The 47,378-nt window shown below is 52.7% G+C and carries 47 protein-coding genes and 1 riboswitch (1 of these 48 only partly in view); of the genes, 28 read left to right on the plus strand and 19 right to left on the minus strand.

The genetic code is table 11. The annotated features are described in order from the left end of the window. The 6 genes from ACLJR2_RS16795 to ACLJR2_RS16820 all read right to left on the minus strand — a co-directional run. A protein-coding gene (locus tag ACLJR2_RS16795; protein WP_000605187.1) for a DUF2542 family protein crosses the window boundary here: on the minus strand, positions 1–188 show its 5' portion. Its footprint begins 58 nt before the window's first position; 188 of the gene's 246 nt are visible here — the first part of the coding sequence; it begins with the start codon at positions 186–188; the stop codon falls past the left edge of the window. Continuing rightward, positions 185–904, minus strand: coding sequence for an outer membrane permeability protein SanA (gene sanA, locus ACLJR2_RS16800; RefSeq protein ID WP_000920081.1), 720 nt, complete (start codon positions 902–904; stop codon positions 185–187). The genes ACLJR2_RS16795 and sanA overlap by 4 nt, the downstream gene beginning before the upstream one ends. 176 nt (positions 905–1,080) lie before the next feature. Then, positions 1,081–1,965 carry a cytidine deaminase gene (gene cdd, locus ACLJR2_RS16805; RefSeq protein WP_000553526.1) on the minus strand — a complete coding sequence of 295 codons (885 nt, stop codon included), beginning with the start codon at positions 1,963–1,965 and terminating at the stop codon, positions 1,081–1,083. A 153-nt stretch (positions 1,966–2,118) separates the two neighbouring features. After that, on the minus strand, positions 2,119–2,814 hold the full coding sequence (locus tag ACLJR2_RS16810; RefSeq protein WP_000989296.1) for a CidB/LrgB family autolysis modulator: 696 nt from the start codon (positions 2,812–2,814) through the stop codon (positions 2,119–2,121). Beyond that, positions 2,811–3,209, minus strand: coding sequence for a CidA/LrgA family protein (locus tag ACLJR2_RS16815; protein WP_000045719.1), 399 nt, complete (start codon positions 3,207–3,209; stop codon positions 2,811–2,813). Before ACLJR2_RS16815 ends, ACLJR2_RS16810 begins: the two co-directional genes overlap by 4 nt. A gap of 131 nt (positions 3,210–3,340) precedes the next feature. Next, the gene (locus ACLJR2_RS16820) at positions 3,341–4,249 is read right to left on the minus strand and encodes a LysR substrate-binding domain-containing protein (protein WP_000024658.1); all 909 of its coding nucleotides are present in this window, start codon (positions 4,247–4,249) and stop codon (positions 3,341–3,343) included. A gap of 125 nt (positions 4,250–4,374) precedes the next feature. Between ACLJR2_RS16820 and ACLJR2_RS16825 the strand changes: the two genes are divergently transcribed. The 6 genes from ACLJR2_RS16825 to dusC all read left to right on the plus strand — a co-directional run bounded on the left by ACLJR2_RS16825 (position 4,375) and on the right by dusC (position 10,407). Beyond that, a complete protein-coding gene (locus tag ACLJR2_RS16825; protein ID WP_000194214.1) occupies positions 4,375–5,733 on the plus strand; it encodes an MFS transporter in 1,359 nt (452 codons plus the stop codon). An 11-nt stretch (positions 5,734–5,744) separates the two neighbouring features. Continuing rightward, positions 5,745–6,782, plus strand: coding sequence for a gentisate 1,2-dioxygenase (gene gtdA / locus ACLJR2_RS16830; RefSeq protein WP_001289857.1), 1,038 nt, complete (start codon positions 5,745–5,747; stop codon positions 6,780–6,782). A gap of 15 nt (positions 6,783–6,797) precedes the next feature. Continuing rightward, the gene (locus ACLJR2_RS16835; RefSeq protein WP_000170621.1) at positions 6,798–7,499 is read left to right on the plus strand and encodes a fumarylacetoacetate hydrolase family protein; all 702 of its coding nucleotides are present in this window, start codon (positions 6,798–6,800) and stop codon (positions 7,497–7,499) included. A gap of 8 nt (positions 7,500–7,507) precedes the next feature. Then, positions 7,508–8,152, plus strand: coding sequence for a maleylacetoacetate isomerase (gene maiA, locus ACLJR2_RS16840; protein WP_000781195.1), 645 nt, complete (start codon positions 7,508–7,510; stop codon positions 8,150–8,152). A 14-nt stretch (positions 8,153–8,166) separates the two neighbouring features. Continuing rightward, positions 8,167–9,360 carry a 3-hydroxybenzoate 6-monooxygenase gene (locus ACLJR2_RS16845; protein WP_000150103.1) on the plus strand — a complete coding sequence of 398 codons (1,194 nt, stop codon included), beginning with the start codon at positions 8,167–8,169 and terminating at the stop codon, positions 9,358–9,360. A gap of 108 nt (positions 9,361–9,468) precedes the next feature. After that, positions 9,469–10,407, plus strand: a complete 939-nt coding sequence (gene dusC, locus ACLJR2_RS16850) for a tRNA dihydrouridine(16) synthase DusC (RefSeq protein ID WP_001264843.1) — start codon at positions 9,469–9,471, stop codon at positions 10,405–10,407. A gap of 57 nt (positions 10,408–10,464) precedes the next feature. Here dusC and yohP read toward each other — a convergent pair whose 3' ends face one another. Then, complete coding sequence (gene yohP, locus ACLJR2_RS16855; protein WP_000698460.1) at positions 10,465–10,548, minus strand: small membrane protein YohP; 84 nt, start codon at positions 10,546–10,548, stop codon at positions 10,465–10,467. A 317-nt stretch (positions 10,549–10,865) separates the two neighbouring features. Between yohP and mdtQ the strand changes: the two genes are divergently transcribed. Together mdtQ and ACLJR2_RS16865 are read left to right on the plus strand one after the other, a co-directional pair. Beyond that, the gene (mdtQ, locus tag ACLJR2_RS16860; RefSeq protein ID WP_001081451.1) at positions 10,866–12,302 is read left to right on the plus strand and encodes a multidrug resistance outer membrane protein MdtQ; all 1,437 of its coding nucleotides are present in this window, start codon (positions 10,866–10,868) and stop codon (positions 12,300–12,302) included. A 65-nt stretch (positions 12,303–12,367) separates the two neighbouring features. After that, complete coding sequence (locus tag ACLJR2_RS16865; protein ID WP_000169611.1) at positions 12,368–13,129, plus strand: SDR family oxidoreductase; 762 nt, start codon at positions 12,368–12,370, stop codon at positions 13,127–13,129. Between the two features lie 48 nt (positions 13,130–13,177). Here the strand turns inward: ACLJR2_RS16865 and ACLJR2_RS16870 are convergent, their stop codons facing one another. After that, positions 13,178–13,747, minus strand: a complete 570-nt coding sequence (locus ACLJR2_RS16870) for a DedA family protein (RefSeq protein ID WP_001523476.1) — start codon at positions 13,745–13,747, stop codon at positions 13,178–13,180. 158 nt (positions 13,748–13,905) lie between these two features. Here ACLJR2_RS16870 and ACLJR2_RS16875 point away from each other — a divergent pair, with 158 nt between their 5' ends. Beyond that, positions 13,906–14,493 carry a Yip1 family protein gene (locus ACLJR2_RS16875; RefSeq protein ID WP_001017057.1) on the plus strand — a complete coding sequence of 196 codons (588 nt, stop codon included), beginning with the start codon at positions 13,906–13,908 and terminating at the stop codon, positions 14,491–14,493. Positions 14,494–14,658: 165 nt separating this feature from the next. Continuing rightward, the gene (gene pbpG / locus ACLJR2_RS16880; protein ID WP_000911552.1) at positions 14,659–15,606 is read left to right on the plus strand and encodes a D-alanyl-D-alanine endopeptidase; all 948 of its coding nucleotides are present in this window, start codon (positions 14,659–14,661) and stop codon (positions 15,604–15,606) included. Between the two features lie 58 nt (positions 15,607–15,664). On the opposite strand, the gene dld is transcribed toward pbpG, so the two are convergent. Then, a complete protein-coding gene (gene dld, locus ACLJR2_RS16885; RefSeq protein WP_000095242.1) occupies positions 15,665–17,395 on the minus strand; it encodes a D-lactate dehydrogenase in 1,731 nt (576 codons plus the stop codon). 266 nt (positions 17,396–17,661) lie between these two features. Here dld and bglX point away from each other — a divergent pair, with 266 nt between their 5' ends. From bglX to ACLJR2_RS16910, 5 genes are all read left to right on the plus strand, one after another. Beyond that, on the plus strand, positions 17,662–19,959 hold the full coding sequence (gene bglX, locus ACLJR2_RS16890) for a beta-glucosidase BglX (protein WP_000871555.1): 2,298 nt from the start codon (positions 17,662–17,664) through the stop codon (positions 19,957–19,959). Between the two features lie 180 nt (positions 19,960–20,139). Then, a complete protein-coding gene (locus tag ACLJR2_RS16895) occupies positions 20,140–21,057 on the plus strand; it encodes an ABC transporter substrate-binding protein (RefSeq protein ID WP_001533832.1) in 918 nt (305 codons plus the stop codon). A gap of 3 nt (positions 21,058–21,060) precedes the next feature. Continuing rightward, positions 21,061–22,230, plus strand: a complete 1,170-nt coding sequence (locus ACLJR2_RS16900; protein ID WP_001278120.1) for an ABC transporter permease — start codon at positions 21,061–21,063, stop codon at positions 22,228–22,230. Further along, a complete protein-coding gene (locus tag ACLJR2_RS16905; protein WP_000569166.1) occupies positions 22,223–23,170 on the plus strand; it encodes an ABC transporter ATP-binding protein in 948 nt (315 codons plus the stop codon). The genes ACLJR2_RS16900 and ACLJR2_RS16905 overlap by 8 nt, the downstream gene beginning before the upstream one ends. Next, positions 23,154–23,885 carry an ABC transporter permease gene (locus tag ACLJR2_RS16910; RefSeq protein WP_000824854.1) on the plus strand — a complete coding sequence of 244 codons (732 nt, stop codon included), beginning with the start codon at positions 23,154–23,156 and terminating at the stop codon, positions 23,883–23,885. Before ACLJR2_RS16905 ends, ACLJR2_RS16910 begins: the two co-directional genes overlap by 17 nt. On the opposite strand, the gene ACLJR2_RS16915 is transcribed toward ACLJR2_RS16910, so the two are convergent. Together ACLJR2_RS16915 and mlrA are read right to left on the minus strand one after the other, a co-directional pair. Then, the gene (locus ACLJR2_RS16915; RefSeq protein ID WP_001261696.1) at positions 23,866–23,973 is read right to left on the minus strand and encodes a protein YohO; all 108 of its coding nucleotides are present in this window, start codon (positions 23,971–23,973) and stop codon (positions 23,866–23,868) included. The two genes, ACLJR2_RS16910 and ACLJR2_RS16915, sit on opposite strands and share 20 nt — an antisense overlap. A gap of 59 nt (positions 23,974–24,032) precedes the next feature. Further along, the gene (mlrA, locus tag ACLJR2_RS16920; protein WP_001240418.1) at positions 24,033–24,764 is read right to left on the minus strand and encodes an HTH-type transcriptional regulator MlrA; all 732 of its coding nucleotides are present in this window, start codon (positions 24,762–24,764) and stop codon (positions 24,033–24,035) included. A 222-nt stretch (positions 24,765–24,986) separates the two neighbouring features. On the opposite strand from mlrA, the gene ACLJR2_RS16925 reads away from it, so the two are divergent. Genes ACLJR2_RS16925 through ACLJR2_RS16935 form a run of 3 tightly spaced genes read left to right on the plus strand, consistent with a single transcriptional unit; the run spans position 24,987 to position 27,902 of the window. After that, positions 24,987–26,672 (plus strand): sensor histidine kinase, encoded by a 1,686-nt coding sequence (locus ACLJR2_RS16925; protein ID WP_000272850.1) that lies wholly within the window; start codon positions 24,987–24,989, stop codon positions 26,670–26,672. Beyond that, a complete protein-coding gene (gene btsR / locus ACLJR2_RS16930; RefSeq protein ID WP_000598637.1) occupies positions 26,669–27,388 on the plus strand; it encodes a two-component system response regulator BtsR in 720 nt (239 codons plus the stop codon). The genes ACLJR2_RS16925 and btsR overlap by 4 nt, the downstream gene beginning before the upstream one ends. Before the next feature lie 46 nt (positions 27,389–27,434). Then, positions 27,435–27,902, plus strand: coding sequence for a DUF1456 family protein (locus tag ACLJR2_RS16935; protein WP_000950422.1), 468 nt, complete (start codon positions 27,435–27,437; stop codon positions 27,900–27,902). A 56-nt stretch (positions 27,903–27,958) separates the two neighbouring features. Here ACLJR2_RS16935 and ACLJR2_RS16940 read toward each other — a convergent pair whose 3' ends face one another. From ACLJR2_RS16940 to metG, 3 genes are all read right to left on the minus strand, one after another. Beyond that, entirely contained in the window at positions 27,959–28,489 is a 531-nt protein-coding gene (locus ACLJR2_RS16940) for a YehR family lipoprotein (protein ID WP_001265351.1), read from the minus strand. A 171-nt stretch (positions 28,490–28,660) separates the two neighbouring features. Continuing rightward, a complete protein-coding gene (locus ACLJR2_RS16945; RefSeq protein ID WP_000703137.1) occupies positions 28,661–29,119 on the minus strand; it encodes a YehR family lipoprotein in 459 nt (152 codons plus the stop codon). A 240-nt stretch (positions 29,120–29,359) separates the two neighbouring features. Then, positions 29,360–31,393 carry a methionine--tRNA ligase gene (metG, locus tag ACLJR2_RS16950; protein WP_000195334.1) on the minus strand — a complete coding sequence of 678 codons (2,034 nt, stop codon included), beginning with the start codon at positions 31,391–31,393 and terminating at the stop codon, positions 29,360–29,362. Between the two features lie 164 nt (positions 31,394–31,557). Between metG and apbC the strand changes: the two genes are divergently transcribed. From apbC to ACLJR2_RS16980, 6 genes are all read left to right on the plus strand, one after another. Continuing rightward, on the plus strand, positions 31,558–32,667 hold the full coding sequence (apbC, locus tag ACLJR2_RS16955) for an iron-sulfur cluster carrier protein ApbC (protein ID WP_001005424.1): 1,110 nt from the start codon (positions 31,558–31,560) through the stop codon (positions 32,665–32,667). A gap of 266 nt (positions 32,668–32,933) precedes the next feature. Beyond that, complete coding sequence (locus ACLJR2_RS16960; RefSeq protein WP_024134159.1) at positions 32,934–33,215, plus strand: DUF2574 family protein; 282 nt, start codon at positions 32,934–32,936, stop codon at positions 33,213–33,215. A gap of 278 nt (positions 33,216–33,493) precedes the next feature. Further along, complete coding sequence (locus ACLJR2_RS16965; protein WP_000830494.1) at positions 33,494–34,039, plus strand: fimbrial protein; 546 nt, start codon at positions 33,494–33,496, stop codon at positions 34,037–34,039. Positions 34,040–34,085: 46 nt separating this feature from the next. Next, on the plus strand, positions 34,086–34,766 hold the full coding sequence (locus ACLJR2_RS16970) for a fimbria/pilus periplasmic chaperone (protein ID WP_000734580.1): 681 nt from the start codon (positions 34,086–34,088) through the stop codon (positions 34,764–34,766). 12 nt (positions 34,767–34,778) lie between these two features. Beyond that, complete coding sequence (locus ACLJR2_RS16975; protein ID WP_000945357.1) at positions 34,779–37,259, plus strand: fimbrial biogenesis outer membrane usher protein; 2,481 nt, start codon at positions 34,779–34,781, stop codon at positions 37,257–37,259. 8 nt (positions 37,260–37,267) lie between these two features. Then, complete coding sequence (locus ACLJR2_RS16980) at positions 37,268–38,275, plus strand: fimbrial protein (protein ID WP_001269812.1); 1,008 nt, start codon at positions 37,268–37,270, stop codon at positions 38,273–38,275. Between the two features lie 41 nt (positions 38,276–38,316). Here ACLJR2_RS16980 and rcnB read toward each other — a convergent pair whose 3' ends face one another. Next, complete coding sequence (rcnB, locus tag ACLJR2_RS16985) at positions 38,317–38,631, minus strand: Ni(II)/Co(II) efflux transporter accessory subunit RcnB (protein WP_000837534.1); 315 nt, start codon at positions 38,629–38,631, stop codon at positions 38,317–38,319. Between the two features lie 281 nt (positions 38,632–38,912). Beyond that, a riboswitch (TPP riboswitch) is annotated at positions 38,913–39,009 on the plus strand. Between the two features lie 31 nt (positions 39,010–39,040). Here rcnB and thiM point away from each other — a divergent pair. Genes thiM through ACLJR2_RS17000 form a run of 3 tightly spaced genes read left to right on the plus strand, consistent with a single transcriptional unit; the run spans position 39,041 to position 41,407 of the window. Continuing rightward, complete coding sequence (thiM, locus tag ACLJR2_RS16990) at positions 39,041–39,838, plus strand: hydroxyethylthiazole kinase (RefSeq protein ID WP_001182168.1); 798 nt, start codon at positions 39,041–39,043, stop codon at positions 39,836–39,838. Further along, positions 39,825–40,625 carry a bifunctional hydroxymethylpyrimidine kinase/phosphomethylpyrimidine kinase gene (gene thiD, locus ACLJR2_RS16995; protein WP_000822242.1) on the plus strand — a complete coding sequence of 267 codons (801 nt, stop codon included), beginning with the start codon at positions 39,825–39,827 and terminating at the stop codon, positions 40,623–40,625. The genes thiM and thiD overlap by 14 nt, the downstream gene beginning before the upstream one ends. Before the next feature lie 35 nt (positions 40,626–40,660). Continuing rightward, positions 40,661–41,407 carry a GntR family transcriptional regulator gene (locus tag ACLJR2_RS17000; RefSeq protein ID WP_000434062.1) on the plus strand — a complete coding sequence of 249 codons (747 nt, stop codon included), beginning with the start codon at positions 40,661–40,663 and terminating at the stop codon, positions 41,405–41,407. On the opposite strand, the gene ACLJR2_RS17005 is transcribed toward ACLJR2_RS17000, so the two are convergent. Genes ACLJR2_RS17005 through ACLJR2_RS17015 form a run of 3 tightly spaced genes read right to left on the minus strand, consistent with a single transcriptional unit; the run spans position 41,381 to position 44,615 of the window. Then, entirely contained in the window at positions 41,381–42,346 is a 966-nt protein-coding gene (locus tag ACLJR2_RS17005; protein ID WP_001012656.1) for a PfkB family carbohydrate kinase, read from the minus strand. The genes ACLJR2_RS17000 and ACLJR2_RS17005 overlap by 27 nt on opposite strands. Then, positions 42,343–43,347, minus strand: a complete 1,005-nt coding sequence (locus tag ACLJR2_RS17010) for an ADP-ribosylglycohydrolase family protein (protein ID WP_000642793.1) — start codon at positions 43,345–43,347, stop codon at positions 42,343–42,345. The genes ACLJR2_RS17005 and ACLJR2_RS17010 overlap by 4 nt, the downstream gene beginning before the upstream one ends. Continuing rightward, a complete protein-coding gene (locus ACLJR2_RS17015; RefSeq protein WP_000858692.1) occupies positions 43,344–44,615 on the minus strand; it encodes a nucleoside permease in 1,272 nt (423 codons plus the stop codon). The genes ACLJR2_RS17010 and ACLJR2_RS17015 overlap by 4 nt, the downstream gene beginning before the upstream one ends. Positions 44,616–44,868: 253 nt before the next feature. Between ACLJR2_RS17015 and fbaB the strand changes: the two genes are divergently transcribed. Beyond that, positions 44,869–45,921 (plus strand): class I fructose-bisphosphate aldolase, encoded by a 1,053-nt coding sequence (gene fbaB / locus ACLJR2_RS17020; protein ID WP_000129584.1) that lies wholly within the window; start codon positions 44,869–44,871, stop codon positions 45,919–45,921. Between the two features lie 52 nt (positions 45,922–45,973). Here fbaB and yegS read toward each other — a convergent pair whose 3' ends face one another. Further along, the gene (gene yegS / locus ACLJR2_RS17025) at positions 45,974–46,873 is read right to left on the minus strand and encodes a lipid kinase YegS (RefSeq protein WP_001273393.1); all 900 of its coding nucleotides are present in this window, start codon (positions 46,871–46,873) and stop codon (positions 45,974–45,976) included. Between the last annotated feature and the right edge of the window lie 505 nt (positions 46,874–47,378).

Raw genomic sequence — 47,378 nt, forward strand, 5'->3', positions numbered from 1 at the left:
TAAAGAAAAAGATAAGACCAATATTGTACGGGATCGGCATGGCGATAAACATAAACCGGTTTTCGCGCATTTTTGACAACTTTATCTACCGCGCCGGTTCGCCAGCCTTTCCAGGCCTCACGGAAGCAAAAAAGCGGGAGTAGCAGAAAGGCTAATATGACAAATATCGTCTGTACATCCATGATCATTTCCCTTTTTTCTTTTCCAGTTCAAGCAATTGTTCCGGCGTAACGGCCGGATACCCCTGGGCGTCATTCGGCACCTGATGCTGCGTGGGAATAGGTACCAGCGGGCCTAAAAAACGCGGTTCGCGTTTAAAAATATAGAGATCCGCCAGCGCGCTAAAGCGGGCGCCAAATTCGCGCAGGCGCACTGTCAGCATATTTTTGGGTGAAGGTACCGCGTAACACTGCGCCTGAATGCCCATATGCAACGCAATAAACAAGGCGCGTTCGCAGTGGAAGCGCTGAGTGATGATAATAAAGTCGTTGGTATCAAACACTTTGCGGGTACGCACAATGGAGTCAAGCGTACGGAAGCCAGCGTAATCAAGCACAATGTCCGCAGGATCGACGCCCGCCGCGATAAGGTCTTTGCGCATGGTCATCGGTTCGTTATAGCTTTGCAGGGCATTGTCGCCGCTGAGCAGCAGGTAATTGACTTTACCGCTATTGTAAGCGTTTAACGCGCCCTGGATACGATAACGATAGTACTGATTAATGACACCCTTGCGATAGTATTTGGCTGTCCCTAACACGACGCCAACCTGGCGGTAGGGAAGATCCTGTAGCTCGTCATAGATATAGGGCGCTGTTTTCCAGCTCATCCACCGATCGAGGCCAAGCACCGTCAACAGCAGCAAGCCTACCAGGACCAACAGGCTGTAAAACACGCGCTTTAACATGCAGGAAACTCGATACCAGGATGAAAGTACGATCAGGCTACTGTACCCGAAGACGTAGCGCAAGAAACCGCCGTCTGATTGCGGAGATTTTCAGCATGATTTCCCTTGTATCGGGTCGCGGGAGAGGAGAGTCAGGCCGGATAAGACGCCAGTGCGTCGCTATCCGGCACATTTGCTTAGCCGAGAAGCACGCGGTCAATATTATGGCAACCTAACGCTTTCAGCGTTGCGGCGGTGGCATCCCATTGAATTAATGCCGCATCGCCTTTTTCCGCCAGAATCGCGCGCTGAATATCCGCATAGTCATAGCCATTGAGACTCAGCAGGTTTAGCGCGCCTTGCAGCGGGGGGAGCGTAGGGTTAAAGGCGGCGTTTTCCGCATAGCTGCCGGTGAAAATACGGCCATCTTTACATTCCAGCGCCACGCCGCTCGGCGAGTGGCTATAAGGCATATGGCTCTTATTGGCTGCCGTTATCGCCGCTTGCGTTAGCGTATCGCCCGTTAACGTAAAGCCATGATCCTGCTCGTCCATCAGCAGCGTTTTGATCTCCAGATCTTTTGGCCCGAAAGCGTCAGGCAGATAATCGCGTAACGTATGCGGCGCGCGGCCCGGCAGATGAATGCGCAGATCCAGACCGCTGTTCAGCTCGTTCATAAACTGGCGACAGTGGCCGCAAGGGGTGTAGTTAACGGTGACGGCGGCGAGCCCTTTTTCGCCGCGTAGCCAGGCGTGGCTAATCGCGCTTTGTTCAGCATGCACAGTTTGTTGCATGGTGGCGCCCAGGAACTCCATATTTGCGCCGAAATACCAGTTGCCGCTAACGCCGCGCGCAATCGCGCCGACGTTAAAATGGGACAAATCGGTACGGGCGCAGGCCGCCGCCAGAGGTAACAGTGCGAAAGCCAGCGCGTCTTCGTCCAGTCCCGCCGTATTTTTAAGCGTCGAGACCTGCTCTGCGGTCAGCATGGCGGGAAAATGGTGGTCCGCCAGGATAGGGGCCAGCGCTGATTGCAAATTATCCGCAAGCTGGGCAAAAGCAGTTTGAAAACGTGGATGCATGGCGTTGCCTCATAACAATGTAATGGAACCGTAGTTTACGGGCCTGCTATGTCTTAATATGTGATCTAAATCTCATTGCTTATGCAACTTGTGAAACTTAAATGAAAAATGCGCGACGTATCGCAAATTTTAACCCGGTCTTTTGTCCCGTCGTTAGCGCATTACCGCCAGAATGAGCGGAAACAAAAAGGGCGCTACCAGCGAGGTAATAATGCCGCAGATCACTAGCGCCAGGGAGCTAAACGCGCCTTCCTGGTAATCCAGCTCGGCGCAGCGCGCAGTACCGAGCGCATGTGAGGCGGTCCCCATTGCCAGCCCGCGTGCGGCCTTAGTACGGATGTGCATCGCGTTTAACAGCGTGTGGCCAAACACCGCGCCCAGAATACCGACAAAAATTACGCATACCGCGCTGATCGCGGGGATGCCGCCGATGCTGCCGCCCACCGCCATCGCGATAGGCGTAGTCACGGATTTAGGCAGTACCGATGCCGCGATTTCAGGCGTTGCGCCCATCAGCAAGGCAACGGATGTCCCGGTAATCATCGCTACCAGACTGCCGACAAAACAGATGCTAATAATGGATTTCCAACGCGCGCGAATCTGGTGCAATTGTTCATAAAGGGGATAGGCCAGTGCCACTACCGCCGGTTGCAGCAGATCGTTAAGTACTTCGCTGCCTTTGAAGTAGTGCTCGTAGGGAATACCGGTCAGCAACAGAAAAGGAATAATGACTACCATTGCCACCAGCAGCGGATTCAGCAACGGCATTTTAAAATGCGCCGCCAGTCTGCGGGCGGCGAAAAATACCGCCAGCGTCAGCGGTAACGACCACCAGATATATGTCATCATTTTTTCGTTCCCTTCTGCCCAACCACTTTACGCTCACCGTGTATCAGATGTGAACTCCAGCTTACGACCACAAAAACGACCAGCGTACTGATAGCGCAAGAGACCACCACCGGGCCGAATTGCGCGCGCAGTAAATCAAAATATTGCATGACCCCGACGCCAATCGGCACAAACAGCAACGCCATATAACGAATCAGCACATAACAGCCGGGGTTAACCCACTTTGCCGGCAGAATTTGCAGCGCCAGCAATACAAACAGAATTAACATCCCGATAATGCTGCCGGGAATAGTGATAGGAAGCAGTGATGCAAGAAAAATGCCTGCGTACAAACAGGCATAAATCAATACAAAAGCGCGTATATATTGCCAGATAATATTCAGTGACTTACTCATGTTTAAAGCCCTTGATGAGATGGATTCATCATACAATTAAACGTTAAAACGTGCTACCGATCACATCATGAATTCTTAGCATAGTGGGTATAGACAGCAGGAACATCGGGCAATGCCCCTGGTCGGCGGCGTTAAACCTGGGCTAAAAAATACAAAAAGCGACTCAGGGCCAAAGACGGCGTCTCATTCTTACGCCAGAACATCCCTACGCTGCCTTTTTGCTCAATTTTTGGCAAGTTTAAAATCGCCAGTTGCCCCTGGCTGGCATAGCGTTGCGCCAGCCGTAAAGAAAGAATAGAGATCATATCGCTGCTTTGCAGCAAATTGGTGCTGACGTTCATTGACGCCGATTCAATGGTGTTTTCCGGGAGCATGACGCCATTATCGACGAGGGCGTTATCAATACTGATGCGAATAGGGGTGCCGGTTGGCCAGACTATCCACCGCCAGTGTGCCAGATCGCTCCAGGCGATCTGCGCTCGCGCGGCCAGCGGATGGTGCGGACGCGCCACAAAGCAGACCGGCTCGGTATAAAGTACCTGATAATTAAGCGGCAGTTGCAGGGCGCGGCCGCCGACACGCCCTACCACCACATCCACCTGACCGGCAAGCAAATCGTGCAGCAGCGGCGTCATTACCTTTTCTTCAATATTCAGATGCAGCGTCGGCATTTCGTTAAGCAGGCTCAGAATCGCCTGTGATACGCAGTCAGTCGCCACGGGCGAACAGCCGATCTTCAGGCTGCCAACCAGGCCGCCCTGCTTGAAACGGGCGATTTCATACTGTGAACGCTCCAGATCGTTAATTAGGCGCTGGGCGTGCTGGAGCAGTAATTTACCGCCTTCCGAGGGCCGTAGCCCTTTACTGTGGCGCTCAAAAAGCGTGATGCCTATCTCATCTTCGAGTTGAGATAACCACTTCGATAGCGCCGGCTGGGAGATATTCATCATCCGGGCGACGTGCGTCAGGTTGCCCTGTTCGCCCAGCGCAACCAGCGTTTGCAGGTGATGTAATTTCAATTTCTGCGCCCAGTTCGCCATTCGCTATAACCTCCAGGTTATGTCTCTGCCTGAAAAGCCATTGTACATTTTATCGCTCACTCTACAAACTCGTAACATAGCAAACATAAAAACAACATCTATCTCCCTGCACTGAGGCATTAGCTATGACTCAACGACGTGATCTACAAGCCCTTATTGATGCCGCGCCCGTCGGCAAAATGCAGTGGCGCGTTATCATCTGCTGTTTTCTGGTGGTTATGCTCGACGGTTTCGACACCGCTGCGATTGGCTTCATCGCCCCGGATATTCGTACTCACTGGCAGCTAAGCGCCAGCGAACTTGCGCCGCTGTTTGGCGCAGGGCTGCTGGGGCTTACGGCCGGCGCGCTGCTATGCGGGCCGCTGGCGGATCGCTTTGGCCGCAAGCGGGTCATTGAGCTTTGCGTAGCGCTATTCGGCGCATTGAGCCTGCTTTCCGCTTTCTCGCCGGATATAGAAACCCTGGTGTTGCTGCGCTTCTTAACCGGTCTGGGACTGGGCGGAGCGATGCCGAATACCATCACCATGACGTCGGAATACCTTCCCGCTCGTCGACGCGGAGCGCTGGTCACGCTGATGTTCTGTGGTTTTACCCTGGGGTCGGCGATGGGCGGGATTGTGAGCGCGCAACTGGTGCCGCTGATTGGCTGGCACGGAATTCTGGCGCTAGGCGGCATCTTGCCTTTGCTGCTGTTTTTCGGCCTGCTGTTCGCGCTGCCGGAATCTCCCCGCTGGCAGGTACGTCGCCAACTACCGCAAGCCGTTGTCGCCCGGACGGTCAGCGCCATTACCGGCGAGCGCTATCACGATACGCAATTCTTTCTGCATGAGACGGCAGCCATCGCCAAAGGCAGTATTCGCCAGCTTTTTGCCGGGCGACAGCTTGTCATTACCCTGATGTTATGGGTGGTGTTCTTTATGAGCCTGCTCATTATCTATCTGCTTTCCAGCTGGATGCCGACGTTACTTAACCATCGCGGTATTGATCTGCAACAGGCGTCGTGGGTGACTGCCGCATTCCAGGTTGGCGGCACGCTTGGCGCGCTGTTACTCGGCGTGTTGATGGACCGGCTTAACCCGTTCCGGGTACTGGCGGTGAGCTATGCGCTGGGCGCAGTTTGCATTGTCATGATAGGCCTGAGCGAAAACGGCCTTTGGCTGATGGCGCTGGCGATTTTTGGTACCGGCATCGGTATTAGCGGTTCCCAGGTCGGGCTGAATGCTCTGACGGCGACGCTGTACCCCACCCAAAGCCGGGCGACGGGCGTGAGCTGGTCGAACGCCATTGGACGCTGCGGGGCGATTGTCGGTTCGCTCTCCGGCGGCATGATGATGGCCCTCAATTTCTCTTTCGATACGTTGTTTTTTGTCATTGCTATTCCGGCGGCTATCAGCGCGGTAATGCTTACCCTGCTGACGGTGGTTGTCCGCCTTTCGATTTCTGTACCTGACGACCTGCCGCGTGCCAGCGTCGTAAACGAATAAGGAGAATCTCCATGTCTGAAATAAATCAGAACGTAAAAGATAGCCGTCAACAGTATTACCAGCATATTTCCGGGCAGAATCTGACGCCGCTGTGGGAATCGTTACATCACCTGGTACCGCAGACGCCAAACGCCAACTGCGCGCCGGCCTACTGGAATTATCAGGAAATTCGTCCGCTACTGATGGAAAGCGGCAATGTCATTGGCGCGAAAGAGGCGATCCGCCGGGTGCTGGTGCTGGAAAATCCGGCATTGCGCGGTCAGTCGTCGATCACGGCGACCTTATATGCTGGTTTACAGCTGATCCTGCCCGGCGAAGTCGCGCCGAGTCATCGCCATAACCAGTCGGCGCTGCGTTTTATCGTCGAAGGTAAAGGCGCATTTACCGCGGTGGACGGCGAGCGCACGCCAATGCATACCGGCGATTTTATCCTGACGCCGCAGTGGCGCTGGCACGATCATGGTAATCCGGGATCAGAGCCGGTGGTATGGCTGGATGGTCTGGATCTGCCGTTAGTCAACCTCCTGGGCTGTGGGTTTGCGGAAGACTATCCCGAAGATCAGCAGCCGGTGACGCGAAAAGAGGGCGATTATCTGCCGCGCTATGCAGCGAATATGCTGCCGCTGCGCCACCAGCGCGGGAACTCGTCGCCGATTTTCAACTACCGTTACGACCGCAGTCGCGAGGCGCTGCACGATCTGACCCGTATGGGCGATCCGGATGAGTGGGAAGGTTACAAGCTGCGTTACGTTAATCCCGTCACCGGTGGTTATCCGATGCCGTCGATGGGCGCGTTCCTGCAATTGCTGCCAAAAGGCTTTGCCTCGCGTGTGGCGCGGAGCACCGACAGCACTATCTACCACGTCGTTGAAGGGGCTGGGCAGGTCACTATCGGCAACGAAACTTTTCATTTTTCCGCAAAAGATATTTTTGTGGCGCCGACCTGGCATGAGGTGTCGTTTCGCAGCAGTGAAGACACGGTGTTATTCAGCTTTTCGGACAAGCCGGTTCAGGAAGCCCTGGGGCTGTTCCGCGAAGCACGTTATTAATTAGGGAGAGAGAACATGACCAAATATGTATTCCAGCCGCAGGCCCCGGTGACAGTACCCGTGGCGGGCAGTGATGAGCAGTTTCCGGTACGTCGCGTTTACTGCGTGGGTCGCAACTATGCCGCCCATGCCCGTGAAATGGGCTTTGATCCCGATCGCGAACCGCCGTTCTTCTTTTGTAAACCAGCGGACGCTGTCGTCCCGGTAGCGGCGGGGGATACCCTGGAACTGCCGTATCCGGCGCAGACCGATAACTACCATTATGAAATTGAGCTGGTGGTGGCGATTGGTAAAAAGGGGAGCGATATCCCGCTGGAAAAAGCCCATGAATATGTCTGGGGATACGCCACCGGTCTGGACATGACGCGTCGCGATCGTCAGATGGAAATGCGTCAGATGGGACGCCCGTGGGAAATCGGCAAAGCGTTCGATCTCTCCGCGCCCATTGCGCCATTACACAAAGCCGCTGAAACGCATAATGTGGATAACGCCCCTATTTGGCTACAGGTTAACGGCGAAGACCATCAACGCAGCGATATTCGTCACCTGATTTGGTCGGTGAATGAAACCATCAGCTATTTGTCCGGCTTTTTTGAATTGCAGCCAGGCGATTTGATTTTCACCGGTACGCCAGAGGGGGTGGGCGCAGTGGTGAAAGGGGATGTCATCACCGGGAACGTAGAAGGTCTGACGCCGATTGCTGTGAAAATTGTCTGAGGTGAACGATGAAGCTGTACAGTTTCTTTAATAGTTCGGCGTCTTATCGTGTACGTATTGCGCTGGCGTTAAAGGGGATTGATTACCAGACGGTGGGCGTCAATATTCGTATCGGCCAGCAGAATGAGCTGGCCTACCGACGGATGAATCCGGTAGGCCTGGTGCCGACGCTGGTCACTGATGACGGCGAATCGTTGGGGCAATCGCTGGCCATCGTCGACTGGCTGGACCGACATTTTCCGCAAACGCCGCTGCTGCCGACGAGCGACCCGGCGCGCAGCCAGGCGCTGGAAATTGTCTACGCTATCGCCTGCGATATACACCCAATCAATAACATGCGCGTGTTGCGCTACCTGACCGATGAGCTGAAGGTTAGCGAAGAGGATAAAAAACGCTGGTACGCCCACTGGATACAGCAAGGGTTAAGCGCGGTAGAGCAGCTATTGCGTAAAAGTCAGTCCGGACGATTCTGCGTGGGCGACGCGCCAGGCCTTGCGGACTGCTGCCTGATTCCTCAGTGGGCGAATGCGCTCAGGATGGGCTGCGATTTATCAGGCTATCCGCGCTGTAAAGCCGTTTATGACGCCTGCGTACAGCTACCGGCGTTTATTGCCGCCGCGCCGGAAAATCAACAAGATAAAATCCCGGCCTGAAAAGGAGAATGACCATGACTCACGTGACAAGCGCAATTATTGTAGGTGGCGGAATCGGCGGCGCGGCGACCGCGCTGTCGCTGGCGCGCCAGGGAATAAAAGTCATGCTGTTGGAAAAAGCGCACGAAATTGGCGAGATTGGCGCGGGTATTCAGCTTGGGCCGAACGCTTTTTCGGCGCTGGATAGTCTCGGTGTGGGTGATGTTGCCCGCCAGCGTGCGGTGTTTACCGATCACATTACCATGATGGATGCCGTGAATGCCGAAGAAGTGGTATGCATTGAAACCGGACAGGCGTTCCGTGACCATTTTGGCGGGCCGTATGCGGTAATTCACCGGGTAGATATTCATGCAACGGTATGGGAAGCGGTGCTGACGCACCCTGGCGTGGAGTATCGTACCTCGACCCATATTGTCGATATCCGCCAGACGCCGGATGACGTTACGGTGTTTGATGAGCAGGGAAATAGCTGGACGGCGGATATTCTCGTGGGCTGCGACGGCGTTAAATCGGTCGTGCGGCAAAGTTTACTCGGCGACGCGCCGCGCGTAACGGGGCATGTAGTCTATCGGGCGGTGATTGATTGCGACGATATGCCGGACGATTTACGTATTAACGCACCGGTGCTGTGGGCAGGCCCGCATTGCCACCTGGTCCATTATCCGCTGCGCGGAGGCCAACAGTACAATCTGGTGGTGACATTCCACAGCCGCCAGCAAGAAGAGTGGGGCGTGAAAGACGGCAGTAAAGAAGAGGTGCTCTCTTATTTTGCCGGTATTCATCCCCGCCCGCGTCAGATGCTGGACAAGCCGACCTCCTGGCGCCGCTGGTCGACCGCCGATCGCGAGCCGGTCGCGAAATGGGGAACCGAGCGTATCACTCTGGTGGGCGACGCCGCGCATCCGGTGGCGCAATATATGGCCCAGGGCGCCTGTATGGCGCTGGAAGACGCCGTCACGCTAGGCAAAGCGCTGGAACGCTGCGACGGCGACGCGCAGCAGGCATTTGCGCTGTATGAGTCGGTGCGTATTCCCCGCACGGCGCGTATCGTCTGGTCTACCCGCGAGATGGGGCGTCTCTATCACGCCGCCGGGGTGGAGCGTCAGGTGCGTAATCTGTTGTGGAAAGGGAAATCGCAGGAGGCGTTTTATCGCGGTATCGAATGGCTGTACGGCTGGAAAGAAGATAACTGTCTTGAGCCGCGTTGAGCACTTTATGTGACGTAGCGTGGCGTTTGTGCCGCCACCCGGCAAAAAGTTTTGCTCATCGCAGAGAGGCGTTATGATAGCGCCTCTTTTTTTGCTGTGGATACCGATATGCGTGTTTTACTGGCGCCGATGGAAGGCGTGCTCGACGCGTTAGTGCGCGAGCTGCTGACCGAAGTGAATGATTACGATCTCTGCATCACCGAATTTGTGCGCGTGGTGGATCAGCTGCTGCCGGTAAAAGTGTTTCATCGCATCTGCCCGGAGTTGCATCACGCCAGCCGCACGCCGTCCGGCACGCCGGTGCGTATTCAGCTTCTGGGCCAGTATCCGCAGTGGCTGGCGGAAAACGCCGCGCGGGCGACGGCGTTGGGATCGTATGGCGTGGACCTGAACTGCGGCTGTCCGTCAAAAGTGGTGAACGGCAGCGGCGGCGGCGCGACATTGCTCAAAGATCCCGAGCTCATCTATCAGGGCGCGAAAGCGATGCGGGCCGCGGTACCGTCGCATCTGCCGGTGACGGTAAAAGTGCGTCTCGGCTGGGATAGCGGCGATAGAAAATTTGAAATCGCCGATGCGGTGCAGCAGGCCGGCGCCAGTGAACTGGTGGTGCATGGCCGTACCAAAGCGCAGGGCTACCGCGCCGAGCATATCGACTGGCAGGCGATCGGCGAAATACGCCAGCGTCTGACTATTCCGGTTATCGCTAATGGCGAAATCTGGGACTGGCAGAGCGCGCAGGCATGTATGGCGACCAGCGGCTGCGATGCGGTGATGATTGGCCGTGGGGCGTTAAATATTCCTAACCTGAGCCGGGTGGTGAAGTATAACGAGCCGCGTATGCCGTGGCCGGAAGTGGTGACGTTATTACAAAAATATACCCGACTGGAAAAGCAGGGCGATACCGGTTTATATCATGTCGCGCGTATTAAACAGTGGTTGGGATATTTACGTAAGGAATATATTGAGGCGACGGAACTCTTTCAGTCGATTCGGGCGTTAAACCGTTCGTCCGAGATTGCGCGGGCGATTCAGGCTATTAAAATCTAATCTCTACAGCGTCCAGAACGTGTGCCGGGCAGATACTATCGCTGCCCGGCGCAGGAATCAGAAAATCATCTTAAACACGCCCGTTACCACCAACAGCCCAATCAGAAAAATAATTAAGATTGCCCATAGAAGAATTTTCATTGTTTGTCCCTTTATTGGTAAATACAAACAAAGTATAGGAAAGTATTAAGCCATCTGCTGCTTTGTTGGGCGCGGCGACGTTTAACTCATGAAGGCTGCTGGCGCGTATTGCAGCAAAATCGTTCATTTATTAACGGGTTAATGGGGCTTTACATTGAATCATTACATCAAAAAATGTATCAGATGAAATTATTTACTAATCATATAAATTTCAAAATATGTCTTTTGTTGTCTGATGATGTATTGCCACGCGTAACTAAAAAATAGATCGCCGTAAGACGTACTCTCTGCGCACCTTTTTTTATCAGAACACCTCCATGAATCGTAATTCTTTCCTTGCCGCGACAGCGAGCTTACCGCTTTTTATTTTGCTGGCGGGTTGCGCCCCCATGCACGATACCCGCCAGTCGCTGACCCAGCAGACGCCCTCTTCTCATGTTGATTCCAGCCTGCCGGCGGCATTGAAAAACGGTTGGCCGGATAGCCAGTGGTGGAAGGCGTATCACGATGCGCAGCTTGACGCGCTGATCGATAATGCCATACAGCATTCGCCGGATATGCAGGTGGCTGAACAGCGTATTCAACTGGCGGAAGCGCAGGCGAAAGCGGTTGAGGCGCAGGACGGCCCGCAGCTCGACTTTTCTGCCGACATTGAGCGCCAGCGAATGTCCGCGGAAGGGCTGATGGGGCCATTCGCGATTACCGACCCTGCGGCGGGAACGACCGGGCCGTGGTATACCAACGGTACATTTGGCCTGACGGCGGGCTGGGATCTGGATTTATGGGGGAAAAACCGCGCTGAAGTTACCGCTCGGATCGGGGCGGTCAAAGCGCGCGAAGCGGAGCAGGAGCAGACCCAACAATTGCTGGCAAGCGGCGTGGCGCGACTCTACTGGGAGTGGCAGACGCAGGCGGCGCTGAAAAATGTGCTGATGCAAATCGAGCATGAGCAGCAAAACGTGGTGACGGTAAACCGGGAGCTGTATCAACACGGCATTACTTCTTCTGTTGAAGGGGTCGAGACCGATATCGACGCCAGCAAAACCCAGCAGCAGCTGAATGACGTTAACGGTAAAATGAAGGTTATTGAAGCGCGGCTCAGCGCGTTAACCAATACGCAATCGGCGGCGCTCAAGCTGCGTCAGGTGAGTCTCCCCGCCGTTGAAAGCCAGTTACCGTCGCAACTGGGCTATTCGTTGCTGGCGCGCCGGGCGGATCTACAGGCCGCACACTGGTACATTGAATCCTCGTTGAGCAGCATTGACGCCGCGAAGGCCGCGTTTTATCCCGATATCAATTTGATGGCTTTTTTACAGCAGGATGCGTTACATCTGAGCGATCTGTTCCGCCATTCCGCACAGCAATATGGCATTACCGGCGGGCTGACGCTGCCGATTTTCGACAGCGGCAGGCTGAATGCCAACCTAGATATCGCCAAAGCGCAAAGCAACCTTTCTATCGCCAACTACAACAAAGCGGTGGTAGATGCGGTTAATGATGTGGCGCGCGCCGCCAGTCAGGTAGAGACGCTGGCGCAGAAAAATCAGCATCAGCAGCAGATTGAGCATGACGCGCAGCGTGTGGTCGGTCTGGCGCAAGCGCGCTTTAATGCCGGCATTATTGCGGGTTCCCGCGTGAGCGAGGCCAAAATCCCGGCACTGCGCGAGCAGTGTAACGGCTTGCTGTTGCAGGGCCAGTGGCTGGATGCCTCTATTCAGCTTACCAGCGCGCTGGGCGGCGGTTATCATTCCTGATTTTTCCAGATGATTCAGACAGGGTTCCTATACTTAGGCTGTGTATGAATCATCCGGAGAGGAATATGACCAAAGTCGCAATTGTAACGGCATCAGATTCGGGAATTGGCAAAGCGTGTGCGTTGTTATTAGCACAAAACGGTTTTGATATTGGTATCACCTGGCATTCCGATGAACGCGGCGCGCAGGAGACGGCAAAAAAAGCGGCGCAGTTTGGTGTGCGGGCAGAGACCATTCATCTTGACCTGAGCCAGTTACCCGAGGGCGCGCAGGCCATTGAACATCTTATTCAGCGCCTGGGGCGCGTTGACGTGCTGGTCAATAATGCCGGGGCGATGACCAAATCCGCGTTTATTGATATGCCGTTTACGCAGTGGCGGCAAATTTTTACCGTGGATGTCGATGGCGCGTTTCTCTGCGCGCAGATCGCCGCCCGGCATATGATTAAACAAGGAGAGGGAGGGCGTATTATCAACATCACCTCCGTCCATGAGCATACGCCGCTTCCGCAAGCCAGCGCCTATACCGCGGCGAAACATGCGCTGGGGGGATTGACTAAATCCATGGCGCTGGAACTGATTGAACATCATATTTTGGTCAACGCCGTCGCGCCAGGCGCTATCGCCACGCCGATGAATGATATGGATGACAGCGACATTGAGCCGGGATCGGAACCCTCGATCCCTATTGCCCGACCGGGTTCTACGCATGAAATAGCCAGCCTCGTCGTCTGGCTGTGTTCGGAAGGCGCAAGCTATACCACCGGTCAGTCGCTGATTGTCGACGGCGGGTTTATGCTGGCGAATCCGCAATTCAACGCCAAATAAACGCCGGGTGCCGGATGGCGGCGTTATGCCATCCGGATACCATCGGGTTTAACGGGCCTCCGCTTTGCCGCGTCTTTTCAGCCACCAGCGCACGCCCACCACCAGGACGATGGCCAGAATCAGCCAGACCCCGTGCCTGAGATGCTGATCGAGGTCGTGCAGCCATGGCGCGATAACCTCACCGCCAAGATATCCCAGCGTGGTAAACAGCAGCGCCCAGATCAGCGCGCCTACAATATTCAGCGGCAGAAAAATTTTAGGCGGCAGGCGGCTGGCGCCAATCAGCAGCGGGCCAACCACCCGGAAGCCGTACATAAAACGCGTGCCGATCACAAACAGATACGGATGGCGTTGGATCATTTTCTGCGCGCGACGAATCTTCGTATGATAACGCGGGAAACGACGCAGGATCTTCCCGCCATAGCATCGTCCTAACAAGTAAAGTAGCTGATCGCCCATCATCCCTCCCAGCGCGACGGCCGCCGCCACCAGCGGAAACTTGAGCAATCCCTGATGCGCCGCGACGCCCCCCAACAGGGTAACGGTTTCACCTTCGGCCATACTGCCGATAACCAGCGCCGCATAGCCATAATGCGTAATAAGCGTGTTGATATCCATGCGTAAACCACCTCCGGCATTAAGCATACACCCTGGCAAGAGGCGTGCGTGGCAAAGCCGACGTTTTGCCGGAGACTATTTCGCTGTTGTTCATAAAATAACCAGAAACTGAATTATACTTGAACATACTGGCATCTGAGGCAGCAGAAGGGGGCAGTATGAACCATGTATGGGGGCTTTTTTCCCATCCCGATCGGGAAATGCAGGTGATCAAAAGCGAAAACGAAACCGTTTCGCATCACTATACGCACCATGTTTTGCTGATGGCGGCGATTCCCGTCGTCTGCGCCTTTATCGGCACGACGCAAATCGGCTGGAATTTTGGCGACGGCAACGTGTTACAACTCTCGCTGTTTACCGCTTTTGCGCTGGCGGTCTTGTTCTACGGCGTGATGCTGGCGGGCGTCGCGGTGATGGGACGCGTCATCTGGTGGATGGCGCGAAACTATCCGCAACGGCCATCGCTTGCGCGCTGTATGGTTTTTGCCGGCTATGTCGCGACGCCGCTGTTTTTAAGTGGTCTGGTGGCGCTCTATCCCCTGGTATGGCTATGCGCTTTGGTCGGCGCTGTCGCGCTCTTTTACACCGGCTATTTGCTGTATTTGGGTATTCCGACTTTCCTTAACATTAATAGAGAGGAAGGATTAAGCTTCTCCAGTTCGACGCTCGCTATCGGCGTGCTGGTCCTGGAGGTGCTACTGGCGATCACCGTGATCCTGTGGGGATACGGCTACCGCCTGTTCTGATGCGAAAAAGGGCTGGCGCAAAAGCCAGCAATGCAGCATTTGCTGACGATTCTTCTGTAGCGGCAACGCTGGCGTGCCGCTATGATGCCACTGCTAGCTTGAGTATAATCTTAGCTCAGGCGGTGTGCGTTACGACGCGCGTGAATCATTATCAGAAATCTCATCATGCTGAAATTCCGAGCTTCATTCCTGAGCCTTGCTCTGATGTTGGCCGTACCTTTTGCCCCGCAGGCCGTGGCGAAAACGGCAGCGACAACCGCGGCGTCTCAACCTGAGATTGCCTCCGGTAGCGCAATGATTGTTGATCTCAACACCAATAAAGTGATCTATTCGAACCACCCGGATCTGGTGCGTCCGATTGCCTCGATAACCAAATTAATGACGGCGATGGTCGTGCTCGACGCGCGATTGCCGCTGGATGAAATACTGAAGGTCGATATCAGCCAGACGCCGGAAATGAAAGGGGTTTACTCCCGCGTACGCCTGAACAGCGAAATTAGCCGCAAAAATATGTTGCTGCTGGCGTTGATGTCATCCGAAAACCGTGCGGCGGCAAGCCTGGCGCACTATTATCCCGGCGGTTATAACGCATTTATTAAAGCGATGAATGCGAAGGCGAAAGCGCTGGGCATGACGCATACCCGCTTTGTTGAGCCAACGGGGCTGTCGATTCATAACGTCTCGACCGCGCGGGATTTAACAAAATTGCTGATTGCCACGAAGCAATACCCGCTGATTGGCCAGCTAAGCACCACGCGCGAAGATATGGCGACATTCTCGCATCCGGCGTATACGCTGCCGTTCCGCAATACCAACCATTTGGTCTACCGTGATAACTGGAATATCCAGTTAACGAAAACCGGCTTTACCAATGCGGCGGGGCATTGCCTGGTGATGCGTACCATGATCAATAACAAACCGGTCGCGCTGGTGGTCATGGACGCGTTCGGCAAATATACTCACTTTGCGGACGCCAGTCGCCTGCGTACATGGATTGAAACCGGTAAAGTCATGCCCGTTCCGGCTGCCGCGCTGAGCTATAAAAAGCAAAAAGCCGCGCAAATGGCGGCAGCCAGCGCCAGCGCCGGAGCGCAAACCGCACAGAACGATTAAGTCGCCGCAGGCCCGGCAGGCATCGCGCCGCCGGGCATTCACGGTAAACCACACGGTGTTAATGCGTTTCGTCGGGCGTATTTTCCTGCCAGAATTTCCGCTTACTCGTTTTGCCGATACCGGGGTTCATACTGTTGGTTGGGTCATTTTGCCGATAAAAACGCGTCAGCGTTTCCGGCGCTTTATACAGATGTCCAACGTTGTGCTCGGCCGGGTATTGTGCCCCGCGCGCCTGCAACAGCTCCAGCATTTGCGCTTTCAGCGCATGGACGTCGACGCCTTTCTTCACGATATAGTCCTGATGAAAAACGTGGCACATAAAGTGACCGTAATAGAGTTTATGTACCAGTTGGCTGTCGATTTCCGGCGGCAGATGCTCGAACCAGTCGGTATCGTTGCGGCGCAGGGCGATATCCAGCGCCAGGATATCTTCCACTTCATCAGCGTGTACGGCCTGATAACGAATCGCTGCGCCAGCAGCGGCGAAGCGGTGCAGGAAGGCTTTGCTGCCTTCTTCCGGCGTACAGGTGAAGAAACCGCCCTCAGCGGATTTAAAAAATTCATTCAGCCAGCGTTGCGCTTCTGCGACGCCGTCTCCCGCCATTTTTAACAGCAGATGATGCTCATATTTATCGCGCCAGTTTTTCATTCGCGGCGGCAGATGGCTGGGAAACAGGTGGCCGAATTTCTGCATCGCGCGGTCGGTGAAATGCGGACGGAAAAATTTTACTTTTTCCAGCATCGCATCGGTTCGGCCTTTTAGCGTGAAAAAGAATGGCATCTTGTCGGTGCCGAGTTTATCGATCATCAGAAAGGTATCTTTACCGTACTGCTCCGCAATATCGTAGATATCGCGATGCATATATTCTCCCGCCACTGGCAGATTGTCGAAGTTCGCCAGAATATGCCGACGGATTTCAGTCAGTACCGCGGGCTGATTGGTGCCGATATAAAAAACCTGCTGATTTTTTTCCGCTGCAAAGGTATCAAGGCGAACGGCAAAAACCGCCAGTTTTCCGGCGCAGCCGGAAGATTCAAACAAACGGTCCGGGTCGGCGTTATAGCGGGCGGGCGTATCGGCGTTGATATCTCGTACCCGCGTCACATAGTCGTGATCGTGCGCATGACGACCATCGTGACGCACATCCTCATCTTTAATCCGTTCATCATCCAGCTTGCTCAGGATCTGCTCCGGGGTATGCCCAAGATCGATACCCAGATGATTGACCAGTTGCAGTTTGCCTTGCTCGTCAATACGGGCAAAGAGCGACATCTCGGTATAGGCCGGGCCGCGCTGCACCAGCGAGCCGCCGGAGTTATTACAGATGCCGCCGATGACCGACGCGCCGATACACGACGAACCAATCACCGAGTGCGGTTCACGGCCCAGCGGTTTAAGCGCTTTTTCCAGCGCATAGAGCGTCGTACCGGGCCAGACCAGAACCTGTTGGCCGTTATCCAGTAAGTGCAGCTTATCCAGCCGCTGGGTGCTGATAATCACAATATCGCGATCGTAGTCGTTGCCGTTCGGCGTGGAGCCTTCCGTCAGACCGGTGTTGGCGGCCTGCATCAGAATAATTTTGTCAGCGTTAACGCAGGCGTTGAGCACACGCCACAGTTCCAGTAACGAACCCGGGAAAACAACGGCCAGCGCGTCGCCCTGACCGGAACGGAAACCCTTGCGATAGCGGGCGGTTTTGGCGGGGTCTGTCAGCAGGTGAGAATGGCCTACCAGGCGGGCCAGCTCATTCAGGAACGTTTTATTATCAGTCATTGTTATGGAAGACATTCTCCACTCCTTGTGGTGGGACAAAATATCAGCGTTAAGCATAGCGCTTGGTATGACAATACGCTTTCTCATTCAAATTGTCTCTGTGTTGGTGGTATTCATTTGCCGCCTTGATACCATTTGCTGGCGGCTGCGTATTCGACTGTGTGGAAAATTAGGAGAATAACCTTCGCTTTCTTCTCCTCTCGCGTTTAGGCTTATGGCAAACTGCGGTTTTTATTCTGTTTTTACCGCCTCGTCGGGATAAAGATAAAGAGAGACTCAACATGAAATGGTTATGTTCAGTAGGTGTTGCTGTGAGTCTGGCGATGCAGCCAGCATTGGCGGAAAACCTGTTTGGCAATCACCCGCTGACGCCCGAAGCGCGCGACGCGTTCGTCACGGATTTACTCAAGAAAATGACTGTCGATGAAAAAATTGGTCAGTTACGTCTGATTAGCGTCGGCCCTGATAACCCGAAAGAAGCGATTCGCGAGATGATCAAAGACGGGCAGGTAGGGGCGATTTTCAATACCGTCACCCGCCAGGATATCCGTCAAATGCAGGATCAGGTGATGGCGTTGAGCCGCCTGAAAATTCCTCTCTTTTTTGCCTATGACGTGGTACACGGCCAGCGAACCGTCTTCCCGATAAGCCTCGGTCTGGCTTCTTCTTTTAATCTGGATGCGGTAAGAACCGTAGGACGCGTATCGGCGTATGAAGCGGCGGACGACGGTCTGAATATGACCTGGGCGCCGATGGTGGATGTCTCCCGGGATCCGCGTTGGGGACGCGCCTCCGAAGGCTTTGGCGAAGATACATATTTAACCTCCATCATGGGCGAAACCATGGTGAAAGCGATGCAGGGCAAAAGTCCGGCGGATCGCTACTCGGTGATGACCAGCGTGAAACATTTTGCCGCCTATGGCGCCGTTGAAGGCGGTAAAGAATACAACACCGTGGATATGAGTTCCCAGCGTCTGTTTAATGACTATATGCCGCCTTACAAAGCGGGGCTGGATGCGGGGAGCGGCGCGGTGATGGTGGCGCTGAACTCGCTGAACGGCACGCCTGCGACGTCAGATTCCTGGCTATTGAAAGATGTCCTGCGCGATGAGTGGGGCTTTAAGGGAATTACCGTTTCCGACCACGGCGCTATTAAAGAACTGATTAAACACGGCACCGCGGCCGACCCGGAAGATGCGGTGCGCGTGGCGCTAAAGGCAGGGGTGGATATGAGCATGGCGGATGAGTATTACAGCAAATATCTGCCGGGTCTGATTAAGTCGGGCAAAGTGACGATGGCGGAACTGGACGACGCGACGCGCCATGTGCTCAACGTAAAATATGACATGGGATTGTTTAACGACCCCTATAGCCATCTGGGGCCGAAAGAGAGCGACCCGGTGGACACCAATGCCGAAAGCCGCCTGCATCGTAAAGAGGCGCGGGAAGTGGCGCGGGAAAGTGTGGTACTGCTGAAAAACCGGCTGGAAACGCTGCCGCTGAAAAAATCGGGCACCATTGCCGTTGTTGGGCCGCTGGCCGACAGTCAACGTGATGTAATGGGAAGCTGGTCTGCTGCTGGGGTTGCGAATCAGTCGGTGACGGTGCTGGCGGGTATTCAAAATGCCGTCGGCGACGGGGCGAAGATCCTCTATGCCAAAGGGGCGAATATCACTAACGATAAAGATATCGTCGATTTCTTAAACCTGTATGAAGAGGCAGTGAAAATCGATCCGCGCTCACCGCAGGCGATGATTGATGAGGCGGTGCAGGCGGCGAAACAGGCCGATGTAGTGGTCGCAGTGGTAGGCGAGTCGCAGGGGATGGCGCATGAAGCCTCCAGCCGTACCAATATCACCATTCCGCAGAGTCAGCGCGACTTAATCACCGCTCTGAAAGCCACCGGTAAGCCGCTGGTACTGGTATTAATGAACGGCAGACCGCTGGCGCTGGTAAAAGAAGATCAACAGGCCGATGCGATTCTGGAGACCTGGTTTGCCGGGACGGAAGGCGGCAACGCCATTGCCGATGTGCTGTTTGGCGATTACAACCCGTCAGGCAAATTGCCGATATCCTTCCCGCGTTCGGTGGGACAAATTCCGGTCTATTACAGCCATCTCAATACGGGACGCCCGTATAATCCTGAAAAGCCAAACAAATACACCTCACGTTATTTTGACGAAGCGAATGGCCCGCTCTATCCGTTTGGTTACGGTCTGAGCTACACCACATTTACGGTGTCTGACGTCACGCTCTCCTCACCGACAATGCAACGCGACGGCAAAGTCACGGCCAGCGTAGAGGTCACGAACACCGGTAAACGCGAAGGGGCTACGGTCATCCAGATGTACTTACAGGATGTCACGGCGTCAATGAGCCGCCCGGTGAAGCAATTAAAAGGCTTTGAAAAAATCACCCTCAAGCCCGGCGAAAGTAAAACCGTGAGTTTCCCGATTGATATCGAGGCGCTGAAGTTCTGGAATCAGCAGATGAAATATGACGCGGAACCCGGCAAGTTCAACGTCTTTATCGGCGTGGATTCCGCTCGCGTTAAACAAGGATCGTTCGAGCTACTGTAAGCCTGCCGTCAACAGGGCGCGATAGCAGCGCCCTGTCTGGCAATGACTTTTCCTGTCCCCCCTTTTATTGCCTGCCACGTCACTTAAACTGCCGGAAAATCCCAGGTTAAACGCAGACTTTTCAACTATGCTTTTTTCTCAAGTCTCTGAAAAAGGCCGTAAAAGGATGAGGAAAGCATCATGACGATCTCAAAGCTATGGGTAAGTTCGCTGTCGTTGCTGGCGACGGTGAGTTTACCTCTACAGGCGGCATCGCCCGTGACGGTCGGGTCAAAGATTGATACCGAAGGCGCACTGCTCGGCAACATGATTTTGCAGGTACTGGAAAGCCACGGCGTTAAAACGGTCAATAAAATTCAGCTCGGGACGACGCCAGTCGTTCGTGGCGCGATTACCGCCGGAGAGCTGGATATCTATCCGGAATACACCGGTAACGGGGCGTTCTTTTTTAAAGATGAAAACGATCCGGCATGGAAAAATGCAAAGCAAGGCTTTGAGAAAGTCAAAAAACTGGATGCGGAGCAGAATAAGCTGGTCTGGTTGACGCCTGCGCCGGCAAATAACACCTGGACCATCGCGGTACGTCAGGACATCGCGGAAAAAAATAAACTCTCCTCGCTTGCCGATCTCAGCCGTTATCTGAAAGAGGGCGGCACTTTTAAACTGGCGGCGTCTGCGGAATTTATCGAACGGGCGGATGCGCTGCCGGCATTTGAAAAAGCCTATGATTTTACCTTGAGTCAGAACCAGCTCTTGTCGCTGGCGGGCGGCGATACGGCGGTCACGATCAAAGCCGCCGCGCAACAAACATCCGGCGTTAACGCCGCGATGGCGTATGGCACCGACGGCCCGGTTGCCGCGCTGGGTCTGCAAACCCTGAGCGACCCGAAAGGCGTCCAGCCTATCTATGCCCCCGCGCCGGTAGTGCGTGAATCGGTGTTACAGGCCTATCCGCAGATAGCCGACTGGCTACAGCCCGTTTTCGCCAGCCTTGATGAGAAAACGCTGCAACAGTTGAACGCCAGAATCGCCGTAGAAGGGCTGGATGCGAAAAAAGTCGCCGCAGATTACCTCCGACAAAAAGGGTGGGTGAAGTAATCTGTGAGTGATGCTGCCAAAAAAATCACGGTTAATCGTGTGCTGTTGCTGTTGGTTGTTCTGACCCTGCTTGCTGTCGCGCTGCCTTTCATTAATTACGCCCCGAATCGTCTGGTGAGCGGCGAGGGGCGCCAGTTATGGGAGATCTGGCCGGCGACCATCTGGATGCTGACTGGCGCGGGATGCGCGCTGTTTACGTTGTGCTTTGTACCCGGTAAACGCGGTAGCGTACTGACGCTGATGATGGCGCAGACGCTTTTTATTGTCATGCTGTGGGGAGTCGGCAGGGCGGCGACCCAGTTGGCGCAGGAGGGCAGCCCGCTGGCGCGTACCAGTCTGGGAAGTGGATTGTGGCTGGGCCTCGGTCTGATGCTGCTGGCCTGTAGCGATGCGATCCGCCGTATTACCGTTGGGCCGCTGTGGCGCTGGTTGCTGCACGCGCAAATTGTCATTGTCCCGCTGGCGCTGCTGTTTTCAGGCACGTTCGACAACCTCTCGCTTCTGAAAGAGTATACCAACCGCCAGGATGTTTTCGATGCCGCGCTGGTGCAACATTTGATGTTACTGGCGGGCACGGTGCTGCCGGCGCTGGCGATCGGACTACCGTTGGGCGTCTGGTGTTATTTTTCCGCCTCACGCCAGGGGCCGGTGTTTACCGTGCTGAATGTGATCCAGACTATCCCTTCCGTCGCGCTGTTTGGCCTGCTGATTGCGCCGTTGGCCGGGCTGGTGAAACAGTTTCCGTGGCTTGCCGAATTCGGCGTCGCGGGAACCGGCATGACGCCTGCACTGATAGCGCTGGTGCTCTATGCGTTATTGCCGCTGGTGCGCGGCGTGGTCGCCGGGCTCAATCAGGTGCCGCGCGATGTGCTGGAGAGCGCAAGAGCAATGGGAATGAGTAGCGGCCAGCGCTTCAGGCATGTGCAACTGCCGCTGGCGCTGCCGGTCTTTTTACGTAGCCTGCGGGTAGTAATGGTTCAGACAGTGGGAATGGCCGTCGTCGCCGCGCTGATTGGCGCGGGAGGTTTCGGCGCGCTGGTGTTTCAGGGGCTATTGAGCAGCGCCATTGATTTAGTCCTGTTGGGCGTCATTCCGGTGATTGCGCTGGCGGTAGTGATCGACGCGCTGTTTGATTTATGGATCGCGTTTTTGAAGGGAGCAACCGATGATTGAATTTAACCATGTCAGTAAAACCTTCGGCGATCAACAGGCTGTTAGCGACCTCAATTTGCACTTTAGCGAAGGCAGCTTTTCGGTGTTAATTGGCACCTCCGGTTCGGGAAAATCGACCACTCTGAAGATGATTAACCGGCTGGTAGAGCATGATAGCGGAACGATCCGTTTTGCCGGGGAAGAGATCCGCAGCCTGCCGGTGCTTGAACTGCGCCGTCGCATGGGCTATGCCATTCAGTCTATCGGTCTTTTTCCCCACTGGACGGTGGCGCAAAATATCGCCACCGTACCGCAACTACAAAAGTGGTCGCGTGCGCGGATTAACGATCGTATTGATGAACTGATGGCATTATTGGGTCTGGAAAGCGCGCTGCGCGATCGTTATCCGCATCAGCTTTCCGGCGGGCAACAGCAGCGGGTCGGCGTTGCGCGGGCGCTGGCTGCCGATCCGCAGGTATTGCTGATGGACGAGCCTTTCGGCGCGCTTGATCCGGTAACGCGCGGCGCATTGCAGCAGGAGATGACCCGCATTCATCAGCTGCTGGGGCGCACCATCGTACTGGTGACGCACGACATCGACGAGGCGCTACGCCTCGCCGACCATCTGGTGCTGATGGACGGGGGCCACGTTATCCAACAGGGATCGCCGCTTTCTATGCTGACCTCGCCGGAAAATGATTTCGTGCAGGCGTTTTTTGGCCGCAGCGAGCTGGGCGTAAGGCTGCTTTCGTTACGTAGCGTAGGCGATTATGTACGCCGGCATGAACAGCTCAGCGGCGACGCGCTGGTGGAAGAGATGACGCTACGCGATGCACTATCGATGTTTGTCGCCCGTCGGTGCGACGTCCTGCCGGTGGCGAATCAGCAAGGCGAGCCCTGCGGTACGCTCCATTTCCGCGATCTGCTTTCGGAGACGTCCCCTCGTGAAACGACTGTGTGATCCGCTTCTCTGGCTTATTGTTCTGTTCTTGCTTCTGCTGTTTGGATTGCCTTATAGCCAGCCGTTCTTCGCCGCGCTGTTTCCCGATTTACCGCGCCCGGTATACCAACAGGAGAGTTTTGCCGCCCTCGCGCTCGCCCATTTCTGGTTGGTGGGCATCTCAAGTTTGTTTGCCGTCGTGGTGGGCGTCGGCGCAGGGATTGCGGTCACGCGAGAAAGTGGGAAAGAGTTTCGTCCCCTGGTGGAGACTATCGCCGCCGTCGGGCAGACCTTTCCGCCGGTCGCGGTACTGGCGATCGCGGTACCCGTCATGGGTTTTGGTCAGCAACCGGCCATTATCGCCTTGATCCTGTATGGGGTGTTGCCCATCCTGCAGGCGACCCTGGCCGGGCTGGGCGCGGTGCCTGCCAGCGTGATGAGCGTTGCCAGCGGTATGGGAATGAGCCGTCGCCAACAGTTGTATCAGGTTGAGCTGCCGCTGGCCGCGCCGGTGATTCTGGCGGGCATCCGAACCTCGGTGATTATCAATATTGGTACGGCGACCATCGCTTCAACGGTGGGGGCCAGTACGTTAGGCACGCCGATCATTATCGGGCTTAGCGGCTTTAATACGGCCTATGTTATCCAGGGGGCGCTGCTGGTGGCGCTGGCGGCGATCATTATCGATCGCCTGTTTGAAAGGCTGACGCGCGCGCTTACCCGGCACGCAAAATAAAACTGTAACCTGCCAGCATCACGCCGCCGATACCGCCAATAGCCATCAGCAGGAAAAGGGCGATCACCCCGATTTTCGCTACGCGCATTATGTACTCCTTATGTTAATAAAAGGAGTATACATTAAAGCGAATTTGTTAGCTGCTGTTTAAACGCCAAGGGGATGAATGTCGCGTCCCTGGGCGCGCCATGCCAGGAGTTGCTGCTGCTGCGCCAGCGTCTGGTTTTCTCCGCACCATACCAGTAACGTCTTGCCGTCAAACAGTTCCGGGCGGAACTGGCTAAGCGAATGCGCCAGCACGTCGATTCGCCATCCCTGTTGGCTGGCGACCCAACCTTCCAGCCACAGGCGGGTGGTATCATGGATATTCCAGCCGATCACCAACGCATCTTTTCCCTGTTTCTTACGCGCAGACGCCAGGCAGAGCGCAATATAGTTGATCAGGATACCGTCAAGAATGCCGAGCAGCGCCTGAAGGGCGGGTTGTTGGCACTGTAATCGTCGCCGCAGCGGGACGAACAGGTTAGTGGTCAATGTTTGGGCTGGATAATCCTGACCGCGTTCTTTGACCCATAACCGTAAACTGTGCAGATTACTGCTTTGCAGATAGTGCAGCAGGATCTCCTGCTGTTCGCGCCAGCCGTTAGGTTGTTCGCTACTGTCGCTACTGAGCAGCACTTTGACTTTGCTGACCTGGACGCCGTTATCTATCCAGCGCTTGATTTCGCGGATTCTGTCGATATCGGCATCGTTAAACAGACGATGACCGCCATCCGTTCGCTGTGGTTTTAAAAGTCCATAACGTCTCTGCCACGCGCGCAACGTGACAGGATTGATATCACAAAGCAAAGCCACTTCACCAATTGTGTAAAGCGCCATCGTTTCACCCTTGCTCGCGAGGTCCCGGTTTAACTTTAGACGCTCTTTTAGGAACCAGGAAGTTTTGCCTGTTTTTTATGCATTAAAACGCGAAGTAGCGGGTTGCGGCGCGGCGTTTAAGTGATCGTATTCACGAATTCATATTTTTATGCAACAGTTCAAAGAAAGTTAATCGTACTCAATGTATGTTACGCGCTTTTAATTGAAGTGTGGTTTGCGGGTATGTACGAGTTTAATCTGGTGTTGCTGCTGCTTCAGCAGATGTGCGTGTTTCTGGTCATTGCGTGGCTAATGAGTAAAACGCGCCTGTTCATCCCGCTTATGCAGGTCACGGTTCGACTGCCGCACAAGCTCCTGTGTTACGTCACGTTTTCTATCTTCTGCATTATGGGCACTTATTTTGGGCTGCATATCGAAGATTCGATTGCCAATACCCGCGCGATTGGCGCGGTGATGGGCGGCCTACTCGGCGGGCCGGTCGTCGGCGGGCTGGTCGGTCTGACCGGTGGGTTACATCGGTATTCTATGGGCGGCATGACGGCGCTGAGCTGTATGATTTCCACCATCGTCGAAGGGCTGCTGGGCGGGTTGGTACACAGCGTTCTCATACGTCGCGGACGCCCGGACAAAGTGTTTAGCCCGCTGACGGCGGGAGCAATTACGTGTGTTGCCGAACTGGTGCAGATGCTGATTATTTTATTGATAGCCAGGCCGTTTGACGATGCTCTGCATCTGGTCAGTAATATTGCCGCGCCGATGATGGTGACGAATACCGTTGGCGCCGCGCTGTTCATGCGTATTTTGCTCGATAAGCGCGCCATGTTCGAAAAATATACTTCGGCATTTTCTGCTACCGCGCTGAAGGTCGCCGCGTCAACGGAGGGGATTCTGCGTCAGGGATTTAACGAAGTGAACAGTATGAAGGTGGCGCAGGTGTTATATCAGGAGCTGGATATCGGCGCCGTCGCCATCACCGATCGCGAAAAACTGTTGGCTTTTACCGGTATTGGCGACGATCACCATCTACCGGGCAAACCCATTTCATCAGGTTATACGCTGAAAGCGATTGAAACCGGAGAGGTGGTTTATGCCGATGGCAACGAAGTGCCGTATCGCTGTTCGCTACACCCGCAGTGTAAACTCGGCTCGACGCTGGTGATCCCGCTGCGTGGCGAAAATCAGCGAGTCATGGGCACCATTAAATTGTACGAAGCGAAAAACCGACTGTTCAGCTCAATTAACCGTACTCTGGGGGAGGGTATTGCGCAGCTTTTATCCGCGCAGATCCTGGCCGGGCAGTATGAACGGCAGAAGGCGTTGCTGACGCAGTCAGAGATCAAGCTGTTGCACGCGCAGGTGAATCCGCATTTTCTGTTTAACGCGCTCAATACCATTAAAGCGGTGATTCGCCGCGACAGCGAACAGGCCAGCCAACTGGTGCAGTACTTGTCGACCTTTTTTCGCAAAAATTTAAAACGCCCGTCGGAAATCGTCACGCTGGCGGATGAAATTGAACACGTGAACGCTTATCTGCAAATTGAAAAAGCGCGCTTTCAGTCGCGCCTGCAGGTACAGCTTGATGTTCCATCGACGCTTTCACGTCAGAAATTGCCTGCGTTTACGTTACAGCCGATTGTTGAGAACGCCATTAAACATGGCACGTCGCAACTGCTTGATACCGGCAACGTCGCTATTCGCGCCCGGCGCGAAGGGCAGCATTTGATGTTAGATATTGAAGATAATGCGGGACTGTATCAGCCTTCCGCCGGCAGTAGCGGGCTGGGGATGAGTCTGGTGGATAAACGTCTGCGCGAACACTTTGGCGATGATTATGGTATTAGCGTGGCCTGCGAGCCGGACTGCTTTACCCGAATTACATTACGACTTCCACTGGAGGAGGACGCATGATTAAAGTGCTGATTGTGGATGATGAGCCGTTAGCGCGGGAAAATCTGCGGATTTTGCTCCAGGGGCAGGATGACATTGAGATTGTGGGAGAGTGCGCGAACGCGGTAGAAGCGATTGGCGCGGTACATAAGCTGCGACCTGATGTGCTGTTTCTGGATATTCAGATGCCGCGTATCAGTGGACTGGAGATGGTAGGAATGCTTGACCCGGAACACCGCCCGTATATCGTTTTTTTAACCGCGTTTGACGAATACGCCATCAAAGCCTTTGAAGAACACGCTTTTGATTATCTGCTCAAGCCGATAGAGGAGAAACGGCTGGAAAAAACGTTACATCGTTTGCGTCAGGAGCGCAGTAAACAGGATGTTTCGTTGCTGCCGGAAAACCAGCAGGCGCTTAAATTCATTCCCTGTACCGGACACAGCCGGATCTATTTGTTGCAAATGGATGATGTCGCCTTTGTCAGTAGCCGTATGAGCGGCGTTTATGTGACCAGCAGTGAAGGGAAAGAGGGGTTTACCGAGCTGACGCTGCGCACGCTGGAAAGCCGGACACCGCTACTGCGTTGTCATCGTCAGTTTCTGGTGAATATGGCCCATTTGCAAGAAATTCGGCTGGAGGATAATGGGCAGGCAGAGCTGATTTTACGCAACGGCCTGACGGTGCCGGTAAGCCGTCGCTATCTGAAAAGTTTAAAAGAGGCGATTGGCCTGTAAAAGACTGTTAGAATATCGTTTTGCCATAGAAACGACCGAAGGCCTCATGCTGAGTAACGATATTCTGCGTAGCGTGCGCTACATTTTAAAAGCTAATAATACCGATCTGGCGCGTATCCTGACGCTGGGTAACGTTGATGCTACGCCGGAGCAGATTGCAATCTGGTTGCGCAAAGAAGAGGAAGAGGGGTTTCAGCGTTGCCCGGATATCGTGTTGTCCTCATTTCTCAATGGCCTCATTTATGAAAAACGCGGCAAAGATGAGGCGGCGCCTGCATTGACGGCGGAACGTCGTATCAACAACAATATTGTGCTGAAAAAGCTGCGTATCGCCTTTTCGCTAAAAACAGATGATATCCTGGCGATACTTACCGGTCAGTTGTTTCGTGTCTCAATGCCAGAGATCACCGCGATGATGCGCGCGCCGGATCATAAGAACTTCCGCGAATGCGGCGATCAGTTTATGCGTTATTTTCTGCGCGGTCTGGCGGCCCGTGAACACGCGGCGAAGTAATTCTGCGGTATTGTTCCCGGCAGCGTCCTGTCTGACCGGGAAAACGCATTATTATACTAATTGATTCTATGATACCCGCTCTCTTCCAACAGTTTCTGCGAGCGAATCATTGACAGATAGTACGCGGAACAGTTGTCAATTGATGATCCTGGCAATTTACAGAGGTCGCTTATTTTTGCCTGGGTAAAATCAATATCCACATATTCCGTAGCATAGCTATCATAATAGTCGATTCGTTCAGTCAAACCCGGCATACCCTGATAAGCTTCGCCGACTTGACTCAGCATTTTTTGTGCTTCTTCTTTATTATTGGCTTTCAGGGTTTTATAAAGTATTTTATGTTCAGATATTTGACGTAAAACGATATCCCCTTTGTAGTAATAGGTTAACTTGATTTCAATACCGTTGAGATTACCTGCATAGCGTTGTGTTTCCTCTGACTCTTTGTTAGCGGCTATCTTCTTGATAAACGCTGTCATGTTATTTTGCTTTCCCTGGAGAGTATCGTTTTTCTGATCGCAGCCAGTTATGCTAACCGATAGAGAGAGCGCGAATAGTGGCAGTGCCATAAGGCGTAGAACCCGCATAACAATTCCTTGTCGTTAAGTATTGGTGTGGCCAGGAATTCAGGGATTATAGGCTTTGGCGAGGGGACTTACAGCGAGGCTGTCTTTTTTCGGAATTCATAAAGAAAAGACGCTGCCGAAGCAGCGCCCTGAGCGACTTTACCAGTCGATGCAATACATTATGCCTGCCAGTTATTTCGCTTCTTTAAAACCAGCAGCTTCCAGCAGCGTCTGGGTTTGTTTCATGCTGATACCTTTGCTGGTATCGCCGGACACCATTGTCCCTGAGATTTGCTGTAACGCTTTAAAGTCCACTTTTTCCATATCCACAGAGACGTTTTCCTGGGCATAGGTATCTTCATAGGTTAATTTTTCTTCCACTCCGGCGATATTTTTATATTTCGCGCTCAGCGGATCGAGAATTTTGGCGGCATCTTCTTTCGTTTTAGCGCCTACAGTGGCATAGCTGATTTTACTTTCAGACGTCTGCTTAATGATTTTGTCACCTTTATAGGTGTAAGTAATTGAAATTTCTGTCCCCGCCAGGTTTGCGTTAAAGGTCTTTGATTCTTCTTTATCGCCACAGCCAGCAAGAGAGAACACCAGTACGGAAGCCAAAGCCGCGGACAATAACTTGCCAGAAATTTTCATCTAAAACTCCATTTTATATAATGATTGGGCTTTTAAAATAATTTCAATGAATTAATTTAACCCAGTAATAGCAATGTATCAGGGAGAGATAGAATATGACTTTTAGCCGTTATTTAGCAGTCCGGATATGGAGTCTTAACGCTATTGCTTATTAAGGAAAAAGTTAAAACGCGCGGATGGGGCGATATGCCAGTCAGGATTAAGCGGTTAAAAAAGCCGGAGCATGCTCCGGCTTGTTGCTTATTTCACCTGTTGGCCAGGCTTCGCGCCGTCATCAGGGCTTAACAGGAAGATATCTTTCCCGCCAGGTCCTGCGGCCATCACCATTCCCTCGGAGACGCCAAAGCGCATTTTGCGCGGCGCGAGGTTGGCGACCATTACCGTCTGGCGGCCAATCAGCGCCTGCGGGTCCGGATAGGCGGAACGAATGCCGGAGAAGACGTTACGCTTCTCGCCGCCCAGATCCAGCGTCAGGCGCAGCAATTTGTCAGAACCATCTACGAACTCAGCATTTTCAATCAATGCTACGCGCAGGTCAATTTTGGCGAAATCGTCAAAGGTGATGGTTTCCTGAATCGGGAAGTCGGCTAACGGGCCGGTAACCGGCGCGGCTGCGGCTTTCACCTCTTCTTTAGACGCTTCAACCAGCGCTTCAACTTGCTTCATGTCGATGCGATTGTAGAGCGCCTTAAAGGTGTTGACCTTGTGACCGAGCAACGGCTGTTCAATAGCATCCCAGTTCAGTTCGCTGTTCAGGAAGGCTTCAACGCGTTCAGAAAGCGTCGGCAGTACCGGTTTCAGATACGTCATCAGCACGCGGAACAGGTTGATGCCCATCGAGCAAATGGCCTGCAGGTCCGCGTCGCGGCCTTCTTGTTTAGCCACCACCCACGGCGCTTGCTCGTCAACATAACGGTTAGCGACGTCGGCCAGCGCCATAATCTCACGGATAGCTTTACCGAATTCACGGCTTTCCCATGCTTCGCCAATCACCGCAGCGGCGTCAGTAAAGGTTTTATACAATTGCGGATCGGCCAGTTCAGCCGCCAGCACGCCGTCGAAACGCTTATTGATAAAACCGGCGTTACGCGAGGCCAGGTTGACTACTTTATTGACAATATCGGCATTGACGCGCTGGACAAAGTCTTCCAGGTTCAGGTCGATGTCATCAATGCGTGAAGAAAGCTTCGCGGTGTAGTAGTAGCGCAGGCTGTCGGCGTCAAAGTGTTTCAGCCAGGTGCTGGCCTTAATAAAGGTGCCGCGCGACTTAGACATCTTCGCGCCGTTCACCGTCACGTAACCGTGAACGAACAGGTTGGTCGGCTTACGGAAGTGGCTGCCTTCCAGCATGGCAGGCCAGAACAGGCTGTGGAAATAGACGATGTCTTTGCCGATAAAGTGGTACAGTTCGGCGTCGGAGTCTTTTTTCCAGTACTCATCAAAACTGGTCGTGTCACCGCGCTTATCGCACAGATTTTTGAAGGAGCCCATATAGCCAATCGGCGCGTCCAGCCAGACGTAGAAATATTTGCCCGGCGCGTTCGGGATTTCGAAACCAAAATACGGCGCGTCGCGGGAAATGTCCCACTGCTGGAGGCCGGATTCAAACCATTCCTGCATTTTGTTCGCCACCTGCTCCTGCAGCGCGCCGCTGCGGGTCCACGCCTGCAGCATTTCGCTGAATGACGGCAGGTCAAAGAAAAAGTGCTCGGAGTCACGCATTACCGGCGTCGCGCCGGACACCACGGATTTCGGCTCAATAAGTTCGGTCGGGCTGTAAGTTGCGCCGCAGACTTCGCAGTTATCGCCGTACTGGTCTGCGGATTTACATTTCGGGCAGGTGCCTTTCACAAATCGGTCCGGCAGGAACATGCCTTTTTCCGGATCGTAGAGTTGAGAGATAGTGCGGTTCTTAATAAAACCGTTCTCTTTCAGGCGCGTATAAATCAGCTCGGACAGCTCGCGATTCTCGTCGCTGTGCGTTGAGTGGTAGTTGTCGTAGCTAATATTAAAACCGGCGAAATCGGTCTGGTGCTCCTGGCTCATTTCACCGATCATTTGCTCCGGCGTAATACCAAGCTGCTGCGCTTTCAGCATGATCGGCGTGCCATGAGCGTCATCGGCACAGATGAAGTTAACCTCATGGCCGCGCATTCGCTGGTAACGGACCCAGACATCAGCCTGGATGTGCTCCAGCATATGGCCGAGGTGGATAGAGCCGTTGGCGTACGGCAGCGCGCACGTTACCAGAATTTTCTTCGCGACTTGAGTCATAGTGGGTATTACTTCTTCTGTTGTAAAAAAGGGCTTTGATAGTACCAAAATGGTAATTACTGCGCCAATCGATAAGGGCATTTATCCGTAAATGAATAATTGTTACCGCTGGAGTAAACTACAAAGTTACAATCGTACTTTTCAGAACTACAAAAGGAGTCGGGATGAACGAACAATCCCAGGCCAAATCACCAGATACCCTGCGAGCGATGGTCGCCGGGACGCTGGCGAATTTTCAGCACCCAACCCTGAAGCATAACCTCACCACGCTTAAGGCGTTGCACCACGTCGCCTGGATGGATGATACGCTGCACGTTGAGCTGGTCATGCCGTTCGTCTGGAACAGCGCGTTTGAGGTCTTAAAAGAGCAATGCAGCGCCGATCTGTTACGTATTACGGGCGCAAAAGCGATCGACTGGAAACTGTCGTACAACATTGCGACGCTGAAACGCGTCAAAAATCAGCCTGGCATTAATGGCGTGAAAAACATCATTGCCGTGAGCTCCGGTAAAGGCGGGGTGGGTAAATCGTCCACGGCGGTAAACCTGGCGCTGGCGTTAGCGGCTGAAGGCGCAAAGGTCGGGGTTCTCGATGCCGATATTTACGGTCCGTCGATCCCAACCATGCTTGGCGCAGAAGATCAGCGCCCGACATCGCCAGACGGTACGCATATGGCGCCGATTATGTCTCACGGCCTGGCGACCAACTCGATCGGCTATCTGGTGACTGACGATAACGCGATGGTATGGCGCGGCCCAATGGCCAGTAAGGCGCTGATGCAGATGTTACAGGAGACGCTGTGGCCGGATCTGGATTATCTGGTACTGGATATGCCGCCGGGAACCGGGGATATTCAGCTAACGCTGGCGCAGAACATTCCTGTTACCGGCGCGGTGGTGGTGACCACGCCGCAGGATATCGCGCTAATCGACGCCAAAAAAGGTATCGTGATGTTCGAGAAGGTGGAAGTGCCGGTGCTCGGCATTGTGGAAAATATGAGTATGCATATTTGTAGCAACTGCGGCCATCACGAACCGATCTTCGGCACGGGCGGCGCGCAGAAGCTGGCGGAAAAATACCATACTCAGCTTCTGGGTCAGATGCCGTTGCATATTAGTCTGCGCGAAGATCTCGATCGTGGTACGCCGACGGTGGTTAGCCGTCCGGAGAGCGAGTTTACCGCGATCTATCGCGAACTGGCCGATCGCGTTGCGGCACAGCTTTACTGGCAGGGTGAAGTGATTCCGGGTGAAATCGCCTTCCGCGCGGTGTAATTTCTGGTGTTAAATCTTATTCATCGCATCAATGATATATTGATGCGATGAATATATGGAATGGAAAAGCTGCGTAATATTGTTTATCCTGCCTGTATAATCCATGCCTTTTTCTGAATAATTCGCCTCAATGCATCATTTGAATTGATCAAACCTATCTCATTAATCTACCATTCCAATTGGTTTTAGCAGGGACGTTAATACATAATTCAACGGAAAAATGGCTTGTACGCTGTTTTCCACTTAAAACAGGAATAATGAACGCAATGAAGAAAAGTTTATTCTTGGGATTTATAACTCTGGCTTATGGAATGAGTTTACAGGCTTTGGCTTCTGATACGGCAACCTTAACCATTACCGGGAGGGTTGTTGAACCAACATGCAGTACTGATGTTGTGAATAATACGGTGCAGCAGCGATGTGGTCAGACTCTTCATCATACAGATATTAACAATGTTACCCCCACTCCTGCACAAGGCATTGTTACTGAAATTATCGCTGTTCCTGGGGATTCCACACGACAGATAGTGTTAAATCGCTACGACTAAGAAAATATATTGTTTATTAAGCCTCTATCATTTCAATGAATGATAGAGGCTTTTTTATTTGCGGTACAAATAATTATTGTCAATTAATTACGCTAATTTATTAAATTTTAAAATAGTACTCACCTTCACTTATTTGCTACAACTATATTGATATTTGTAACTTGTTTTAAATCAATAAAACAACACGTTTACATTGCAGTAACGTTTTTGGTGTGCGAATTTAAATCCAAGAGTTAACCCTCTTAACAAATAGAAATTATTTTATTAAGGAAGATACTATGAAACGTTCAATTATTTCTGCTGCTGTACTGTCTGCTGTATTTATGAGTGCTGGGGCGTTTGCTGAAGATACCGGAACTTTAAACATTATTGGCACAGTAGTTGGAACATCATGCCAGTTTGTGTCAGGAAATAATTCAGAGGATGTGGTGTTAAGTCAGGTTGAAACTAATGTATTTGATACGATGAGTCCCGGTTCGGTTTATACACCAATTACGGAACAGACCACACATCTCAAAATTTACTGCCCAGGTATTGAAGAAGGAAAAAGTCTGAATATTACTGTCAAGGCACCAACTTTAGATGCTGAAGGTGTAATTGGAAATACGTTACCTGATGGTGCTAAAGGTGTCGGTTTTGCTTTGAAATATAAAAACAAAGCTGTTGATCATAGCTCAAATAATATCATCGTGGGAGCCACAGATTTTGACTCAGATAAGATCTATACGATTCCACTGGATGTTTATTATGCTAAGCAAGGTACTGACGCAGTAACGTCAGGGGATGTGAACGCTACCGTAACACTGCAAGCTGCATATAATTGATTTGTAGGCCGGCATAACCTGCCGGCCTTTTATAAGGTAGTTACCCATGAAAAAACTTCTTTTTTTTTCGCTGTTCTTCATTTCAACGGCAAATGCCGGTGTGGTTATTTACGGTACTCGCATTATCTATCCAGCAGAGAAAAATGAAGTACTGGTGCAGTTAATGAATCAGGGTGGGCGTTCTTCATTGGTTCAGTCGTGGATTGATGATGGAGATACATCGTTACCACCGGAAAAGATTAAGGTTCCATTTTTGCTAACACCTCCTGTTGCGAAGGTGGCTGGGGATTCAGGTCAGCAGATTAAAATTAAAAAAATGCCAAACATGCTACCAAATAATAAAGAAAGTTTGTTTTATCTCAACGTACTGGATATTCCACCAAACAATCCAAATAGTACCGGTAAAAATGTATTGAAATTTGCCATGCAGAATCGCATCAAATTATTCTATCGGCCTAAAGGAATTGCCCCAGTTAATAGAGGTACTTTTCAGAAACTGTCCATGAAACGTACTGCTAGTAGTTATTCTATTCAGAATGATACAGCTAATTGGGTCACGATAATAGAAGTTAAAGTTAATGGTGTTAAAATAAATAACGAAAGTATTATGCTTGCACCGCTCTCCAGTGCAGATGTGGCATTAAAAAGTGCTAATGCCAATCAGTATAAAATGACCATTATTGACGATCACGGTAATTATATTAGCGATAACGTCAGCTTAAAATAACAGGAGCTGGTTATGTTAAGGATGACTCCGATTGCTTCGGCGGTATTACTGTTGCTACTCGGCATTGATGCCCATGCCGCAGAAGAAACGTTTGATACAAATTTTATGATGGGTGGAATGAAAGGTGAGAGGGTTTCTGATTTTCGCCTCGATGATAACCAACCCCTGCCAGGCCAATATGATATTGACATCTACGTCAATAAGCAGTGGCGTGGTAAGTATGATATTACTGTTAAGGATAATCCGGATGACACCTGTTTATCCCGCGATGCATTAACGCGTCTGGGGATAAATATACAAGCGTTGGACAAGCAGAATGAATGCCCAACCTTGAAGCAGGCGGTACAAGGGGGCAGTTATGCCTGGAATATTGGCACGTTTCGTCTGGATCTTAGCGTTCCACAGGCGTTTGTCGATGAACTTGAGCAAGGGTATGTTCCTCCGGAAAACTGGGATCGTGGCATTAATGCCTTCTATACCTCGTACTATGCCAGCCAGTATTACAGCGACTATAAGGATTCTGGCAACAGTAAAAGTACCTACGCGCGTTTCACCAGCGGGTTAAACCTGCTGGGCTGGCAGCTGCATTCCGATGCCAGCTATAACAAAACCGATGACAGCAGCGGGGAGTGGAAAAGCAACACCCTGTATCTGGAGCGCGGCATCCCACAAATTCTGGGCACTCTGCGTGCCGGGGATATGTATACCTCATCAGATATTTTTGATGCGGTGCGTTTTCGTGGCGTACGGCTGTATCGCGATATGCAGATGCTGCCGAACTCAAAACAGAATTTTACGCCGCTGGTGCAGGGGATTGCGCAAAGTAACGCGCTGGTCACCATCGAACAGAACGGTTTTGTGGTTTACCAGAAAGAGGTTCCGCCAGGCCCGTTCTCTATTGCGGATTTACAGTTGGCAGGCGGCGGTGCGGATCTTGATGTTAGCGTCAAAGAGGCTGACGGATCGGTAACAACCTATCTGGTGCCCTATGCTGCGGTGCCCAATATGTTGCAGCCGGGTGTTTCAAAATATGATTTTGCGGCAGGGCGTAGCCATATCGAAGGCGCCAGCAACCAGACCGATTTTGCGCAGATGAGCTACCAATACGGGCTGAATAATCTCTTAACGCTGTACGGCGGCACCATGCTGGCGGATAACTACAATGCATTTACGTTGGGTACTGGCTGGAATACGCGTATCGGCGCGATTTCCGTCGATATGACACAATCGCATAGCAAGCAAGACAATGGTGATGTGTTTGACGGGCAAAGTTACCAGATTGCCTATAACAAGTATTTGACGCAAACCGCCACCCGTTTTGGGCTTGCTGCCTATCGTTACTCGTCACGAGATTACCGAACGTTTAACGATCACGTTTGGGCCAATAACAAAGACAGCTATGATCGTGATGAAAATGATGTGTACGACATTGCGGATTATTATCAGAACGATTTTGGTCGTAAGAACAGTTTTTCGGCGAACGTCAGCCAATCTTTGCCGCAGGGCTGGGGCTCTGTATCTTTGAGCACGCTGTGGCGTGATTATTGGGGGCGTAGCGGTAACAGTAAAGATTATCAGCTGAGCTATTCCAATAGCTGGCAACGGATTAGCTATACCTTTTCCGCCAGCCAGACTTACGATGAAGATCATCACGAAGATAAGCGTTTTAACGTCTTTATCTCTATTCCGTTCGATTGGGGAGATGATATTAGCGCTCCGCGCAGGCATTTGTATGTGTCTAACTCAACGACCTTTGATGATGACGGTTTTGCGTCAAATAATACCGGGCTTTCCGGCACCGCAGGCAGTCGCGATCAGTTTAACTATGGGGTGAATCTCAGCCATCAACGGCAGGACAGCGAGACAACGGCTGGCGGAAATCTGACGTGGAATGCGCCAGTTGCGACGCTTAACGGCAGCTATAGTCAGTCGTCTAAATATACACAAACTGGCGGCAGTATTTCCGGGGGGCTGGTGGCCTGGTCTGGGGGCGTGAATTTAGCCAACCGACTGTCGGAAACGTTTGCCGTGATGCATGCGCCGGGCCTGGAAGGAGCGTATGTTAATGGGCAGAAATACCGCACCACCAACCGTAATGGCGTGGTGGTCTACGATGGTTTAACGCCGTATCGTGAAAACCACTTGATGCTGGATGTCTCCAACACTAATAGTGAAACCGATCTGCAAGGGAATCGGCGTAATACAGCCCCATATCGGGGGGCAGTCGTTCTGGCGACGTTTGATACCGACCAACGTAAACCTTGGTATATCCGGGCGCAGCGTCCCGATGGTTCACCGCTGACCTTTGGTTACGAAGTAGAGGATATTCATGGACATAATATTGGCGTGGTAGGCCAGGGAAGCCAGCTCTTTATTCGCACCAATGAAGTACCGCCGGAAATAAATGTGGCGATTGATAAACAACAGGGACTTTCATGCTCAATCACTTTCGGCAAAACGATTGATGAAAGTAAAGTTTATATTTGTCGGTGAGGAATGTCATGAGATATTTATTGATGTTGTTTATGATTTTTATATCTTCAAATTTGCAAGCGTATTGTTATATTATAAATCCGGAATCTGCTAGTAATACAAAAATAGAGGATGTAATTGAAATTAAATTAGATAGCAGGAATGTTTTTGAAAAAGAAGTATCAATGGTATTTCCAGATTCTTTCTCTGGATTCCATTGTATGGGAGGGACTGCTGTAGAAAACCGCTTTAAGACAACGTATTCAAGTGGTAATGGGGAGACTGTAAGATATAAAATAAATGATGGTAGCGGACATAGGTTGTATGTTGATGTGACATTGTTTGTTGACGGTAGCCAAACAGGAAAACAAAAAGCCAATGAGACTTCTCAAGCCAGTAAACTAAACAATAACTTAAAATACAAGGTGTTGGCTAAGGTGGTAAAAGTGGAGGCAGATGATAATAGTATTGAAGCCAAATCTGCAGGTGAAGTTTTTTTGTTAGGAAATTATATCAAAGTTAAACCATTGGATTGTCATGGTGCAGTTATTTGTGCTCATGATAACACCAACCATGAATATAGTTTTAAAGTGCCGATAAAAATATTTTTTACTAAGACAACATGTTCTTTGTCTAATAATGAGATTACATTGCCTCCTATTTCATTAAGTGATCTGTTGGCTGGTAATGCTCAGGTCGAATACTTTCCTGATGCACTGAAATTTACATGTGATGGAGGGCTGGGAATGACGACAAGTATTGTAAATTATCATTTTTCTGCCGTTTCAGCAACCAATGGAGATTATTTGGCAAATGAATTAACAAGCGCCGATAGTGCAAAAAATGTTGGGTTTAAAATTTTCCTTAATGATAGCCTTATTCATGTAAACTCTGATGAGAAAAGGCAACTGTTAGGGTATAATAAAGAAATGACTGAAGCTTCAGAACTGAAGCTGGGTGTACAATACTATAAATATGGTAACGTCCAACCGGGCAATGTAAAAAGTAGTGTTTATATTATTACAAGTTATCAGTAATCAATGCTAAGCACACTCTCCTTAACGGAGAGTGTGCTTTTTTATCGATGATAAAAAATCTCGCCATCATAGGCTTTGATGATTTTTCCATCGGTATCGTTAATCAGTACATACGCGCCGCCCATATAGGTCCAGTGAGTACCGGCATCTGGCGCGGGCAGATTACGTAATTTCCACTGTTTAATATTGTACTCATCGGTGCGGTACATCTGCGGAACGGTATCGCCGGGCTTGAAGTGGGTGAAGTCGGCGATAAAGCTTTTTAACTCATATTGATCAATGCCCGTTGTCGCGGGGGCGGCCCATGCAAAACTGGTTGCAAGCAACAGCGCGCAAGGCAGCAACTTACTTTTCATACTTTTACCCTCCACATATGCGGGTCAGTTAACATCGTGTGTATCATTTCTGCTGGTGGCGTATCTGACAAGCGCTATTTTGTTATCTCACGCCCCTTTTCGTAAAAAGTGTAAACGAAAGCGTCGTGCAGCAACATATCCGCCAGCAAGTTTGTCAGAACCGAATAGGTTTTGAGAACTATCTGATAACGCTGAAATTATCGTCCGCCGCTGGCTGTAAATTTACATTGTCTGGCGCAGACAGTATGCTTAATAGCGAAACCCCGCTTAACACGGTGGGGCTTGACGACTCGGGGTGCCCTTCTTTGTGAAGGCTGAGAAATACCCGTACCACCTGATCTGGATAATGCCAGCGTAGGGAAGTCTGACACTGCTCGTGTCCCTTCTTCACGCGGGCAGGAGCTGAACCATGCAGCCTGACCTGCACTGCCGCACGCTTGCGGCGCATACGTTAAAACACTTTCGCGCGCTCTCCCCGCTTACGCACTGTATGACGAATGACGTTGTACAAACGTTTACCGCCAATACGTTGCTGGCGCTGGGCGCTTCACCCGCCATGGTGATTGATCCCGTCGAGGCCAGACCGTTTGCCGCCATCGCCAACGCCTTGCTGGTTAATGTCGGAACATTAACCGCCTCACGCGCTGACGCGATGCGTGGGGCGGTAGAAAGCGCTTATGATGCCAAAACGCCGTGGACGCTTGATCCTGTCGCGGTGGGCGCGCTGGAATTTCGTCGGCGATTTTGCCTGGATCTCTTGTCCCTGCGCCCGGCGGCAATACGCGGCAACGCCTCGGAAATCCTGGCGTTATCCGGCATGGCGCTGGGCGGACGCGGCGTAGATACCACCGAGGCGGCGTTGGCCGCACTGCCTGCGGCGCAGGCGCTGGCGCGTCAGATAGACTGCATCGTTGTGGTTACCGGAGAGGTAGATTACGTCACTAACGGTCAGCGCACGCTGAGCATTCCCGGCGGCGATCCGTTAATGACTCGCATTGTAGGCACCGGCTGCGCGTTGTCGGCGGTCGTCGCCGCCAGCTGCGCGTTACCGGGCGCCGCGCTGGACAATGTCGCGTCGGCCTGCTGCTGGATGAAACTGGCTGGACAGGCCGCGGCAGAGCGTAGCGAAGGACCGGGCAGCTTCATCCCTGCTTTTCTTGATGCGCTCTATCATCTGGATGTGGAGGCGGCCAATGAAGAGAATTAATGCGCTGACGATTGCCGGCACCGATCCCAGCGGCGGGGCCGGTATCCAGGCGGATCTCAAGACCTTTTCCGCGCTGGGCGCGTATGGCTGTTCGGTCATCACCGCGCTGGTGGCGCAAAATACCTGTGGCGTACAGTCGGTGTACCGGATAGAGCCGGACTTTGTCGCCGCTCAACTTGATTCCGTGTTCAGCGATGTGCGCATTGATACCACAAAAATCGGGATGCTGGCGGAAACCGATATTGTCGAGGCCGTGGCGGAGCGACTACAGCGTCATCATGTACGTAATGTGGTGCTGGATACGGTGATGCTGGCGAAAAGCGGCGATCCGCTGCTCTCGCCCTCTGCGATAGAAACATTACGCGTCCGGCTGTTGCCGCAGGTATCGCTGATTACGCCTAATTTGCCGGAAGCCGCAGCATTGCTGGATGCGCCCCATGCGCGTACGGAACAGGAGATGCTGGCGCAGGGGCGGGCGTTACTGGCGATGGGGTGTGAAGCGGTATTAATGAAAGGCGGGCATTTAGAGGATGCGCAAAGCCCGGACTGGCTCTTTACCCGTGAGGGCGAGCAACGTTTTAGCGCGCCGCGTGTGAACACCAAAAATACGCATGGAACGGGCTGTACGCTGTCGGCGGCGCTGGCGGCGTTACGGCCCCGGCATCGCTGTTGGGGAGAGACGGTAAACGAGGCGAAGGCATGGCTTTCGGCGGCGTTGGCGCAGGCGGACACGCTGGAAGTGGGGAAGGGCATTGGTCCGGTACATCATTTCCACGCGTGGTGGTAGTATACTGCCTACAGACCCGTCGTCAGGAAAGATAAATGGAACAAGCGCATACCCGGCTCATCGCGCAACTGAATGAACGAATTTCAGCGGCGGATAATACGCCGCTATACATGAAATTCGCCCAGACGGTAAAGGATGCCGTGCGCAGCGGTATTCTTGAGCACGGTAATATTTTGCCTGGCGAACGCGATCTCAGCCAGCTTACCGGCGTCTCGCGCATCACGGTACGGAAAGCGATGCAGGCGCTGGAAGAAGAGGGTGTCGTCACGCGCGCCCGTGGCTACGGTACGCAAATCAATAATATCTTTGAATATTCCCTGAAAGAGGCGCGGGGATTTTCTCAGCAGGTTGTCTTGCGCGGCAAAAAACCGGATACGCTATGGGTTAACAAACGCGTGGTAAGTTGTCCGGATGAGGTCGCGCAGCACCTGGCGATCCCCGCAGGCAGCGACGTCTTTTTACTCAAACGCATTCGTTATGTTGATGAGGACGCGGTATCGATTGAAGAGTCCTGGGTGCCCGCGCATCTGATTCATGATGTCGACGCGATTGGCATTTCGTTGTATGACTATTTTCGTCGCCAGCACATTTACCCTCAGCGTACCCGATCCCGCGTCAGCGCCCGGATGCCGGATGATGAGTTTCAGTCGCATATTCAAATGGATGGTAAAGTGCCGGTGCTGGTGATTAAGCAGGTGGCGCTCGATCAGCAGCAGCGGCCTATTGAATACAGCATCAGTTATTGTCGTAGCGACCTATACGTTTTTGTGTGCGAGGAGTAGCGCCTCGCGCGTGGGCGCGCAGTCGCCGCCGCGATGCCCGACCACCCAGCTTGCCACCGCATTTCCCAGCAGTACGGCATCCGCGAGCGACCAGCCTGACGCCAGTCCTGCCAGCACGCCGCCAGCATGGCTGTCGCCCGCGCCGATGGTATCCACCACGGTTGCCGGAAACGCTGGCACAACGCCGGAAGATTGCGCGCTAAAATACCACGCTCCGTCTTTATCATGGCGCACCACCAGCGGCGCGGAAAAGCGTTTTACCCATGCTTCGCCGAAAGTGCGCGTATCGGTCGCAAGCCCGGCGCGTTCCGCAGCGATGATGGCTTCCTGGCGGTTGAGGGAGACGATGGGCCGGCAGGCCATAATGCGCGCCATTGCATCGTCTGTAATATCACCGATTCGCGGGCCAAAATCGATAAAAGGCGTTACATCGTCGACGGTTTCCAGCCACTGGATCAGTGGTTCGCCACAGGACGAGGCCAGTTGATAACCGGACAGGTAGACAAGACTGCCCCGCGGTGTCCTGAGCTGCGACAGCCAGTCCGCATTCCACTGGTTTTCCACGCCGCTAAAAGACATAAACGTGCGTTCGCCATCCGGTTCGACTAACGCCAGACACCAGCCGTTATCCCCTTCAACCGCGTCAATCACGCTGGATAATCCCTCTTTTGCCAGACGGCGGCGAATCCTCTCCGCCCACACGCCCTGGCCCAGCGGCAGCGCATTGCTGGCGTCAATCCCCAGTCGTTTCAACGCCACGGCAATATTCAGCGCACAGCCGCCGACATTGACGCTTTGTTGTTGCAGTTCAATATCGCCTCCGCGACGCGGCAACGTCCAGGCGTCGGCAATGATATCGATCACTGCCGCGCCGATAACGGTGAGCGGACGCCGGGTATGCAGGGTCGGTAATAATGTCAGCAACCGTGCGCCGTTCATAGTGCCTCCCGCCGTTGACGATAACTCGCCAGCGCAACGGCATAGCGCGCAAAATCCAGCTGATTAACCTCGTCCAGCGTTTGCTTTAACTGGGGGTTAATGGCGCTTACCCCGTGCAACGCGCCGCAAATGGCGGTAGCCATCGCGCCGATAGTGTCGGTATCGCCGCCGAGGTTAGCGCACAGCACGGCACAGCGGTTAGGATCGGTATTCGCCAGTTCCACCATGGCGATAGCGCAGGGAACCGATTCAATGGTGCTGGTTCCCGCGCCGATGATCTGATAGAGCTGTTCGCTGGCAGATTCGACGCCGTCGGCGTGGCGGACAATGTTTAGCGCCAGTTCCAGACGTGCCGATAGCGAGGCGCTAAACGTGGTAATACGCGCTGTCTGCGCCTGATGGGCGACGGCGGGGAGCGAGTCGGCAATACTTTGCCACGTGTCGCCGTTAACCGCTCGCGAGACGGCCCAGGCGACAACCACGGCGCCAGCCACCGCCAGATCGGATTTATGCGTCGGGCTGGAGGCTAACGCTACTTCTGCTATAAAGGCTGTCAGGTTAGTTGGCGGCAACAGGCAGCCCAACGGCGAAACGCGCATGGCCGCGCCGTTAGTCACGCCGTTGTTTTCCAGCGCCGCGATGGGTTTGCCGTCGCGAATCGCGTTCAGCGCAATTTTTGACGTCGGGCCGAGTACATTTTTATTGAACGCATCAAAGCGTTCCGCCCAGGCGAGGATGTTACGCCCAATAATCTCGGGATCAATGTTGCCTTCGCATTCGAGTAGCGCGTCGGCCAGGCAGAGCGCCATTGCGGTATCATCCGTAAACTCCGCGCGGTTAAAATAGCAGGCGGCATTATTCTCTTTTGGCCCGGGCAGAAAGCGGTCAATCCAGCCGAAATGCGCTTTGACGCGCGTTCTCGGCCACAGCTCAGAGGGCATTCCCATCGCATCCCCTAACGCTTGCCCGTAAAGAGCACCGAGAATACGTTCTGCTTTCATTTTACTTCCCCTTGTGTCAACGCAATATCGCGATCGTCAATAGCAGTGATCTCTTTGTCCGATTCGCGAAAGAAAATCATAAACAGTAGCGCGATGACGGCAATCATCACTGCGCCAAACGTCCACATGCCCGCCCAGTTGAATGTCAGACCGTTAACCGGTTGCGGATAAGCAAACATTTTTTCCATCATCACGCCGCCGAGACGATAGCCCAGCAGGCTGCCGAATCCCTGACAGCAGAGGGTGATAAGCCCTTGCGCAGCGGTACGCATATGAACCGGCGCTTTTTTATCGACATAAATGTAGGCGGTGACGTAGTAGAAATCGTAACTCACGCCGTGCAGCAAAATACCGAGGAACAGCAGGGCATAAGTGAAGTACGTTTCCGCGCCGCCATAGACAAAAAAGCCGTAGCGGATCGCAGCGGTAATAAGACCAAGTAATAATACCTTTTTAATACCAAAGCGCTTAGTGAAAAAGGGCAGAGCCAGCATAAAGAAGATTTCAGAGAACTGGCCGAGCGTCATCCAGCCGGTGGCGTTCTTCATTCCCACTTCCGTCAGATAGCCGTTAGCGAAGATGTAGTAGAAGGCCAGCGGCATCGCAAACAGAAAGGAACAGAAGAAGAAAACGAGAAAGTTTTTATCGCGCAGCAGGACCAGCGCATCCAGCCCCAGCATCACTTTAATATCCATCTTGCCGGTGCTTTTTGGCGGCGTGTCTGGCAGACAGAACGCAAATACGCCCAGCAACGCTGAACTTGCGGCGGTTATGAGCAGTGGAATGTTGGTGGGGGAAATATCGTTATAGCCTAACATTTGCGGCAGGAATCCACAGGCGAGGCCGGAGGCTATCCACCCAATGGTTCCCATAACGCGAATGCGTGGAAAATCGCGTTCAACGTCCGGTACGTTAGCGAAGGCAATGCTGTTTGTCAGCGCGATGGTCGGCATATAGGTCAATGAATAGGCCAGAAGCAGCGGAAAGAATCCGGCGAAGGTGGTTTGCTGCGCCGCGAAATACATCAGCACGGCGCCTGCAAACATCAGTACCGCCAGGACTTTTTGCGCTGAGAAAAAACGGTCGGTAACGGAGCCGACCAGAATCGGCGACAGGATCGCCGCAATGGCGGTACAGGCATAAGACCAGCCTATTTCACCGGCGGAAAACCCGCTTTTATTTAGCCATAGCCACAGGGGGACGAACCAGGCGCCCCAGATAAACCACTCCACGAACATCATGAACGACAGTTTAAAGGTCGTTTTCATTTTTGAATCCTTCATGACAGGTAAGGTACGCCACGACAATACCACTTAATAATACCTTTTAAATACCATTGAGCATTAATTTTGACCGATCTAACACTTTTTCGGACGTGAATCGAGTCAGCAGATAGCGCCGAAAAAATGCGCTAAAGTTGGCAAAAATGGTCGGTCAGTACCAGGCTTATTGCGACCCGCAATCTGTGGGGCAGGACTATTCACCTTCCGATACCCTATCGGAACTTACGGGAGCATAGCTATGACTGATATTGCGCAGTTGCTTGGCAAAGACGCCGACAGCCTTTTAAAGCATCGTTGTATGACCATTCCTTCCGATCAGCTTTATCTACCCGGCAAGGATTACGTTGACCGGGTGATGATTGACAATAATCGTCCACCAGCCGTTCTGCGTAATATGCAGACGCTCTATAATACTGGACGCCTGGCGGGAACAGGATACCTTTCGATACTGCCCGTCGATCAGGGAGTGGAGCACTCCGCCGGCGCTTCTTTTGCGGCCAACCCGCGCTACTTTGACCCAAAAAATATTGTTGAATTGGCGATTGAGGCCGGCTGTAACTGCGTGGCCTCTACCTACGGCGTACTGGCCTCGGTTTCACGGCGCTATGCGCACCGTATTCCGTTTTTGGTCAAACTGAATCACAACGAAACATTGAGCTATCCGACAGAGTACGATCAGACCCTGTACGCCAGCGTTGAGCAGGCGTTCAATATGGGCGCCGTGGCGGTAGGCGCGACGATCTATTTCGGTTCGGAACAGTCCCGTCGCCAGATTGAAGAGATCTCCGCCGCTTTTGAGCGTGCGCATGAGCTGGGTATGGTGACCGTATTGTGGGCTTACCTGCGTAATTCTTCCTTTAAAAAAGACGGCGTCGATTACCATGTATCCGCTGACCTGACGGGGCAAGCCAACCATCTGGCCGCTACGATTGGTGCGGATATTGTGAAACAGAAAATGGCCGAGAATAATGGCGGTTATAAAGCGGTCAACTTCGGCTATACCGACGATCGCGTGTACAGCAAACTGACCAGCGATAACCCGATTGATTTGGTTCGTTACCAGTTGGCGAACTGCTATATGGGACGCGCCGGGCTTATCAACTCCGGCGGCGCGGACGGCGGTGACACTGATCTCGGCGACGCGGTTCGTACCGCGGTGATCAACAAACGAGCCGGTGGAATGGGGCTAATTCTGGGACGTAAAGCCTTTAAGAAATCGATGGCTGATGGCGTGAAGTTGATTAATGCCGTACAGGATGTCTATCTGGATAGCAAAGTCACCATCGCCTGAGTTCAACGAAGAAAAGCCGGATGTGAGCGCATCCGGCCAGCGACTGGTGTTATTAACGTAGCAACGGGCAGTCTGGCGGCAGCCGACAGCGTAATGCGCCAGGCAGCACCTCAATATGAAATTCTTGCCCGCTGAGTGGTTCGCCATCCAGATTGAACGTGATTTCATGCGGCGCATGAATATCAAACCACGCCGAGGCGCCGTCAATAATATTCGGATTGTCATCTGACTGCGTGAGCGTGGAAAACAGCGCCGGCAACAGCTCTTCGCCGGTAAAAATCCGTAGCTGTAACAGTCCGTCGTTAATCAACGCGGTGGGACATAATTGCTGCCCGCCGCCGGCCTGACGACCATTGCCGATGCCGATCACCAGCGCATCTCCCTGCCAGTGAAAGTTTTCGCCACGTATTTCGCAGCGGTCAGGGGTCAGCGTATCCATTCTCATCAGACCGTGAATAAGATAGGAGACGCCGCCCAACGCGGCTTTAAGTTTTTCCGGCGTTTCGGTGGTAATGCGGGTGCCAAAACCGCCCGTCGCCATATTGATAAAACAGGTTTTATCATTGACTCTGGCCATATCAATTTCCATCGCGTTTCCGGCAATCGCCAGTTTCAGCGCTTTGTCCAGCGCTTCAGGAATACCGGCGCTGGTGGCAAAATCGTTGGCAGTGCCGAGCGGCAAAAGGCCCAGTGCAGGGGCTACGCCGTCGCGGATCTGGATGAGCGCGGTCGACACTTCATTAATGGTACCGTCTCCGCCGCCGGCAATCACCGTTTCCACGCCCAGTCTACGGGCTTCATCAACGTAACGCTGCGCGTCGCCTTTTTCCCAGGTTACCCGAACGTGAATCTGTATACCTTCGTCGCGAAGTAGAGTAATGGCCTCACGTAGCGGCTGGTTATCAGCGCTTTTGCCATTGAGGATCAGTAAGCTGGCGGGAAAGTTAGCCATCCGTTATGCCTTAATAGGTTGAACAACAATCTCCAGAAAGTGTATAGCAGAAATGAAAAAGCGAGGTCAGAACAGGATGAAAATTGAAATGTTGCGCACTTATTGCTTTACCGTTTTTCTTCCTGCTGTACGCAGCGGTAAGCGAAGCATGGTTTAAGGCAAATGGCGACAAGAGAGATGCCGGTATGCGCATTGAGTAGCGCTTGTGAGAGTGCAGGGAAATCACAAGGGGTAGTCAGACGCTTTCCGATATAGCGCCTTTGATAACGAAACGGAGAATTAACAAGACGAACATACGTCAGTTATCAGTATTAATTTCAAACACCATAATATCAGATAAAAACCTGATATTTATTACCAAACATACTTTTTAATAGCATAAAATCGAAATGTTCTTTAGACTCTTTGAGAGCGTTCAGAATTCTGTGTCACGTTAAAAATTCTACAGCGTCATCACATTATTCAGCCGCCCTTCAAAATAAATCGCCAACTGCGACAATGTCAA

Origin of the sequence: Salmonella sp. SAL03688 (assembly GCF_046551895.1) — a bacterium.
In the GTDB taxonomy this organism is placed as follows: Bacteria; Pseudomonadota; Gammaproteobacteria; order Enterobacterales; family Enterobacteriaceae; genus Salmonella; species Salmonella enterica.

Excerpts from the sequence above, each read along its gene's own strand:
- sanA (WP_000920081.1), bottom strand. The coding sequence starts at position 904 with ATGTTAAAGCGCGTGTTTTACAGCCTGTTGGTCCTGGTAGGCTTGCTG.
- cdd (WP_000553526.1), bottom strand. The coding sequence starts at position 1,965 with ATGCATCCACGTTTTCAAACTGCTTTTGCCCAGCTTGCGGATAATTTG.
- ACLJR2_RS16810 (WP_000989296.1), bottom strand. The coding sequence starts at position 2,814 with ATGATGACATATATCTGGTGGTCGTTACCGCTGACGCTGGCGGTATTT.
- ACLJR2_RS16815 (WP_000045719.1), bottom strand. The coding sequence starts at position 3,209 with ATGAGTAAGTCACTGAATATTATCTGGCAATATATACGCGCTTTTGTA.
- ACLJR2_RS16820 (WP_000024658.1), bottom strand. The coding sequence starts at position 4,249 with ATGGCGAACTGGGCGCAGAAATTGAAATTACATCACCTGCAAACGCTG.
- ACLJR2_RS16825 (WP_000194214.1), top strand. The coding sequence starts at position 4,375 with ATGACTCAACGACGTGATCTACAAGCCCTTATTGATGCCGCGCCCGTC.
- gtdA (WP_001289857.1), top strand. The coding sequence starts at position 5,745 with ATGTCTGAAATAAATCAGAACGTAAAAGATAGCCGTCAACAGTATTAC.
- ACLJR2_RS16835 (WP_000170621.1), top strand. The coding sequence starts at position 6,798 with ATGACCAAATATGTATTCCAGCCGCAGGCCCCGGTGACAGTACCCGTG.
- maiA (WP_000781195.1), top strand. The coding sequence starts at position 7,508 with ATGAAGCTGTACAGTTTCTTTAATAGTTCGGCGTCTTATCGTGTACGT.
- ACLJR2_RS16845 (WP_000150103.1), top strand. The coding sequence starts at position 8,167 with ATGACTCACGTGACAAGCGCAATTATTGTAGGTGGCGGAATCGGCGGC.
- dusC (WP_001264843.1), top strand. The coding sequence starts at position 9,469 with ATGCGTGTTTTACTGGCGCCGATGGAAGGCGTGCTCGACGCGTTAGTG.
- yohP (WP_000698460.1), bottom strand. The coding sequence starts at position 10,548 with ATGAAAATTCTTCTATGGGCAATCTTAATTATTTTTCTGATTGGGCTG.
- mdtQ (WP_001081451.1), top strand. The coding sequence starts at position 10,866 with ATGAATCGTAATTCTTTCCTTGCCGCGACAGCGAGCTTACCGCTTTTT.
- ACLJR2_RS16865 (WP_000169611.1), top strand. The coding sequence starts at position 12,368 with ATGACCAAAGTCGCAATTGTAACGGCATCAGATTCGGGAATTGGCAAA.
- ACLJR2_RS16870 (WP_001523476.1), bottom strand. The coding sequence starts at position 13,747 with ATGGATATCAACACGCTTATTACGCATTATGGCTATGCGGCGCTGGTT.
- ACLJR2_RS16875 (WP_001017057.1), top strand. The coding sequence starts at position 13,906 with ATGAACCATGTATGGGGGCTTTTTTCCCATCCCGATCGGGAAATGCAG.
- pbpG (WP_000911552.1), top strand. The coding sequence starts at position 14,659 with ATGCTGAAATTCCGAGCTTCATTCCTGAGCCTTGCTCTGATGTTGGCC.
- dld (WP_000095242.1), bottom strand. The coding sequence starts at position 17,395 with ATGTCTTCCATAACAATGACTGATAATAAAACGTTCCTGAATGAGCTG.
- bglX (WP_000871555.1), top strand. The coding sequence starts at position 17,662 with ATGAAATGGTTATGTTCAGTAGGTGTTGCTGTGAGTCTGGCGATGCAG.
- ACLJR2_RS16895 (WP_001533832.1), top strand. The coding sequence starts at position 20,140 with ATGACGATCTCAAAGCTATGGGTAAGTTCGCTGTCGTTGCTGGCGACG.
- ACLJR2_RS16905 (WP_000569166.1), top strand. The coding sequence starts at position 22,223 with ATGATTGAATTTAACCATGTCAGTAAAACCTTCGGCGATCAACAGGCT.
- ACLJR2_RS16915 (WP_001261696.1), bottom strand. The coding sequence starts at position 23,973 with ATGCGCGTAGCGAAAATCGGGGTGATCGCCCTTTTCCTGCTGATGGCT.
- mlrA (WP_001240418.1), bottom strand. The coding sequence starts at position 24,764 with ATGGCGCTTTACACAATTGGTGAAGTGGCTTTGCTTTGTGATATCAAT.
- ACLJR2_RS16925 (WP_000272850.1), top strand. The coding sequence starts at position 24,987 with ATGTACGAGTTTAATCTGGTGTTGCTGCTGCTTCAGCAGATGTGCGTG.
- btsR (WP_000598637.1), top strand. The coding sequence starts at position 26,669 with ATGATTAAAGTGCTGATTGTGGATGATGAGCCGTTAGCGCGGGAAAAT.
- ACLJR2_RS16935 (WP_000950422.1), top strand. The coding sequence starts at position 27,435 with ATGCTGAGTAACGATATTCTGCGTAGCGTGCGCTACATTTTAAAAGCT.
- ACLJR2_RS16940 (WP_001265351.1), bottom strand. The coding sequence starts at position 28,489 with ATGCGGGTTCTACGCCTTATGGCACTGCCACTATTCGCGCTCTCTCTA.
- ACLJR2_RS16945 (WP_000703137.1), bottom strand. The coding sequence starts at position 29,119 with ATGAAAATTTCTGGCAAGTTATTGTCCGCGGCTTTGGCTTCCGTACTG.
- metG (WP_000195334.1), bottom strand. The coding sequence starts at position 31,393 with ATGACTCAAGTCGCGAAGAAAATTCTGGTAACGTGCGCGCTGCCGTAC.
- apbC (WP_001005424.1), top strand. The coding sequence starts at position 31,558 with ATGAACGAACAATCCCAGGCCAAATCACCAGATACCCTGCGAGCGATG.
- ACLJR2_RS16960 (WP_024134159.1), top strand. The coding sequence starts at position 32,934 with ATGAAGAAAAGTTTATTCTTGGGATTTATAACTCTGGCTTATGGAATG.
- ACLJR2_RS16965 (WP_000830494.1), top strand. The coding sequence starts at position 33,494 with ATGAAACGTTCAATTATTTCTGCTGCTGTACTGTCTGCTGTATTTATG.
- ACLJR2_RS16970 (WP_000734580.1), top strand. The coding sequence starts at position 34,086 with ATGAAAAAACTTCTTTTTTTTTCGCTGTTCTTCATTTCAACGGCAAAT.
- ACLJR2_RS16975 (WP_000945357.1), top strand. The coding sequence starts at position 34,779 with ATGTTAAGGATGACTCCGATTGCTTCGGCGGTATTACTGTTGCTACTC.
- ACLJR2_RS16980 (WP_001269812.1), top strand. The coding sequence starts at position 37,268 with ATGAGATATTTATTGATGTTGTTTATGATTTTTATATCTTCAAATTTG.
- rcnB (WP_000837534.1), bottom strand. The coding sequence starts at position 38,631 with ATGAAAAGTAAGTTGCTGCCTTGCGCGCTGTTGCTTGCAACCAGTTTT.
- thiM (WP_001182168.1), top strand. The coding sequence starts at position 39,041 with ATGCAGCCTGACCTGCACTGCCGCACGCTTGCGGCGCATACGTTAAAA.
- thiD (WP_000822242.1), top strand. The coding sequence starts at position 39,825 with ATGAAGAGAATTAATGCGCTGACGATTGCCGGCACCGATCCCAGCGGC.
- ACLJR2_RS17000 (WP_000434062.1), top strand. The coding sequence starts at position 40,661 with ATGGAACAAGCGCATACCCGGCTCATCGCGCAACTGAATGAACGAATT.
- ACLJR2_RS17005 (WP_001012656.1), bottom strand. The coding sequence starts at position 42,346 with ATGAACGGCGCACGGTTGCTGACATTATTACCGACCCTGCATACCCGG.
- ACLJR2_RS17010 (WP_000642793.1), bottom strand. The coding sequence starts at position 43,347 with ATGAAAGCAGAACGTATTCTCGGTGCTCTTTACGGGCAAGCGTTAGGG.
- ACLJR2_RS17015 (WP_000858692.1), bottom strand. The coding sequence starts at position 44,615 with ATGAAAACGACCTTTAAACTGTCGTTCATGATGTTCGTGGAGTGGTTT.
- fbaB (WP_000129584.1), top strand. The coding sequence starts at position 44,869 with ATGACTGATATTGCGCAGTTGCTTGGCAAAGACGCCGACAGCCTTTTA.
- yegS (WP_001273393.1), bottom strand. The coding sequence starts at position 46,873 with ATGGCTAACTTTCCCGCCAGCTTACTGATCCTCAATGGCAAAAGCGCT.